Source organism: Pseudomonas sp. IT-P294 (assembly GCF_949767865.1).
Classification (GTDB): Bacteria; Pseudomonadota; Gammaproteobacteria; order Pseudomonadales; family Pseudomonadaceae; genus Aquipseudomonas.
Genome location: NZ_CATKQW010000044.1, coordinates 1 through 56,705, shown reverse-complemented (window position 1 = coordinate 56,705; position 56,705 = coordinate 1). Strand labels below are relative to the sequence as shown.

Sequence of the window (56,705 nt, the reverse complement as noted above, 5' to 3'; positions counted from 1 at the left end):
GCCAGCTCAATCTGTCGCCCGATGAACAGACCCGCTGGGTCGGCACACCCCGCATGAGCGCCATCACGCGCGGCTTGCTCGGCGACCTGGAAGTGCATTTCGCTTGCCGGATCACTGAGGTCTATCGCGGTGAAGAACACTGGCATCTGCAAGACGCCGAAGGCTTCACGCATGGTCCGTTCAGCCACGTGATCATCGCAACGCCAGCCCCTCAGGCCACGGCTTTGCTGGCTGCCGCCTCGAAACTGGCAGGCGCCGCCGCCGGGGTCAAAATGGAACCGACCTGGGCGGTCGCGCTGGCGTTCGATACGCCGCTGGACACCCCCATGGAAGGTTGCTTCGTGCAGGACAGCCCACTGGACTGGCTGGCTCGCAACCGCAGCAAGCCGGGACGCGACAACACCATGGACACTTGGGTGCTGCACGCCACAAGTGCCTGGAGCCGGCAACACATCGACCTGTCCAAGGAAGCGGTGATCGAGCAATTGCACGGCGCGTTCGCCGAACTGTTGCATGATTCCATGCCCGCCCCAACCTTCAGCCTGGCCCACCGCTGGCTCTACGCCCGCCCCGCTTCCAGTCATGAATGGGGCGCACTGGCGGATGCCGATCTGGGCTTGTACGTGTGTGGCGACTGGTGCTTGTCCGGGCGCGTCGAAGGCGCCTGGCTCAGCGGTCAGGAAGCCGCTCGCCGCTTGCATGAACACTTGCAATGAACCGCATTAACCCCAGCAAATTGCTGCTGTCGAAATGGACAGCAGCCCACCCGCAAAAGCGCGAAAAACACTTTCTGGTGACCGAGCTGTTCCGCGATGAGGCGGGCACTGTGCTGACCGTCGAGTTGCAGGCAGTGTTGACCCAGCGCAATGAGCGACTCGACTGGCAAGCCCTCAAAGACAGCGACACCTGGTTGTCGGGCTGGAAATAGCGCCCACGCCGGAAATGCCCCTCCGCGAAAAACTTATACAAACAATTTGACTTGTACACCTCTGAACCTATGATGAAGTCATGTTGTACAGAGCCATCACTTTGTACAGGTTTAGATTCGAGGTGTTTCCAATGTGCGAACAGCCAGCGACCAAACCGAAAATCGCCATCAGCGCCTGCTTGATGGGGGCTGAGGTGCGCTTCAATGGTGGGCACAAGGAATCACGGTTGTGCAGCCGAACCCTGACTGACTATTTCGAGTTTGTTCCGGTGTGCCCCGAAGTCGCCATTGGCCTTGGCATACCGCGCGAACCGATTCGGTTGGTCGGCAATGGTGACCATCCCCAGGCGGTCGGCACCGTCAATCCCCAGATCAACGTTACCCGACCGCTCGCCGAGTACGGACAGAAAATGGCCGCGGAACTGGACGATATCTGCGGCTACATCTTCATGCAGAAATCCCCGTCCTGCGGCCTCGATCGGGTCAAGGTCTATCACCCTAACGGTTCTCCGGTGGACGGGGGTGGACGCGGCATTTACGCCCAGGCGTTCTGCGCGCTGCACCCCGACTTGCCGGTGGAAGAAGACGGTCGCCTCAACGACCCGGTATTGCGCGAAAACTTTCTCACCCGGGTGTTCGCCTACAGTGCCTGGCAGCAACTGTTGCAGGAAGGCCTGACCCGCCGTGGCCTGACCGACTTTCACTCGCGTTACAAATACCTGTTGATGGCGCACAACCCGGTGCAATACAAAACCCTGGGTAATCTGCTGGGCAACATGGGGCAGACCGATCCGCAGGAACTGGGTCCGCGCTATTTCAGCGAGTTGATGGCGGCATTGAAAAAATGCGCCACACGCCGCACCCACACCAACGTCCTGCAACACATCAGTGGCTATCTCAAACAAGCCATCAGCCCTGAAGACAAACAGGAAATGCAGCACGTCATTGGCCAGTATCGCCACGGCATCGTTCCGCTGGTGGTGCCACTGACTCTGCTCAAACATTTCTTTCGCCAACACCCGGATCCGTACATTGCGCAGCAGGTTTACCTGCAGCCGCACCCGGAAAACCTCAGCCTGCGAAACGCAATTTAATGGCAATGTCATGAAAAGCCCCCTCGACAGCAGCGCCAGCGAAGACCTGGGCGCCGACTTCAAGAAAGCCCTGGACGAAGGCTGGCTGCCGATACGTGAGGTAGCGCGCCAAACCGGAGTCAACGCCGTGACACTGCGAGCCTGGGAACGGCGTTATGGCCTGATCGTGCCCCAGCGCACGCCCAAGGGTCATCGCCTGTTTTCTGCCGAACACGTGCAACGGATTTTGACGATTCTGACCTGGCTCAATCGCGGTGTCGCCGTCAGCCAGGTCAAGCAACTGCTCGATACGCCCCAGGCCTTTTCCGAAGTCGTCGAGAACGACTGGCAGGTGCTCTGCCAGACGTTGCTGCAGGCCGTCACACACCTCAACGAACGCACCCTGGATGACACCGTCAACCAAGCCATGGCGCTGTATCCGCCCCGCACATTGTGCGAACAACTGCTGATGCCATTACTGGCAGAACTGGAACAACGCTGGCAGGGCCAGTTCGGCGCGCAGATGGAACGCGTGTTTTTCTATTCCTGGCTGCGCAGCAAATTCGGTGCGCGCATCTACCATAACAATCGCCAGTTGCGCACCGCGCCGCTGCTGTTGATCAATCAATCGGACCTGCCACTGGAACCTCACCTGTGGCTCACCGCCTGGCTGGTCAGCAGCGCCGATTGCCCGGTGGAAGTCTTCGACTGGCCACTGCCGGCGGGTGAACTCGCCTTGGCGGTCGATCACCTGCAAGCCCGCGGCGTACTGCTGTATTCCAGCAAAGCCATGAATCTTGCGCAGCTGCCGAAACTATTGAACGGCATCAGTTGCCCAAAAATGATTGCCGGACCAACGGTATGCATCCACCTCGCCGAGTTGTCCGTAAAAACCAGTGAGATCGCTGATTTGTTCTTGGCCGAAGACCCGTTATCGGCCCAACAGGACCTGGTTCAGCGAGGACTTATTTAAATGAAACGTGCGGACACCACCATGCAATTGATCTGGCTGCGCAGCGACTTGCGCCTGCATGACAACACCGCCCTGTCGGCGGCCGCCGAGCGCGGCCCGACAGTGGCGGTTTACCTGTTGAGCCCCGAGCAATGGCTGGAGCACGATGACGCGCCGTGCAAAGTGGATTTCTGGCTACGCAACCTCAGTGAGCTTAGCCGCGAGTTGGCCGAGCTGAACATCCCCTTGCTGATCCGCGAGGCGTCGCGCTGGGATGATGCTCCCAAAGTGCTGCTCGATCTGTGTCGGCAATTGAAGATCGACGCGGTGCACGTCAACGAGGAATACGGCATTCATGAGAGCCGTCGTGACACGGCCGTGGCTGAAACGCTGAAAGCCAACGGCATCGACTTCTCTAGTTACCTCGATCAATTGCTGTTCAAGCCGGGCACTGTGCTGACCAAGACCGGTACGTATTTCCAGGTGTTCAGCCAGTTCCGCAAGGTCTGTTACGAGCGCCTCCACCGTTCGCTCCCCCGGTTGGTTGCAGCCCCCGCTGCGCAGACGCCGCTGGCGATCAGCAGCGACCTGATCCCGTCAAACGTTCCCGGTTTCGAAACCCCGGGCGACAGCTTGCGCGCGCTCTGGCCGGCCGGTGAACGCGAGGCCTGCCGGCGCCTCGACTCCTTCGCCGATGCCCAGATCGACTATTACAAGAACGAGCGCGACTTCCCGGCCAAACCCGGCACCAGTCAACTCTCGGCGTATCTCGCCGCCGGCGTGATTTCCCCTCGCCAGTGTTTGCACGCCGCACTGCACAGCAATCAGGGCGAGTTCGAAAGCGGCAAGGTCGGCGCGGTCACCTGGATCAATGAACTGTTGTGGCGTGAGTTCTATAAACACATTCTGGTGGGCTACCCACGTGTTTCGCGTCACCGCGCCTTCCGCCCTGAAACCGAAGCGTTGGCCTGGCGCGATGCCCCAGAGGAACTGGCCGCCTGGCAAGAAGCCCGCACCGGCCTGCCGATCATCGACGCCGCCATGCGCCAACTGCTCGAGACCGGCTGGATGCACAATCGCTTGCGCATGGTAGTGGCGATGTTCCTGACCAAGAACCTGCTGATCGACTGGCGTGAGGGCGAACGTTTTTTCATGCGCCACTTGATCGACGGCGACCTGGCGGCGAACAACGGTGGCTGGCAGTGGAGTGCTTCGACAGGGACTGACTCAGCGCCCTATTTCCGTATTTTCAATCCGCTGAGCCAGTCGGAGAAGTTCGACGCCGAAGGCGTGTTCATCAAGCACTGGCTTCCAGAACTGGCCGGTCTGAACAAAAAAGAAGTGCACAACCCGGCGAACCTTGGCGGCCTGTTCGGCGTGGCAGATTATCCATCACCGATCGTCAACCTCAGCACTTCACGCCAGCGGGCCTTGGCCGCGTTCAAAAACCTGCCATCACGACAAGACGCAGGAGGGGCTCATGAGTGATTTCCTGCGGCGTTTTGCCCAGCTCTTCGTGCAGTTGAACAAAGACAATTTGCAGCGTCTGGGTGAGCTTTACACCGACGACGTGCGCTTCACCGATCCTCTGCACGAAGTGCAAGGTCTCGGACAACTGAGCCACTACTTCGGCGAGCTCTACGCCAACGTCAGCGACCTGCGTTTCGACTTTCACGGCTTTGACCAGATTGGCGATGGCGAGGGTTACTTGCGCTGGATCATGAGCTACCGTCATCCACGCCTGGGGGGCGGCCGGCTGATTCGCGTCGAAGGATGCTCGCACCTGCGCTGGCGCGACAAGGTTTATTGCCAACGGGATTATTTCGATGCCGGGGCACTGCTTTACGAACATTTACCCGTATTGGGTCGGGCGATTGCCTGGCTGAAAAGGAGAATGGGATGAATCTTGTACCTCCACGGCGGTACTGGCTGACCGGAGCCAGCAGTGGCATCGGCGCCTCGCTGGCCGAAGAAATTCTGAAGACCGGCGCTCATCTGGCCGTGAGTTCGCGCACTACAGCGGTATTGAAAGTTCTGTCCCAGCGCTATCCCGGGCAAGTGCTGGTGGTACCGGGAGACCTGACCAACAGCCAGGAAGTACGCGAGATCGGTGAGCAAATTGCCCGGCAATGGGGCTCTCTGGACACCGTCATTCTCAACGCTGGCACCTGCGAATACGTCGACGTTCAGCAGTTCGATTCGTCGATTGTCGAGCACGTGGTGCGCACCAACCTGCTGGCGAGCGCCTATTGCATCGAGGCCGCGTTGCCGCTGCTACGCAAGGGCACGGCGGCGCATCTCGTCGGTATGGCTAGTTCGGTGACGTACCTGCCGCTTCCGCGGGCCGAAGCCTATGGCGCATCGAAGGCCGGGTTGCGTTACCTGTTCGAATCCCTGCGCATTGATCTTGCGCCCGAAGGCATCGATGTCACGGTGGTCAGCCCGGGGTTTGTCGAAACGCCGCTGACCGCGAAAAACGACTTCCCGATGCCGCTCAGTTGGCCGGTCGCCAAAGCCGCCCGGCACATCTTCGCCAAACTCAAACACCACCCACTGGAAATCGCCTTTCCGGGGCTGTTCATGGCGGTTCTCTGGCCACTGTCGAAAATGCCCAACCGCGTCAAACTGGCAATCGGCAAGCGTATGGTGCGCAGACCTCCACCGATGCAGGATGTGCCATGAACATCGCCATTATCGGCAGTGGCATCTCGGGGCTGACCAGCGCCTACCTGCTCAATCGCAGTCACGAGATCACCCTCTTCGAGGCCAGCGACAGGATCGGTGGGCACACGCACACCGAGGACGTGAGCGTCGATGGCCAGCGCCACGCCGTGGACATGGGTTTCATCGTCTTCAACGACTGGACCTACCCCAATTTCATTCGCCTGCTGGGTCAGATCGGGGTGGCGTTCAAGCCGACGCAAATGAGCTTTTCGGTCACGGACCCGGACTCAGGCCTGGAGTACAACGGCAATACCCTCAACAGCCTGTTCGCCCAACGTCGAAACCTGTTGTCGCCAGGGTTCTGGGGCATGCTGCGCGACATCCTGCGCTTCAACAAACAAGCCCGGCGCGACCTGGATGAAGGCCGCATCGCTGCCGACATCACGCTGGACCAATACCTGAAAACCAACGGCTACGGCGAGCGATTCATCCTGCATTACATCGTGCCGATGGGGGCCGCGATCTGGTCGATGTCCATGGCCGACATGCTGGGGTTCCCGCTGCAATTCTTTATCAGGTTCTTCAAGAACCACGGCCTGCTGTCCGTCAACAATCGCCCGCAATGGCAGGTGATTGAAGGTGGCTCCAGTGCTTACATCAAGCCATTGACGGCGAGCTTCAAAGACAACATCCGCCTCAACTGCCCAGTGACCCGGGTCGAGCGCGACGAAGCAGGTGTCATCATCCATAGCGCCGCCGGCAGCGAGCGATTCGACAAAGTGGTCTTTGCGTGCCACAGCGATCAAGCCCTGAAGTTGCTGGCCAAGCCCAGCGATGCCGAAAGCTCCATTCTCGGTGCCCTGCCCTACGCCGACAACGAAGTGGTGCTGCACACCGACACAGGCCTGTTGCCCGTGCGAAAACTGGCCTGGGCCAGCTGGAATTATCGACTCGGCGGTCCCGGCCACATACGGACTGCGGTCACCTATGACATGAACATTTTGCAAGGTATCCAGAGCGATACCACGTTCTGCGTCAGCCTCAATCAGAGCGCCGGCATCAGCCCGGGCAAAGTGCTCGCCAAAACCACCTTCGCCCATCCGCAATACAGCCTGGCTGCCGTCACCGCGCAAAACCGCTGGGAAGAACTGGATGGCGCGCAACACACTTGGTATTGCGGCGCCTATTGGGCCAGCGGCTTTCATGAAGACGGCGTGGTCAGCGCCTTGCGCGTGGCGCGCTCGTTTGGAGAGGTGTTGTGAACAGCGCCCTCTATAGCGGCTGGATTGCCCATCGGCGATTCGTCCCCAAGCCTCATGCATTCCGTTACCGGATCGGCCTGCTGTATCTGGACCTCAGCGAGCAAGACGCCGTGCTCGGCCTGTCACCGCTCTCGGGGCGCAGTCGCTTTGCGCCGTTTTCATTTCGCCAGAGCGATTATCTGAAAACCTATACCGGCAGCGGCACGCCTCTGATTGATGCGGTGCGAACCCTTGTCAGCCAAGCCATTGGCCACGCGCCACAAGGTTCGATCTGTCTGCTGACCCAGCCACGCAGTTGGGGCCTGTCGTTCAACCCGGTGAGTTTTTTCTACTGCCATGAAGCAGACGGGCAACTGGCGGCAATTCTCTGTGAAGTCACTAACACCCCGTGGCGCGAGCGATATCACTATGTCCTGCCAGCCAAAGCCCCGGAGGACCTTGGCGATTTCCATCAGCATTTCGCCGTGGCGAAGGCATTTCACGTGTCGCCGTTTTTGCCTCCGGATCTGGAATACCGAATGAGCTTCAGCCCGGCCGCGCAAAAGCTTGGCGTGCACATGGCGGACTGGCAGGGCGAACTGAAAGTGTTCGACGCCACGCTCAACCTCAAACGCGAAACGCTGGATCGCCGCAGCCTGCACCGTTACCTGTGGCGTTTTCCCTGGATGACAGCGAAAACCTGTCTGGCGATCTACTGGCAGGCCCTGCGCTTGCTGCTCAAGCGTATGCCGATCTTTGCTCATCAGGCTGCCGATGGCAGCTTTAAAACCGCCCTGATTCCGCCCAAGGATCGCCGTCATGAAATCCTCTAGTGCTTCGGCCAAATTCAATCTGCTCAGCACCCACGGCCTGACCGGATCGTTACTGCGCCGCGGTGTGTTGCGGCAACTGGCGCATCTGCAACACGGGCAACTGGTGGTTATCGAAGACGGCGACAGGCAGGTCTTCGGCAACGCGGGCAGTCATTTATTGGGGGAAATTCATATTCTCGACGCGGCTGCGTGGGGACTGGTAGCCAGCAATGGATCGATCGGCGCCGGCGAAGCGTTTATCCACGGCTACTGGACTTCGCCGGACCTGACCGCTGTGGTGCGTGTTTTTGTCAGCAACCTTGAGGTGCTCGATGCGCTGGAAGGTGGCTTGGCAAAGCTTGGCCGGCCGTTCGTTCAAGGCCTGCACTGGCTCAATCGCAACACCCGCGAGGGCTCGCAGAAAAACATCGCGGCGCACTACGACCTGGGCAACGACCTGTTTGAGCAGTTTCTCGACCCGACCATGATGTATTCAGCCGCGCAGTTCCTCACGGACGAAGACACCCTGGAGCAGGCCCAACTGAACAAACTGGAACGGATCTGCCAAAAACTCGCGCTGAAACCGAGCGACCACTTGCTGGAAATCGGCACCGGATGGGGCAGCATGGCGCTCTATGCGGCACAGCAATACGGCTGCAAGGTCACCACCACCACGCTTTCAAAAGAGCAGTACGCGTATACCGCACAACGAATCGAATCCCTTGGCCTGCAAGACCAGGTCACGCTACTGCTCAAGGATTACCGCGACCTCACCGGGCAGTACGACAAACTGGTGTCGATCGAAATGATTGAGGCGGTGGGGCATCGCTTCTTGCCGGTGTATTTCAAGCAATGCGCGCACCTGCTCAAAAGTAACGGCTTGATGCTCCTGCAGGCGATCACTATCCGCGAACAACGGTACGAGCAGGCCAAAGGCAGCGTCGACTTCATTCAGCGTTACATCTTTCCCGGCGGCGCCCTGCCGTGTGTGCAGAAGATGCTGGAAGTCATCAGTCGCGACACCGACATGAACCTGTTGCACATGGAAGATTTCGGCCTGCACTACGCACGAACCCTGCGCCTGTGGCACGAGAATTTTCGCCGCGCCCACGGTCGCCTGAGTGAATTGGGCTACGACGAGGCGTTCTTGCGGCTGTGGGAATTTTACCTGTGCTACTGCGAAGGGGGATTTCTGGAGCGCACCATTGGCACCGCGCAACTGTTGTTGGCTAAACCGTCGGCGATGCCGGCGCCACTGCTGGGCCGCTTTGATGCTTGAACGCCTCGCCAATGCCCTGTTGTTTCAGCTTGGCTGGTTTGCCTGCGTGCTCGGAGGTGACAGTCTGTGGTTGTTGGTGGCGCTCACGGCGCTGGTGATTCATCTGCTGTGGATAAGTCGTTGGGCCGATGAAGGCCGATTGATCCTCAGCATTGTGCTGCTGGGCACCACCGTCGACAGTTCACTGCGCTGGCTGGGCGTGTTCGAGTTCAAACAGATCGCGCCCTTGATTCCGCTTTGGCTGATGCTGTTGTGGGCATTACTGGCAACCACGCTGCGTCATTGCCTGCAATGGAGCGCTAATCCATGGTGGCTCGCCAGCTTGCTGGGCGCCGTGGGTGGGCCGTTGTCGTATTACGCCGGCGGACAACTGGCTGGCGTGCAGTTCCCCTACGGTGAGGTGCCAACGCTGCTGGGCATTGCAGTGCTCTGGGCAGGACTGTTTCCCACCCTGCACTTCATGGCCCAGCGGCTGGCGTCAGACACGCGCAGCTAGCGTCCGTCAGGCCTTTCACACAGCATCGCCCCACTGCCTTACACTGCGCGCCATGAAAACCATTCCCCACACGCAAATCGCCGAATCGGCCGTCACGTGCTCGACCTGCGCGGCATGCTGCTGCCAGCTCGAAGTGATGCTGATCACGGACACAGGCGTGCCCGAACGTTTTATCGATACCGATGATTGGGGTGGGGAAGTCATGCTGCGGCTGGATGACGGCTGGTGTGCGGCGCTGGACCGCAACAGCATGATGTGCACCATCTACGAAAAACGCCCGCTGATCTGCCGGGAATTCGAGATGGGCGCGCCGGAGTGCATCGAAGAACGCCAAGGGATCACCACGGCGTATCGCTAGACTCGAATTCACTTAAGACCAATGTGGGAGCGAGCCTGCTCGCGATGGCTGCTCACCAGCCAACATTCGTGTCGAATGTTAAACCGCAATCGCGAGCAGGCTCGCTCCCACCTTTAATGCATCGAGTCTTACAACGGCATCGTGTAGTGCAATGCGTAACTCTCTACACCGTCATTCCAGCTACTAAGCCCGGCATTGGAATAGTGCGTCGCACGAATCCCGACTTCATGTCCGCCCGCGAAGCGCAAGCCAAACCCTATCCGGTCTTCAAACTGGAAGGACTCGCCCATTCTGCTGTCATCAAGTTTGGTATGGGAGAAAAATGCGACACCAACCCCCGCCTCGACATAAGGTTTGACGGTCTGGCCGGCAAACTCGTAAACGAACACCGGAGAGAAGGACAAGCTGTTGTTGTTGGAGGTCTTGTCGGCTTCCCAATAGGTGTAGGCACCACTCCAGTAACCGGTCAGACGACCGACGTCACTTTGCAACCAACTCTTGTCCCAGTCGAACTGCATGCCCAGTCGATAGGTCATGGTTGAATTACCGGTCTCGCCGACCCCGAACTCCACACCTGCCGCCTGCGCGGTAATGCTTTGCCCCATCAGTGCGGCCGCAATCGCAGCCAAGCAGAATAGTCGCTTCACTAGAAACATCCTTTTGCGAACGATGTCGTATGGTTTTTTTGTTGCTTCTCGCTATAGAAGTCGACGTTTAATCAGAAGTTCACCCCAATTATTCGTTGTTCCCCCAACGTTTCACTTACTGCTCAAAGCTTCGCACAACACCAGACGAATTCCACAGGATCGGCAAGATATTTCTGAAATGTTCCGGATCGGAACTCGTCCAGAACTGTGCAGCACTAGCAGGTCCTTGGGCGAGCAATTCACGCTCGGCCAACAGGCGCTGAAGTTGCCGCGCTACAGCGGCGCCGGTGTCGATCAGGCTGATGTCTTCTGGGATCATCTGCTTAAGCAACGGCTTTAGGAAGGGGTAATGCGTGCAACCGAGAATAATTGTGTCGCATCCGGCACCGAGCAGCGGCCCGACATAACTGGCCAGTAACTGACGCAATGCCTCGCTGTGCAGATCGCCGTTTTCAATCAGCTCTACCAGGCCCGGGCATGGCTGGGTAATGACCCGCACATCCGTGGCGAAACGGTCGAGCAAAGCGGCGAACTTGGCACTCTGCAACGTGCCGGTTGTGGCGAGCACGCCGACCACGCCGCTGCGGGTGGCGGCAGCGGCCGGTTTGACTGCGGGCTCCATGCCGACGATGGGCCATTGCGGGTAATCGCGCCGCAAGTCCGCGACTCCGGCGACCGTCGCCGTGTTGCAGGCCAGCACCAGGGCCTTCGCGCCTTGCTGCTGAAAAAATTCGGCCATGACACTGCAGCGCTGTTGGATGAAGGCGGGGGTTTTCTCGCCGTAGGGAACATTGCCGCAGTCGGCGACGTACAGCAAAGACTCGTTGGGCAGCAGACGCTGGATTTCGGCCAGCACCGAGAGCCCACCGACGCCGGAGTCGAACACGCCGATCGGCGCTTCACGCATGTGTCGAACCACAGACGCTGCAACCCGGATCACGTTTGACCCGCAACTCACGAAAGCGCGAACCCAGGGCATCGATCAATAACAGGCGACCGACCAGCGGCTCGCCGAAGCCGACCAGCAGCTTCATCGCCTCCAGCGCTTGAAGACTGCCCACCAGCCCCACCAAAGGCCCGACGACCCCGGCTTCGCTGCACGTCAATTCGGCTTCGCTGCCATGCCCGTATAAACAGTGGTAGCACGGACTTTCCGGGCGGCGCGGGTCGAACACCGACAATTGCCCTTCGAGCCGAATCGCCGCACCACTGACCAGGGGTTTGCGAGCAGCCACACACGCAGCGTTGACCGCTTCGCGGGTAGAGAAATTGTCGGAGCAGTCCAGCACCAGATCCACGGCGGCCACCGCGGCGGCCAGGGAGTCTTCGTCCAGTGCGGTACGGTGGGCGACCAGTTGAATCTCGGGATTGATCGCAGCCAGCCGGCGAATCGCCGAGTCGACCTTGCTCAGGCCAACGCTGTCGGTGTCGTGAATGATCTGACGTTGCAGGTTGGTCAGATCCACACTGTCGAAGTCCGCCAGATGCAGCTCGCCGACGCCGGCCGCCGCCAGGTACAGCGCAACCGGTGAGCCAAGTCCGCCGAGACCAACGATCAATACACGGCTTTCCTTGAGTCGCAACTGGCCGTCGATGTCGACGTGCTGCAACAGAATCTGCCGACTGTAGCGCAACAATTCCTGATCATTCAGCACGGCAGGCGCCCCAGGCTGATACGTTCGTGACCGCCCAGATCGGTGCGGCTGTGGACTTCTTCAAAACCACGACTGAGCAGCAAATCACGCACGGCCGTGGCTTGATCGTAACCGTGTTCGAGCATCAGCCAGCCACCCGCCTCAAGATGATCCGGCGCCTGGGCCACGATCAGCCGCAGGTCATCCAGCCCATCGACGCCTGCGACCAAAGCACTGGCCGGCTCAAAGCGCACGTCACCTTCCACCAGATGTGGATCGGCCGAGGCGATGTAAGGCGGGTTGCTGATGATCAGTTGAAACTGCTGACCTTGCAGGGCGCTGAACCAATGGCTGCTCAGCACGCTGGCGTTGTTCAGGCGCAGGCGCTGGCGATTGCGTTCTGCCAGGGCCACGGCTTCGAGCACGCGATCCACCGCGGTGACTCGCCAGGCCGGCCGTTCGCTGGCCAGGGCCAGGGCAATGGCGCCGCTGCCGGTGCCGAGGTCGAGGACCTTGGCGGGGGTGGCTGGCAACAGTTCCAGAGCGGCTTCCACCAGCAATTCAGTGTCCGGGCGCGGAATCAGTGTGTGCGGCGCGACTTCCAGATCGAGCTTCCAGAAACCTTGCTGGCCGAGAATGTACGCCACCGGCTCACCGCCACGGCGACGTTGCAGGTATTCGGCAAACTTCAGCGCCGCCTCGCTCGGGACAATGCGCTCGGGCCAGGTGTGCAGGAAACTGCGGGACTTGCCCAACGCCGCAGCCAGCAGCAATTCGGCATCCAGGCGCGCCGTGGGCGAGTCGGGCAAATCGGCGGCGCGCAACAAACTGGCAATGATCGTCATTTACTCACCTATCGCCGCCAGTTGGTCGGCCTGGAACTCGGCGAGCAACGGCTCGATCACCGCGTCGACGCCACCCGCGAGGATTTCGTCGAGGGAATACAGCGTCAGGTTGACCCGGTGGTCGGTGACCCGGCCCTGGGCAAAGTTATACGTGCGAATCCGCTCGGAGCGATCGCCCGAGCCGACCAGCAACTTGCGCTCGCTGGCGATGGCATTGGCCGCTGCGCTGGTCTGCTGGTCATTGAGTTTGGCCGACAGCCAGGACATCGCCCGGGCACGGTTCTTGTGCTGGGAACGTTCTTCCTGGCACTCAACGACAATACCCGACGGCAAGTGCGTGATGCGGATCGCCGAGTCGGTCTTGTTGACGTGCTGGCCGCCGGCACCGGAAGAGCGGTAAGTATCGACCCGCAAATCCGCCGGGTTGATCTCGATCGCTTCCTGCTCGTCAGGTTCAGGCAACACGGCCACGGTGCAGGCCGAGGTGTGGATGCGCCCTTGGGATTCGGTGGCCGGAACCCGCTGTACGCGATGCGCTCCGGATTCAAATTTCAGCTTGCCGTAGACGTTGTCGCCTTCAACCCGGGCGATGACTTCTTTATAGCCGCCGTGCTCGCCGATGTTCTCCGAGAGGATTTCCACCCGCCAGCCACGACGCTCGGCGTAACGCGAATACATGCGGAACAGGTCGCCGGAAAAGATCGCCGCTTCGTCACCGCCGGTGCCGGCGCGGATTTCGAGGAACACGTTACGGCCGTCGTTCGGGTCCTTGGGCAGCAGCATGCGTTGCAGGCTGGCTTCGATCTCGATCAGTTGCTCCTTGGCTTCGCGGACTTCTTCCACGGCCATTTCGCGCATGTCCGGGTCGCTGTCCTTGAGCAATGCCTGGGCGCCTTCGAGGTCACCTTGCACCTTGAGCAACTGTTTATAGGTTTCGACAATCGGCTCGACTTCCGCGTATTCCTTGGAATACATGCGGAATTTGTTCTGATCGGAAATGACTTCGCCGTCGCCAAGCAAGGCGGTCAATTCCTCGAAACGGTCCTGGAGGATGTCCAGCTTATTGAGCAGTGACGCTTTCATTGCGGTTTCTTATCCGAAAAGCTATCCGATGAGCCCTCATTCAGGGCAAAGAGTTCCTGGGCCATGGCCAGCGCATCAAGGCGGCCTTCGGCAGAGAGCTTTTTCAACTGCACGCTCGGTGCGTGCATTAGTTTGTTGGTCAAGGCGCGCGCCATTTGCACCAGCACGTCTTCGGCGCTGCTGCCGTTGGCCAGCATGCGCTGGGCCTTTTGCAATTCTTCGTCGCGCATGCGCTCGCTTTGTTGACGATATGCCTTGAGCACATCGACCGCCGCGAGTTCGCGCAGGCGCACCATAAATTCTTCGGCGCCCACCGAGACCATCTCTTCCGCCGCCTGGGCTGCACCTTGGCGACTCTTGAGGTTTTCGGCGACCACTTCGTGGAGATCGTCGACGCTATAGAGGTAAACGTCGTCCAACTCGCCGACTTCAGGCTCGATATCGCGCGGTACGGCGATGTCTACCATGAAGATCGGTTTGTGCTTACGCAGTTTCAACGCGCTTTCTACCGCGCCTTTGCCGAGGATCGGCAACTGGCTGGCGGTGGAGCTGATGACGATGTCGCTGCGCACCAGTTCGGCCGGAATCTCCGAGAGCAGGACCGCGTGAGCGCCAAACTGCTCGGCCAGAATGCTGGCGCGCTCCAGGGTACGGTTGGCGACAACGATGCGCTTTACACCCAGTTCATGCAGATGACGGGCGACCAGCGTGATGGTCTCGCCGGCGCCGATCAGCAAGGCCTGGCTGCGCTGCAGGTCACTGAAAATCTGTTTAGCCAGGCTAACCGCGGCAAACGCCACGGACACCGGGTTTTCGCCAATGGCGGTGTCAGTACGCACCTGCTTGGCCGCATTGAAAGTGGCCTGGAACAGGCGACCGAGCAGCGGACCGATGGTCCCGGCCTCGCGCGCCACAGCGTAGGCCGATTTCATCTGGCCGAGAATCTGCGGTTCGCCCAACACCAGCGAATCGAGCCCGGAGGCGACGCGCATCATGTGACGAACTGCCGCATCATCTTCGTGCACATAACTGCTCGCACGCAGCTCTTCGAGGCTCAAATGATGGTAATCGGCCAGCCAGCGCAACACGATGTCAGCCGAAAGGTGATCCTGTTCTATATAGAGTTCACTGCGATTGCAGGTGGAGAGGATCGCAGCTTCGCGGCTGTCGGTGAGGCGGCAGAGCTGCTGCAAGGCCTCCACCAGCTGCTCAGGGGTAAAGGCCACGCGCTCGCGGACGTCTACTGAAGCAGTCTTGTGGTTAATACCGAGTGCAAGGAAGGCCATTCAAGGTCGCTGATGGTGACGTGAAGCCGGCAATTGTCCTACTTCGACAGAGCCAGAACAACTACCGCTGACTATTGTCCCAATGACCTGCCTCTATAAAGGCCTCATTCGAGACTCGGTTATGTTTGGCCGAAGGCTTGTGTCATGATGATCCGACCGCAGGTTAGTCGTCCTCTTCCTATATGAATAGATCTTCCGCGTTGCTCCTCGCTTTTGTCTTCCTCAGCGGCTGCCATGCCTTGGCACCCGTTTCGTCGGACGGTACGTCGCCGGTCGAAGACAGCACTCCAGCCCCTGAAAAGCCCAAGGTTTACAGCTCATTCAGTGAAGAAACCATCTTCAGCCTGCTGAGCGCCGAACTGGCTGGCCAGCGCAATCGTTTCGACATTGCGCTGGACAACTACGTGACCCAGGCCATCAACACCCAGGATCCGGGCATTTCCGAGCGGGCCTTCCGCATCGCCGAGTATCTGGGTGCCGACCAGGCCGCCCTGGACACCGCATTGATCTGGGCGAAAAACGCCCCCAACGATCTCGAGGCGCAACGAGCCGCAGCCGTGCAACTGGCTCGCGCTGGGCGTTATGACGACTCCATGGCTTATATGGAGAAAGTCCTGCAAGGCAAGGGCGACACGCATTTCGACTTCCTGGCCCTGTCCGCGGCCGATACCGACCAGGACACGCGCAATGGCCTGATGAAAAGCTTTGACCGCTTACTGCAGCGCCATCCGAACAACAGCCAGTTGATATTCGGCAAGGCCCTGTTGCTGCAACAGGACGGTGACGCCAAGGGCGCACTGACCCTGCTGGAAAAAAATCCCCCGGAAGAAGGCGAAATTGCGCCGATCCTGTTGCGCGCGCGTCTGCTGCAATCGCTCAATCGTGGCGACGAAGCCCTGCCGCTGCTGCAAAAAAGCATCAAGAAATACCCGGACGACAAGCGCCTGCGCCTGACTTACGCGCGCATGCTGGTTGAACAGGACCGTATGGATGACGCCAAGGTCGAATTCTCAAGCCTGGTTCAGCAATACCCGGAAGACGATGAACTGCGTTATTCCCTGGCCCTGGTCTGCCTGGAAGCCAAGGCGTGGACTGAAGCCAAGGGCTACCTGGAAGACCTGATCGCCCGGGAAAGCCACGTCGACTCCGCGCACCTGAACCTGGGCCGTATTGCTGAAGAGCGCAATGACCCGCAAGGCGCGCTGATCGAATACGCCCAGGTCGGCCCGGGTAACGACTATCTGCCGGCGCAGTTACGCCAGACCGACATTCTGATCAACAACGGCAGGACTGCCGAAGCGCAGCGACGCCTGGCGGCGGAGCGCGACGCGCAGCCCGATTACGCGATTCAGCTGTACCTGGTCGAAGCCGAAACCTTGTCTGCCAACAAACAGCCCGACAAAGCCTGGCAAGTGCTGCAAACAGCACTGCAAAAATACCCGGACGACCTGAACCTGCTTTACACCCGCGCCATGCAGGCGGAAAAACGCAATGACCTGGCGCAGATGGAAAAAGACCTGCGACTGATCATCAAGCGCGACCCGGACAATGCGATGGCGTTGAACGCCCTCGGCTACACCCTGTCCGACCGTACGACGCGTTACGCTGAAGCCAAGGCCCTGATCGAACAGGCGCACCACATCAATCCGGAAGACCCGGCGGTGCTCGACAGCCTGGGCTGGGTGAATTTCCGCCTGGGCAATCTCGATGAAGCCGAGCGGTATCTGCGCCAGGCCCTGGAGCGTTTTCCCGATCAGGAAGTGGCCGCCCACCTGGGCGAAGTCCTGTGGGCCAACGGCAAGCAACGCGAAGCCAAGCAAATCTGGGGCAAGTTCCTCAAGGAACAACCCGACAGCCCCGCCCTGCGCAGCACCATCAAGCGCCTGACCGGATCAGAGACTCTTTAAGTTATGTTTTTGCGCCACCTCATCGTTTTCAGCTTCATCGCCCTGCTCGCCGGTTGCGCGGGCTTCGGCGCCCGCGAATCGGTCCAGGGTCAAGGCAACCCGGCCCAATGGCGCCAATACAAACAGCAATTGACCAGCCTCGACGGCTGGCAGATCAACGGCAAAATCGGCATCCGTGCGCCCAAGGATTCGGGCAGCGGCACTCTGTACTGGCTGCAGCGACAGGATTACTACGACATCCGCCTTTCCGGCCCGCTGGGTCGAGGCGCAGCTCGCTTGACCGGTCGCCCGGGCAAAGTGTCGCTTGAAGTGGCCAATCAGGGTCGCTATGACTCAACGACGCCCGAGGCGCTGGTCGAAGAACAGCTCGGCTGGAAACTACCGGTGTCCAATCTGGCCTGGTGGGTTCGCGGGCTCCCGGCCCCGGACAGCAAAAGTCGCCTGACGCTGGATGCCGACAGCCGCCTGGCCAATCTGGAGCAAGATGGCTGGCAGGTGGAATACCTCAGTTACGCCGAACAAAACGGCTATTGGCTGCCCGAGCGGATCAAACTGCACGGCACCGACCTTGATGTCACGCTGGTGATCAAGGAATGGCAACCACGCAAACTGGGGCAGTGAACATGACAGCTCATCGCTTGACGCTGCCCTCCCCGGCCAAACTCAATCTGATGCTGCACATTCTCGGTCGCCGTGCAGACGGCTATCACGAGTTGCAGACGATTTTTCAGTTTCTCGATTACGGCGATGAAATCACCTTCGCCGTTCGCGATGACGGCGTGATTCGTTTGCACACCGAATTCGATGGCGTTCCTCACGACAGCAACCTGATTGTTCGAGCCGCAAAAAAACTTCAGGAGCAATCCGGTTGTGCGCTCGGGATCGACATCTGGATCGAAAAAATATTACCCATGGGCGGTGGCATCGGTGGCGGCAGTTCAAATGCCGCGACAACTTTGCTGGGCCTCAACCATCTCTGGCAACTGGGTTGGGATGAGGATCGGCTGGCCGCTTTGGGCTTGACGCTGGGCGCGGACGTCCCGGTTTTCGTGCGTGGGCACGCGGCTTTCGCCGAAGGCGTGGGGGAGAAACTGACCCCTGTAGACCCCGAAGAACCGTGGTATCTCGTGCTTGTGCCGCAAGTCTCTGTAAGTACAGCAGAAATTTTTTCAGATCCGTTGTTGACACGTAACTCTTCTCCCATTAAAGTGCGCCCCGTTCCCAAGGGAAACAGTCGAAATGACTGCTTACCGGTGGTAGCAAGGCGTTATCCAGATGTACGTAACGCTTTGAATTTGTTAGGTAAATTTACCGAAGCAAAACTCACCGGAACTGGAAGTTGTGTGTTTGGGGGCTTCCCAAGCAAAGCTGAAGCTGATAAAGTCTCGGCCCTTCTTACAGAGACCCTTACAGGGTTTGTAGCAAAGGGAAGCAACGTTTCGATGTTGCATCGCAAGCTGCAAAGTCTGCTCTAAAGGAATCGATTACTGGGTAATCGTTGCAACAGATACAGGGGCGTCGCCAAGCGGTAAGGCAGCAGGTTTTGATCCTGCCATGCGTTGGTTCGAATCCAGCCGCCCCTGCCATTTTCCTATACTCATCCAGGTTACCCTCAGCCTTCAGGTACTGCGCGTGTCCAAGATGATGGTCTTTACGGGGAACGCTAACCCCGATCTGGCTCGGCGTGTTGTACGTCAGCTGCATATCCCTCTCGGTGACATCTCTGTTGGAAAATTTTCCGACGGCGAAATTACAGCCGAGATCAATGAAAACGTCCGCGGTAAAGACGTCTTCATTATTCAGCCGACTTGCGCTCCGACCAACGATAACCTGATGGAACTGGTAGTGATGGCTGATGCCTTCCGCCGCTCCTCGGCTACTCGTATCACTGCTGTTATTCCTTACTTTGGTTATGCCCGTCAGGATCGCCGTCCGCGTTCCGCACGTGTGGCTATCAGCGCGAAAGTCGTTGCTGACATGCTTACCGTAGTCGGCATCGACCGTGTTCTCACGGTTGATCTGCATGCTGACCAAATCCAGGGTTTCTTCGATATTCCGGTAGATAACATCTACGGCTCCCCGGTTCTGGTGGATGACATCGAAGATCAGCGCTTCGAAAACCTGATGATCGTGTCACCGGACATTGGTGGCGTCGTGCGTGCACGTGCTGTTGCCAAATCCCTGGGCGTTGATCTCGGGATCATCGACAAACGCCGTGAGAAAGCCAATCACTCTGAAGTGATGCATATCATCGGTGATGTCGAAGGGCGTACCTGTATTCTGGTCGATGACATGGTCGATACCGCCGGCACTCTGTGCCACGCGGCAAAGGCCCTGAAAGAGCATGGCGCTGCCAAGGTTTTCGCCTACTGCACACACCCTGTGCTGTCCGGTCGGGCGATCGAAAACATCGAAAATTCCATGCTGGACGAACTGGTGGTGACTAACACCATCCCGTTGTCCGCTGCTGCACAAGCCTGCTCGCGTATCCGTCAACTGGATATCGCGCCGGTAGTTGCCGAAGCGGTTCGCCGCATCAGCAATGAAGAATCGATCAGCGCGATGTTCCGTTAAGGGCCCTGCCCTTCTCGACCCTCTCGTTGACGAAAAGCGCCCCGCCCCGGCATTCCTGTCGGGGCGGGGCTTTTTTGCCCATATCGCCTTTAGCGCTGGTCGCAAACGCTGGGGCGAATGTGGTTATTTTGGAGATACAACATGAACGATTTTACTCTGAATGCTGAAGTGCGTTCCGACCTGGGGAAAGGTGCGAGCCGCCGCCTGCGTCGTCTCGCAAGCCTGGTTCCAGCTGTAGTTTACGGTGGCGAAAAAGCCCCTGAATCCATCAGCATGCTGGCTAAAGAAGTTGCCAAACTGCTCGAAAACGAAGCGGCTTACAGCCACATCATCGAGCTGAACGTTGGTGGCACCAAGCAAAACGTAATCATCAAGGCTCTGCAGCGTCACCCGGCCAAAGGCCACGTGTTGCACGCTGACTTCGTACGCGTTGTAGCTGGCCAGAAACTGACCGCTATCGTGCCTGTACACTTTGTTGGCGAAGAAGCTCCGATCAAGAAAGGCGGCGAAGTTTCGCACGTTGTTTCGGAAATCGAAGTGACCTGCCTGCCGAAAGACCTGCCTGAATTCATCGAAGTCGATCTGGCTAACGCCGAAATCGGTTCGATCATTCACTTGTCCGACCTCAAAGCCCCTAAAGGCGTTGAGTTTGTTGCTCTGGCACACGGTGATGACAAGGCTGTTGCCAACGTCCACGCTCCACGTGTTGCTCCAGAAGCTACCGAAGAAGGCGCAGCAGAGTAATTTCACTCTGTTCGCCGGAGTGACTGGAAACATCGCGGGCTAGAGCGTAGCGAGAAAGCGGGCGAGAACGCGAAGTTTACATACTGGTAAATGAGCACTTGTCGTCCACTTTCGCCGCACACACTGATCGCGGCGATGTTATCCACCACTCCAGGAAAGGGCCCCTATCGTGACTGCCATCAAACTGATCGTTGGCCTGGGAAATCCAGGCGCTGAATACGAACAGACCCGGCATAACGCAGGGGCCCTTTTTGTTGAGCGCATCGCTAACGCACAGGGTGTCAACCTTGTGGCCGATCGCAAATATTTCGGCCTGACCGGACGCTTTTCGCATCAGGGTCAGGATGTTCGTCTGCTGATTCCCACCACGTACATGAACCGCAGCGGCCAGGCCGTCGCGGCACTTGCAGGATTTTTCCGCATCAAGCCTGAAGAAATCCTCGTGGCGCACGATGAACTCGACCTTCCTCCCGGCGTTGCCAAGCTTAAACAGGGCGGCGGACATGGCGGTCACAACGGGTTGCGCGACATCATTGCGCAACTGGGCAATCAGAATACCTTCTACCGCTTGCGGCTTGGCATTGGCCACCCGGGCGTAGCCAGTATGGTTTCAAATTTCGTCCTGGGTCGTGCGCCACGCGCCGAACAGGAAAAACTCGATGCCAGCATCGACTTTGCCCTCGGCGTGCTGCCGGATATCCTCGCCGGGGAATGGAACCGCGCGATGAAAAACCTGCACAGCCAGAAGGCCTGACTCTTACTCCTCGGGGAATTACCATGGGATTCAATTGCGGCATCGTCGGCCTGCCTAACGTCGGCAAGTCCACCCTGTTCAACGCCCTGACCAAATCCGGGATCGCGGCCGAGAACTTCCCCTTCTGCACCATCGAACCGAACACCGGTATCGTGCCGATGCCGGATCCGCGCCTGGAAGCCCTGGCGGCTATCGTCAATCCAAAGCGCATCCTGCCGACCACCATGGAGTTCGTCGACATCGCGGGCCTGGTAGCTGGCGCCTCGAAAGGTGAAGGCCTGGGCAACAAGTTCCTCGCCAACATCCGTGAAACCGATGCCATCGCCCACGTGGTCCGCTGCTTCGAAGACGAGAACGTGATTCACGTCTCCAACAGCGTCGACCCGAAACGCGACATCGAGATCATCGACCTGGAACTGATCTTCGCCGACCTCGACAGCTGCGAGAAGCAACTGCAGAAAGTCGCCCGCAACGCCAAGGGTGGTGACAAGGACGCCGTGGTCCAAAAAGGCCTGCTGGAGCAATTGATCGCTCACTTCACCCTCGGCAAACCAGCGCGCACACTGATGAAGAACATGGGCGCCGACGACAAAGCGGTGATTCGTGGCTTCCACCTGCTGACCACCAAGCCGGTCATGTACATCGCCAACGTCGCTGAAGACGGTTTCGAGAACAACCCACTGCTGGACATCGTCAAGGCCATCGCCGAAGAAGAAGGCGCCATGGTGGTTCCGGTCTGCAACAAGATCGAAGCCGAAATCGCCGAGCTTGAAGACGGTGAAGAGAAAGACATGTTCCTCGAGGCCCTGGGTCTGGAAGAACCTGGCCTGAACCGCGTGATCCGCGCCGGCTACGAAATGCTGCACTTGCAGACCTACTTCACCGCTGGTGTCGAAGAAGTCCGCGCCTGGACTGTCCGCGTCGGTGCCACCGCACCACAAGCCGCTGGCGTGATCCACACCGACTTCGAAAAAGGCTTCATCCGCGCCGAAGTCATCGCCTACGACGACTTCATCCAGTACAAGGGCGAAGCCGGCACCAAAGAAGCCGGTAAATGGCGCCTGGAAGGCAAGGACTACATCGTTAAAGACGGCGACGTGATGCACTTCCGTTTCAACGTGTAAGACATCCGCCGAAGAAAAAGCCGCGTTTAGACGCGGCTTTTTTGTGCCTGAAATATTTATCCACCACACCACCGAACACCTGTGGGAGCGAGCTTGCTCGCGATAGCGGTGTCTCAGTCACCACCTTCGCTGAAGGTTAGACCGCCATCGCGAGCAGGCTCACTCCTACAGAGGGACGGTGTGAATGTTCAGGCCTTTTTGGTTCTCGGCAGGAAAATCGCCAACACCCCGAACAACGGCAGGAACGAACACAGCAAGTACACGTATTCGATGCCGTGCAGGTCCGCCAGATGCCCCAACAGCGCGGCGCCAATGCCACCGAAACCGAACATCAAACCGAAGAACACGCCGGCAATCATCCCGACATTGCCGGGCACCAGTTCCTGCGCATACACAACGATCGCCGAAAACGCCGAGGCGAGGATGAAGCCAATCACCACGCTGAGAATGCTGGTCCAGAACAGGTCGACGTGAGGCAGGATCAATGTGAACGGCGCTACACCGAGGATCGAGAACCAGATCACCGCTTTGCGGCCGATCTTGTCGCCAATCGGCCCACCAAAAAAAGTCCCCGCAGCCACTGCGCCCAGGAACAGGAACAGATGCATCTGGGAACTGGCCACCGACAGGTCAAACTTCTCGATCAGGTAGAAGGTGAAGTAACTGGTGAAACTCGCCATGTAGAAATACTTGGAGAACACCAGCAGCCCGAGCACCACCAGCGCGCTGATCACCCTGCCCTTCGACAAGCCATGGGTCGCCGCCTGACCTTGCTTGAGCTTGAACAGGCTCAAGTGGTTGGCGTACCAGCGACTGATCCGATAGAGCACGAACAGCGCAAACACGGCGAACAATCCAAACCAGGCCACATGGCCCTGACCGAAAGGAATGATGATCGCCGCCGCCAACAACGGGCCAAAGGCTGAGCCGGCATTGCCACCGACCTGAAAGGTCGACTGCGCCAACCCGAATCGCCCGCCCGACGCCAGCCGCGCCACACGAGAGGCTTCCGGATGGAACGTCGACGAGCCGATACCGATCAAGCCCGCGGCCAACAGAATCATCGGGAAGCTGCCAACCACCGACATCATCAAGATCCCGATCAATGTGCAAACGGTCCCGGCCGGGAGCAGCCACGGTTTTGGATGACGATCAGTGTGGTAACCCACCCACGGCTGCAACAGCGAAGCCGTCAACTGGAAGGTCAGCGTAATCAAGCCGACCTGAGTGAATGTCAGGCCGTAGTTGGCCTTGAGCATTGGGTAAATCGACGGCAGTACCGATTGGATCAGGTCGTTGATCAAGTGCGCCAGCGCTACCGCGCCGATGATGCGCATGACCAGCGGGCTGCTTTGTGGAGTCGCGGATGCCGGCGTCGCGCCGGTCGTTGCGTTACTGATAGCCATGAGAATTTCCGTACAGCGGATGGGTGCACAGGGGCAGGTGCATCAATGTGCCATTTTTCAGTGCAGCAGCGCCATCCCCTTAGCCTGCTAACGACCTCGGCGTCCATCGCTAAAAAGGTGATAGCGCAACGCCATGGTCTGAATCTTGCCTTGTTAATCCGCTTCAACGCGGCCCCTTACAAAGGGGACCGAGAATGGGAAGTTTCACCACAGAATCAGCCTACAGAGCTGACAAGGGTGAACTTTCGAGGCCTTTAAAAAGGGCACACGTCGCGGTCGCAACGATCTCGGCGCACGCCATTGGTGCGTGGTGTTCAGAGGAGTCATGGGGCATGTCTTTTTTATCACCGGGGATCGGGTTGCTGGGGCGTTTTGGCTTCGCACGCAAATTTCAGCTGTTGTTCCTGCTGTTTATCCTGCCGCTGGCGGGCAGCCTGTTGATGATTGGCCAGGACTATCGCGCCAAACTGAACCTGATCTCTGGCGAACGCGCCGGGGTTCATCAACTGCTTGCCCTCGATGCGCTCGATAACCTGCTCGCCGCCCAGCGTGACCGCGCAGCCCGTTGGCGCGCGACAGAAACCAATCGCCAGCCGACACCGGCGACCCTGGCGGCGATGGCCGCATTTGAGGCGGTACAACCCGCTGTCGCCCAAGCGACCACGGACCTCGGTAATGCACTGAAAACCGAAGGCGCCGAGAGCGAAACCCTGGCCCGTTACCAAGCCCTGCAAAACGCCCTCAATGGTCTGGACTCGAAAAGCCTGAGCAGCGTCGGTTGGTGGCCCGATGGCTACGATCGCTTCACCAATGCCTTGACTGCGCTGCAAGCATTGCGCGAGCAGATTGCCATGGATAACCGCCTGACACTGGCACCGTGGCTGGAAACCTACCTGCTGACGCAAATCTCGACGCAGCACGCGCCTGACCTGATCGAACGGGTCGGTCGCCTGGCCAGCGTCGGGCAGGCGTCGGTCGTTTCCGGGCAGTTCACCCTGCAAAGCCGTCTGCAATTGCGCGATTTGCGCAGCCGCATTGGCGATGCCCGCGAACAGCTGGTGAAAACCGCCGCCCTCCTGGAAGCCCGCCTGCCCAGCGCCTTGCAAAGTTGGGCCGGGCAATACCACGACAGCCTCAAGCATCTGGACGCAAGCCTCAAAGTCCTTGATGACGGCGTCTTCGGCGGCAGCATCACCCTCAAGCCCGACGACTTCGAACACAGCCTAGACGCCCTGCTCTCCAACCTCGCCGCGCTGCGCCAGCAGTCGTTGGTATCGCTTGATCAACGTCTGGATTACTACCATGGCTCAGCGATCAGCCAGTTCATTCTGGTGGCGACGATTTTTGGTTGCCTGCTCTTGGCGGCACTGTACTTGTTCATCTGCTTGCAGGCCTCGATCCGACGTAGCGCCAGCGGCATCACGCTGTTGGCCGAAGCATTGCGCGACGGCAACCTGAGCCTGCAAGTGCCGGTGCAAGGACGTGACGAGCTGGCAGCCATCAGCACCGCCCTGAATGTCGCCGTGGTGCAGTTGCGCAACAGTTTGCTGGGGGTCGATCACGAAACCTTGCAGGTCAGCAATGCGGTGCGAACCCTCAACCATCACTCCAGCGGCGCCCTTGGCGAAGTGGAAGCGCAGCAATTGCAGATCAGCCAGATCGCCGCCGCCGCCACACAACTGGCGGCCACCTCACAAGGGGTCGCGCAGAGTTGTGAACAGGCGTCCGGCAGCGCGCAACACACGCAGCGCATCGCCGCCGACAGCAGTCGTGACAGCCAGCGCACCACCGCGAGTATCCAGCAGCTCAACCAGCGCTTGAATGACACGGCCGCCGCGCTGGGCCGGGTCAGCGAACAAGGCCAGCAGATTCAATTGGTGGTCGACACCATTCGCGGCGTGGCCGAACAAACCAACCTGTTGGCGCTCAATGCCGCCATCGAAGCGGCCCGTGCCGGTGAGCAAGGTCGCGGGTTCGCCGTGGTGGCCGACGAAGTGCGCAGCCTCTCGCAGCGCACTCAATCCTCTACCGCGCAAATCGCCGGCACCGTCGACAGTCTGCGCAACACCGTGAATGAGGCGGTAAGCCTGATGGAAGCGGCATGCACTCAGGCGCAAAGTGATGCCAAATCGGTGACAGGCCTGGGCGAACGCCTCGGGGAAATTGCCCTTGCCGTGCAAGGCGTTACCGACACGCTGGCGCAGATCGCCACGGCGGTGGAAGAGCAAGCCAGTACCGCCGACGAAGTCAGCGGCAACATTCAACAGGTCGATCAAGCGGCGGTCCGGTTGCTTGAAGGCGCGCGGGCGGTGAACCTGGCGGCCGACACCTTGAGCCAGGGCAGCAAGGCCTTGAGTGCCAATACCGGGAGATTTCAGCTCAGTTGACGCCCTCCCCCGACCCGATTTTTCGGCTCAGGTGGATAAGCGGTTGAAAGCGTAGAGAAATATTTTAGATTTACGCTTGACGCATCTGCATTACCGGTGAATAATGCGCGCCACTTGGCTACATAGCTCAGTTGGTTAGAGCATAGCATTCATAATGCTGGGGTCCGGGGTTCAAGTCCCTGTGTAGCCACCAAGTACTAAAAACGGCTTACCGAAAGGTAGGCCGTTTTTTTATGCCTCGAGAAAAGTGCCCCTGACACTGCGTCAGGAGCCAATCCCCGGCAACGCCGACAGCGCCCGCTCCCAGATCTGCCAGGTGCGCAGCCAGACCATCGCCTGCCAGTCGTTGTCGGCGGGATAGAACTGCTCCAGCAGATTCAGTTTGATCTCACGCCCCACGGCATCGCTCGGGTTACCGTGCAGGTGCAGCCAGTGGTCATCGCGCAAATGACGATGAACCTCCGCCCCCGGATATGTCCCGCACTCAATCACAAACGGCATCAACCGCACCTGAGGCAACGCATTGATCAATGCCTGCGAGGTGTAGCCCGTCGCCGTAGCCGCCACACCGGTTTCGCTCAACGTGTCAGCGCCGGTCAGCAACGTGTAGAGCCATGGGCCGTAAATGGCCTGAGCATCGGGCAGCGCCGGATAAGCGGCCTCGGTGATCGTCAGCAACATCGGATGACCGTACTCGCCCGCACCCGTGTGCAAGTCGAAACACATCGCGACCTCGGCATGGGCAATGTGTTTTTGCATGATTTGGTGCAACGTGCGGTTCGACCAGCTCGGCGCCAGCCCGCCATAAAACAGACCATCGGGATGACTGTGCTGGCCGCCCTCGACAATCGACATGACCGCCGGCCAGCCGTGTTGGCGAATCTGAGCATCGAGCAAGGCGTCGGCGCGGTCCCGCTCGGGGCCTCGCAGCTCAGCGACGGCATAGATTTCATGCAGCGTGGCATAAGCCCGATTGTCCGGCAGTGGCCGGGTAAAGTTCAGGTGATTGCGGTTCAGGTCGATGTTGTCTTCGTTGACCCGACGCAGCCATGCGGTGCCCCAGGGGTTGATCAGATGGATCATCACCACCGCGACATCGGCTGGCAGTGAACGCTTGCCCAGCTCCTGCATCCACTTGATCTGACATCCCGAGCCATAGAAGCCTTCGACGCCGTGGGTGCCGCTCAGGACGATCAGCAGTCGCTTGGCGCCGGGATCGCCCAATACCGCGACGTCGGTGCTCAGAGGCTCGCCAAAAGGCCCTTTGAGCGGATGCGGATACTCGGTCAACGTCGCGCCGGCCGCGGTCGCTGCCGCGAGGAATTGCTCACGCTGGGTGCGGTAACTTGGCTGGGTGGGAAACTCGGTCTGCATGTCTGCCTCTTGTTGATTTTCTGGCCAGTCTGTTGCCCTCGACCCTACAGAAAATCCATCAGTTCATGAAGGACAAAAGCGTCTTTGCCGTAGTCCGTGGTTTGCACCTCGTCCTGCCGGCCGATACAGTCCTCTGATCTTTTCCCACGGACGGAGTGCCCAACGTGTTCTCAGCCTTTCACTTGAGCCGCTTTCGGCTGTCAGCCCTTTCGCTGATCGCCGCCGCACTGACCCTTGCCGCGTGCAACGGTGCCTCCACCACCACCTCGACCTTACCGCTCGCACCGGAAGTCGCCTCCGGTTATCGCACCGACCTGCAAACCCGCCACGCCTCGAAACACATGGCGGCTGCGGCCAATCCGCTGGCGGCCGAAGCCGGGCGAGAGATGCTGCGTCAGGGTGGTTCGGCGATTGATGCCGCGATTGCGATGCAAGCGGTGCTGACGCTGGTGGAGCCCCAATCGTCGGGCATCGGTGGCGGCGCGTTGATTGTGTTGTGGGATGGCAAGAATGTGCGCACGTACGACGGTCGCGAAACGGCGCCGGCCGGCGCCACCGAGAAACTGTTCCTGCAAGCGGACGGCACGCCGATGCCGTTCACCCAGGCGCAGATCGGTGGCCGTTCGGTGGGGACACCCGGCGTGTTGCGGGCGCTTGAGCTGGCCCACCAGAAACACGGGCGCCTGCCTTGGGCAACGCTGTTCGAGCCGGCCATCAAACTGGCGGAGCAAGGCTTCGCCATCTCGCCGCGCCTGCATCAGCTGATCGCCTCAGACACGTCGATTCGACGTTCACCAGACATGCTGGCGTACTTCATGAATGCCGACGGCAGCCCGAAAGCCGTCGGCACGCCACTGAAAAACCCGGCATTGGCCGCGGTGTTGAAACGCATTGCCCAAGAGGGGCCGAATGCGTTCTATAAAGGACCGGTCGCCCAAGAGATTGTCGCCAAGGTTCAAGGCCACACCAACCCTGGCAGCCTGTCGCTGAACGATCTCCAAGGCTACAAGGCCAAGGAGCGCGCGCCGCTGTGTACCGACTACAAGCGCTGGCAGGTTTGCGGCATGCCACCACCGTCGTCGGGCGGGATTGCCGTGGCGCAGATCCTCGGCACGCTCCAGGCGCTGGAAACCCGCGACCAACGGTTCGCCCTCCCGCCGCTCAAACCGCTCAAGACCAACCGTGCTGCGGGCATCGAACCTGCACCTGAAGCCGTGCACCTGATCTCCGAAGCCGAACGTCTTGCCTACGCCGACCGCGCGCTCTATGTGGCCGACAGCGACTTTGTGCCGGTTCCCGTCAAAGGCCTGGTCGACCCGACCTACCTGGCCAGTCGCGCAGCCCTGATTAGCGATCGCAGCATGGGCACGGCCAAACCCGGCACGCCGCCGGGCATCCAGGTCGCCTACGCACCGGACCGTTCGCCACTGCGCATCTCCACTTCGCAAGTGGTGGCCGTCGATGACGAAGGGGGTGCTGTGTCCATGACCACTACCGTGGAGTCCGCGTTCGGCTCGCACCTGATGGTTCAGGGCTTCATGCTCAACAACCAGATGACCGACTTTTCGTTCATCCCCGAAGAGAACGGCCAGAAAGTCGCCAACCGCGTCGAGCCTGGCAAACGCCCACGCTCATCGATGGCACCCACGCTGATCTTCGACCGCCAGAGCGGCGAATTCCTCGCCACACTCGGCTCCCCTGGTGGCTCGCAGATCATCGAATACGTGGCCAAATCCGCCATCGGCCTGCTCGACTGGAACCTCGACCCGCAAGCAGCGATCAACCTGCCCAACTTCGGCAGCCGCAACGGCCCGACGGAGCTGGAAGAGGGGCAATTCAGCGCCAGCTTGATTCAGGCCCTGAAGGACAAAGGGCACAGCGTGAGCGAGATCGACATGACCAGCGGCACCCAGGCGATTGTTCGGGTCAAGGATGCGCAGGGGAAGGCTTCGCTGGCGGGCGGGGCCGATCCTCGGCGTGAGGGGGAGGCGTTGGGGGATTGAGTCCTACACAGAAAAGGCTTACCGAAGGGTAAGCCTTTTCTATATTGAGTCCGCTCAACGAGTGATCTTCAACGCCTGCCGCGCCTTGTGCTTCTCCAGCGCCAGATCGATCAAGCGGCTCACCAGTTCGCTGTACGTCATGCCAGTGGCCTGCCAGAGCTTGGGGTACATGCTGATGCGGGTGAAGCCGGGCAATGAGTTGATCTCGTTGATCAACACTTCGCCGCTGTCGCTCAGGAATACATCGACCCGCGCCAGCCCGGAACAGCCCAGCACCTGAAACGCTTCGACGGCCAAGGCACGGATGCGCTCACTGGCTTCGCTGCTGATATCAGCCGGCACCACCACTTGTGCCGCTTGAGCGTCGATGTATTTACTGTCGTAAGAATAGAAGCCACTGCGCACCACGATCTCGCCGCAACCGCTGGCGATGGCGTCTTCGTTGCCGAGCACCGCGCATTCAATCTCGCGGCCACTGACGGCGGACTCGATCAACACTTTTTCATCGAAACCCAACGCCAGTTCCACGGCCGCCGTGTACTCGGCTTCGTCGTTGACCTTGCTGACACCCACGGAAGAACCCTGATTCGCCGGTTTGACGAACAGTGGCAGACCAAGCTTGCCCTGGACCTCGGCGAAGCTGGTGCGCGCCGCACTGGCGCGGGTCAGGGTCACGAACGGCGTGACCGCCAAACCAGCGTCTCGCAACAGGCGCTTGCTGAAGTCCTTGTCCATGCAAACCGCGGAGCCCAGCACATCGGAACCGACAAACGGCAGATCAGCCATGCGCAGCAAGCCTTGCAGGCAACCGTCTTCCCCCAGCGTGCCGTGCACGATCGGGAAGATCACATCGACGTGGCCCAGCAGTTCCTGACCGGACGTTTCCACCAACTGTTGACTGGCCTTGCCCGGCACCACGGCCAGTTCGCGGTTGGACTGGTTGAGTGCAATCAGGGCCGGATTTTCCTGGTTGAGCAGGAAGTTCGAAGGGTCGTTGAGGTGCCAGTGGCCTTGTTTGTCGATACCGATCAGCACCGGTTCGAAGCGTGACCGGTCCAGCGCATCGACAATATTTTTCGCCGATTGCAGAGACACTTCATGCTCAGCCGAACGACCACCAAAAATAACCCCTACCCGCAGTTTACTCATGCAATGCACCTCAACGATTGGCCACCAGATGCGCGCCAAACAGCAAGTAGCAACTGCCGGCGAAGCGATCCAGCCATTTACGTGAACGATCATAGGCCCCTGCGACCCGACGGCTGGCAAACAGCAGCGCCACACTGCAATACCAACTGAACGACAATGTCGCCATGGTCAGCACGGCCAGCGCGAGCAGCATCGGTGGCGGGGAGGCCGGCATGGCAGTGGCGAAAATTGTCGCGACGAACAGCGCGGCCTTGGGGTTGGTCATATTACCTACAAAGCCCCGGCCATAAGCCGACAACAACGTGCGCCCTGCCCCGTTCAACGAACTGTCGTCCGGCATCATCGCCGGTTTGCGCTTGAACTGTTTCAGTCCCAGATAGATCAGGTAGCAACCGCCAGCGATCTTGAAGCTCAGGTACAACGTCGGTGCCGCGCTGAACAACGACTTGATGCCAAGGCCTCCCGCCAATCCCCAGAATACGGTGCCCGTCGCCACGCCCAACGCTGCCACCACGCCATGACGGCGGGAGCAACTGGCGGCCAATTGCGCGGTATTGAAGAAGTTGGGGCCCGGCGTCACCACCGCAACCGTCCATAAAAGCGCCAGGGACAACAATGGCGCAGCGTAGCTCAGAGGAGTCATTTCCATGGTGTCGGGCGCCTTCGTGGCTTCATAGAATGCTCAACACCTTGCAACATTTGCCCGCGGTTTTCTAGCCACTCAAAGTGGTTTCGTCGATCAGCAGACAGTTGGCTGTTCACTGGGTTACCGTGTTCTTGACTGAGTTCAAGACAACGGCACCATGACCAAGCACATGCCTCCCATCGATTGGTTCCACCGCGCGCCCGACGTTGGCGGGGTTCAGCGTTTCGAGGCGTTTTTTGCGGGCCACGGTTACGACCTTCACCGCCACGACACCTATGCGATTGGCCGCACCCTGGCCGGCGTGCAGAGCTTTCAGTACCGCGGCGCCTGGCGCCACAGTCTGCCGGGCGGAACGTTGGTGCTGCACCCGGACGAAGCCCACGATGGCGAAGCGGGCACCGAGGCCGGATTCAAATACCAGATGATGTACATCGAACCGGCGCTGATTCAGCAGATCCTCGGCGGTAAGCCGCTGCCCTTCATCAAGACCGGATTGTCGACCGACCCGCGCCTGTTCGCCGCCACTGATGTATTGCTGCGCAGCCTCGATTGCCCTCTCGATCCCCTGGAGGAGCAGGACGCGTTGTTTGATCTGGCGCAGGCCTTGAACAGCGTTTCGGGAGCGACCTCCTCCCCACGCCAGAGCTTCGACTACGTGGCCGCGGAGCGCGCGCGGGCGTTCATCCACAGCGCACTGGATCGCACCGTAACCCTGGAGGAACTGGCACGACACAGCGGTCGTGACCGCTGGAGCCTGTCGCGCGATTTTCGCCTGTTGTTCGGCACCAGCCCTTATCGCTATCTGACCATGCGTCGCCTGGACCTGGTCCGCTCGCTGCTGATCCAGGGCCAGTCACTGGTCAGCGCCGCGCTGATCGCCGGCTTCAACGATCAGAGCCACATGACCCGGCAATTCAGCAAGACATACGGCCTCTCGCCCGCACGCTGGATGAAGATGCATCGCCGCTGAGCCACGCGCACAAGCCACGCACAATCGTACAAGAAGCCTGCCGACGGGCTGGTTAACGTGGGTTCACGATCAACCACGAGGCCTGCTTCATGAACGCTTACCACAGCCTGAACTTCGCTGAAAAAATCGCCCGGATCGACGCGCACTGGTCGCCGCGAGTCATTGCCGAAATGAACGACTACCAGTTCAAAGTGGTGAAACTGCTGGGGGATTTCATCTGGCACGATCACCTGGATACCGACGAAACCTTCATCGTTCTCGATGGGCAACTGCGCATCGATTTTCGCGATGGCCACGTTCTGGTGAATGCAGGCGAAATGTATGTGGTGCCAAAGGGAGTCGAGCACAAACCCTCTGCCACACAGGAAGTAAAGTTGCTGTTGATCGAGCCCAAAGGTGTGTTGAACACCGGCAGCGAAGGTGGCGAACGCACCGCTCAGAACGATGTATGGGTGTAAAGCCCGCAGACCACAGCACGGTAGGAAATGCCTTCCAACACGTTCGGAAGCTTCATACATAAGTGTTTCAGCGGTTGTTTTAAAGTGTTTCACGGAGCGCAGACGTCACAGTTTGACCCATCGGTCTGACTGCCAAAGGCCTCTGCGCCCCTCCACTTTTTCACAACCACCAAGGCGTTACATTTGATGAGCAACCGTTGGAAGAGCAATTCGCGCAAAGATTCCGGTGTGTTTTTGAGACGCTTTAAAACAGAGCTGATCGTGGGCTTCATTCTTGGCGCGGTGCCCCTGTTGATCAACTCGACCAATCAGGCCGAACTGCAAGCCATTCTCCAGTCATTGCTGGCCAGCGCCCCTATTCTCAATCATGGTGGATGCCTGCTGACGATCTATGTCGCGGTGTGCATCCACAAGAAAATCCATCGGTTGAAAAGCGACCGCATGCGCGACCGGTTCGAGACGATCTACAAGGTCACGGCGGAAGTCGGGACCAGTTTCCTGACGCTGCTGCGCACAGGGCTGGGGGCGATCGTCGGGTTTCTGATGATCGCCCCGTTCATGGACGAGGCGCCGATCTCGCTGAACCATTGGCTGACCACGGCCCTGTATTGCGCCATGACCCTGGTGTTCTCGGCATCGGTGTCGTTGTTGCACGATTTTCTGATGACCCGCCCGACACGCAGCCATCCGAAAAATCACATTCGCTTGTAAGGCCCCGGCCCCTTAGGCCTACAAAGTCTTGCCGTCCACCGGATCGCCAATCGTCAAGAAATGCCCGCCCGCGACGTGGTGCAAGGTGCGCAAGGCATCGTGCCCTTCGAAGTGCCAATGGCCCTCGCTGAACACCCGCTCATCAGCCTGTGCGGCAATCACTTCGGCCAGGAACAGATCGTACTGCTGATGGTTGTCGGGCTCTGGCAGCAGCCGGCATTCCAGCCATGCAACACAGCCTTCAAGCAAGGGTGCGTCGATCAGCTCACCGTTGAACGTCTGCAGGCCATAGGTCTGGAACTTGTCCTGGCCCTGGCTTTGGGTCAGTTCCAGGCCCGATGTCGAGCCGACGGTCTGCACGATGTCGGCCTGAGCAGCGCAGGGAACGTTCAATACGAACGTTCCCGAGGCTTCCAGCAGTTGCCGGGTCCAGGTGGATTTATCCAGCACCACGGCAATTTTTGGCGGTTCGAAATCCAGTGGCATGGCCCAGGCGGCGGCCATGATATTGCGTTGGCCATCATGCGCCGCGCTGACCAGCACGGTCGGCCCGTGATTGAGCAGGCGATAAGCCTTGGACAAGGGAACCGGACGGCGGTGAGAAACGCTCATGAGGGCTGCTCCTGGGGAAAACGCCGATTGTAGCGATTTCCACCAGGAGGGCAGGCATCAAGTCGCCAGCTGATTGGCAAACTGTCCAACCGCGTTCACCACTTTCTGCGCACCGTCCTGAATCTCGACGATCACTGTGCCCGCCTCCGCTGCCAGCGCCAGACCTTGTTCGGCCTGGAGTTGGCCGTCGGTCATCAGGGCCACGGCATTGCGCGCCATGTCCTGGTTCTGGCGCACCACGCCGACGATTTCATCGGTGGCCTGGCTGGTGCGCGAAGCCAGTTGCCGGACTTCGTCCGCAACCACGGCAAAACCCCGCCCCTGTTCACCGGCACGGGCCGCTTCGATGGCCGCGTTAAGCGCCAGCAGGTTGGTTTGTTCGGCAATGCCGCTGATGGTTTTGACGATGGTGCCGATGACCAGCGATTGCTCGTTCAGTGCTTCGATGCCTTCGCCGGCGGTTTGCATGTGCTTGGCCAGGTCGCGCATCACATTCACCGCCTGCGTCACCACCGTCGTGCCGCGCTGGGCGCTTTGGTCGGTTTGCTGCGAGGTGCTATAGGCGATGTTGGCCGCTTCGGCGACCGCCTGTTCCTGATTGACTTGATCGGTTATCACGGTGGCAAACTTCACCACTTTGTAGAGCTTGTTGTTGGCGTCCAACACCGGGTTATAGGACGCCTCCAGCCAGACCACCCGACCGTGGCTGTCCACACGCTTGAAGCGCTCGGCAACGAACTCACCCGCGTTCAAGCGACGCCAGAAATTCTGATACTCAGCGCTGTTGTAGTCCTCAGGCTCGCAGAACATGCGGTGATGTTTGCCTTTGATCTGCGCCAGGCTGTAACCCATGCCGCTGAGGAATCGCTCGTTGGCCATCAGCACGTTGCCATTGAGGTCGAACTCGATCACCGCCGTGGAACGCACCAGCGCGCCGATCAGATTCTCATGTTCGCGGGACGCCTCGATGGTGCGGGTCAGGTCGCTGGAGTAAATCGAGAAACACTTGATCTTGCCATTCGAAGACCGCACGGGTTGCGCAATCGAACGCAGCCACGCTTCCTGGCCATTACCCCGCAGCAAACGCACGGTGCCGGCAAAATGCTCACCACGGTTGAGTGCGGACTTGAAGCGGTGATGGAATTCATCGGATTTCACATGAGCCGGAACGATGTCCTCGATGTGCCGCCCGATCAGGTCGTTGCTCTTGTAGAGCATCTCGTCGATGAAGTTCTGGTTCACCGAATGAATGCGCCCTTCGGCATCAAGGGTCAAGACCAGCATCTCGCTTTCCAGACTGTCCCTCACTTGCTGAAGGCTGGAGAGTTCCTCGCGAAGAGCCGACAGCTCCTGCTTTAAGCGTTTGTTGAACATGGGAAAGTACCGATGGACAGGGATAGAAAGCGGTATGCAGCCTAGCCATCGGCCTTATGGGTATTTTCTGAAGAGTGTTTCAGTCTTGTCCTACAAAAATAGTTCCGGCATCGACACGACACCCAACCCTTTATTCATATCGCGCCAGCAGCCGGACAGTGCTCGACTCGTGGCATCCGCGTGCCGAAATACGCCGCGCTGCTCACGCCCACCGCGCCCATCACTGCACAGAAGATCACGCAGACCCACGGGCTCCATGGCATCAGACCGATCAGCAACAGCGGTGTGATACTCGCCCACGCCGCGTAGGCAATGTTGTAGGTGAAGGAAATTCCCGACACGCGGATCCGCGCCGGAAACAGGCTGACCATCACCGACGGCACCGCCCCGACAACCCCGCAACCAAGGCCCGCAATGGCGTACGCCAAGCCGATCCAGTTGCCACCAATGATCAGGCACGTATAGAGCACACCAATGCCCAGCGGCAGCAGCAGGCTATAGAGCATGACGGTGCGCCAGGCGCCGATGCGATCGACCAGCAGCCCGGCGAGGACGCAGCCGATGTTCAGGAAAACAATGCCCAAGGCACTCAAGGCGAAGGTGTGGCTGGCGGTCATGCCGAAGGTTTTCTGCATCATGGTCGGGGTAATGACCACGAACACCACCACCGCCGATGTCAGTACGCAGGTGAGGATCATGGCCGGCAACATCGCCAGGCGATGTTCACGCAAGACCGTGCGCAGCGGCAGTTCGACCGCCGCATCGCGCTGGGCCTCCATGGCCATGAACACCGGGGTTTCACTGAGCCAGCGGCGCAGCCAGACACCAATCACACCAAACACGCCGCCCAACAAAAACGGGTAGCGCCAGGCGTAATCAAGGATTTCTGCCGGGGTGAAGGCCTGTGCCAGAAAGGTCGCCGTCAGGGCGCCGATCAAGTAGCCGAAGGTCAGCCCGGCCTGCAGAAAGCCCAAGGCATATCCGCGATGCCCGGCCGGTGCGTGCTCGGCAACGAAGACCCAGGCGCTCGGCACTTCACCGCCCACCGCCGCGCCTTGCAGAACCCGCAAGACCAACAGCAGCAGCGGTGCGAAATAACCGATCTGAGCGTAAGTCGGCATGATCCCGATCAGCAGGCACGGCAGCGCCATCATCAAGATGCTCAGGCTGAACACCTTCTTGCGCCCCAATCGGTCGGCGAAGTGCGCCATCAGGATTCCACCCAATGGACGCGCCAGATAGCCGGTGACGAAGATGCCGAAGCTTTGCAGCAAACGCAGCCACTCCGGCATTTGCGGCGGGAAGAACAGCTGGCTGAGGGTCAGCGCAAAAAATACGAAAATGATGAAGTCATAGATTTCCAGCGCACCGCCAAGGGCCGCAAGGCCGAGGGTCTTGTAGTCCGAGCGGGAAAACGGCGCCGGGCGCGCATCGGTGTTGGCAGTCATGAAAAGAACTCTGGCACAGGCAAAAACCAAGGCGCTCATGGTCTACGCAAATGCGCCCACGGACAACCCGTTAGACCAAAGTCTCAGACTGGCTAAACTTCGTCACAAAAAATGACTGATTGATTTACTGTTGGCACCTGTCCAGACGGGCCTTTGAAGTGTCTTTTTAAAGCCCCCCGCGGACCACAATAAACACAAAAAATTCGAGGTAGTCCCGTGGCCGCTGATATCGAAGATACCCGCTCCGCCCGCTTTGCCCTGCGCTGTTCAAGTTTTGCCGAACGCTGGTTCCCCGATTCCTGGGTATTTGCGGCTCTGGCGGTGATCATTGTCGCCGTGGCAACGATGGTCATGGGCGCCAAACCCACTGATGCGGCGATGGCTTTCGGTGACGGTTTCTGGAGCCTGATCCCGTTCACCATGCAGATGGCGTTCGTGGTGATCGGCGGTTATGTGGTCGCCAGCTCGCCTCCCGCGGTGAAGCTCATTGACCGTTTGGCGCGCATCCCGAAAAACGGCCGTTCGGCCGTGGCCTGGGTCGCGCTGATTTCCATGGTCGCGTCCTTGCTGAACTGGGGGTTGTCATTGGTGTTCGGTGGTCTGCTGGTGCGTGCCCTCGCCCGCCGTGTCGACCTGAAAATGGATTACCGCGCCGCTGGTGCCGCCGCCTATCTGGGGCTTGGCGCTGTGTGGGCCTTGGGTCTGTCGTCCTCCGCGGCGCAATTGCAGGCCAACCCGGCCAGTCTGCCGCCGTCGATTCTGTCGATCACCGGCGTCATTCCCTTCACCCAAACGATTTTTCTCTGGCAGTCCGGCGTGATGTTGCTGGCGTTGATCGTGGTCTCGCTGATCATTGCCTATGCCACCGCACCGGGGCCGAACACGGCCCGTGACGCCCAAGCCTGCGGCATCGACCCGAGTTTCAACCTGCCACCGCTGCAACCGCGCACCCGCCCCGGCGAATGGCTGGAACACAGCCCGCTGCTGATCATTGTGCTGGTGCTGCTGGCAGCAGGATGGTTGTTCCACGAGTTTTCGACCAAACCTGCGATCAGCGCGATCTCGGGCCTGAACACTTACAACTTCCTGTTCATCATGCTCGGCGCCTTGCTGCACTGGCGTCCGCGCAGCTTCCTCGATGCCGTTGCCCGTGCGGTGCCGACCACCACCGGCGTGCTGATCCAGTTTCCGTTGTATGGCTCGATCGCCGCGCTGATGACCACCGTCAAAGGCACCGACGCACAGACCCTGGCCCACCACATCTCGACGTTCTTCGTCAGCATCGCGTCCCACGATACGTATGCGCTGCTGATGGGCGTGTACTCGGCGATTCTCGGTTTCTTCATCCCGTCCGGCGGCGGCAAGTGGATCATCGAAGCGCCATACGTCATGCAAGTGGCCACTGACCTGAACTACCACCTGGGCTGGGCCGTGCAGATCTACAACGCCGCCGAAGCCCTGCCGAACCTGATCAACCCGTTCTACATGCTGCCGTTGCTGGGCGTGCTCGGGTTGAAGGCGCGGGACTTGATCGGCTTTTCGTTCGTGCAGTTGCTGGTGCACACGCCGCTGGTGCTGTTCCTGCTGTGGGCGCTGGGGACAACGCTGACGTACACGGCACCGGTGATGCCGTAACCGTTTCAAGGACACCATAAAACACTGTGGGAGCGAGCCTGCTCGCGATAGCGATGTTCCAGTCGACATCAATATTGACTGTAACGACGCCATCGCGAGCAGGCTCGCTCCCACATTTGCAATTCGCTCGTATTCAGGGTCGTCACCCTTCTGTCACATCCCGCTGCTAGCGTCCCGCCGAAACATATTGCAACAATCTGGGCAAAAAGGAATTCGGCATGAACGACGACAAAGACCCAAGCAACACCCCCGCCCCTGACGACGATCACCCTGCAGACACCAGTCGCCGTCGCTTTCTCGGCGGTGTTGCGGTGCTTGGCGTCGGTGCCACTTTAAGTGCCTGCGGCAGTCAGGGCGACGACTCGGGCAAACCGGGCGAGCATCCTTTGTCCCCCGCGCAAATGGACAAGGCCCTGCATGACCAGGTGAAAACCGTGGTGGTGATCTACGCCGAGAACCGCAGCTTCAATAACCTGTTCGGCGACTTCCCAGGGGTTGAAAAGCCGCTGTCGGCGCTCAAGCCTGCCGAGTATCAACAGCGCGATCGCGATGGCAGTCTGTTGCAGACGCTGCCACCGGTGTGGGGCGGAGTGCTGCAGATCGGCCCGCAAACTCTCGATGGTGTGACTTACCCCAGCGAAACCCAGTTCCAGGAGCATCTGCCAAACGCGCCGTTTGCCCTCAAGGGCCCCAACGCTGAAGATTTGCCGTTTGGGCTGGTGACGCGCGACCTGTGGCACGTGTTCTATCAGAACCAGATGTAGATCAACGGTGGCAAAAATGACGGTTTTGTCGCGTGGGCCGACTCCGGCGGATTGACCATGGGCCATTACGCCCAGAGTCGATATTCCCTGCGCTTGTGGGACGTTGCCCGGGAGTTCGTCCTCTGCGATAACTTTTTCCAGGGCGCGTTCGGTGGTTCGTTTCTCAACCACCAGTACCTGATCAGCGCCACCGCGCCGTTCTATCCTGACGCAGCCAACTCCGTGGCCAAGGCGCAGATCGCGACGCTGCAAAGCGATGATCCGCTGGATCGGCGCCTCAAACCGCTGGAGAAATCCCCCGCCAGCGCCATGAACGGCCCACCGCAATTCGGCCCCAGCGCACTGACGCCGGACGGCTATGGCGTCAACACACTCGCGCCGCCCTACTGGCCGACTTGGATTCGTGACCCGCAGCGCCCGGCGTATGCCAAGCCTGATCTGCCAAACGTGCTGGTCCCGCAGACCCACGAGCACATCGGCGACAAGCTCTCGAAGAAGAACATCGACTGGGCCTGGTACGCCGGGGCCTGGCAAGCGACGCTGGATCAGTACAAGGATTCTGGCGGCATTCCGAAAATCCCCAACTTCCAGTATCACCATCAGCCGTTCAACTACTTCAAGCAACAGGGGCCCGAGAACCCTGCCGAGCGCAGCAAACGGCTGCGGGACGCAGGCTTGGGCGATGAGTCGAGCACCAACCTGTTCTTCGCCGATGCCGAGGCCGGCAAACTCCCGGCGGTGAGTTTCTACAAACCCCAGGGCAACCTGAACATGCACGCCGGTTACGCCGATGTAGCGTCCGGCGACCGGCACATCGTCCGCGCCCTGAAAGTGCTGCGTGAAAGCCCGCAGTGGAAAAACATGGTGATCGTGGTCACCGTCGATGAGAACGGCGGCTGGTGGGACCACGTAGCACCGCCAAAAGGCGATCGCTGGGGACCGGGCTCACGGGTGCCGGCCCTGGTGGTTTCGCCGTTTGCGCGCAAGGGTACGGTGGATCACACCGTCTACGACACGGCATCGATTCTGCGTCTGATCACGCGGGTATTCGGGCTTGAGCAACTCGACGGACTCAAGCAGCGCGACCAGGCGATGATTGCCAGCGGACAGAAGCCAATGGGTGACTTGACCAACGCGCTTGTGTTCAACGTCTGAGGGCTGGAACACGCTCCGTCGAAAATAATAGCTCAATGCCACTACTTTCCTTTACCGCCCCGCTGCTCCGGGAATATCCTTGGGGTTTTTTTGCAGGCCGTAAAGGGAGTTCATTGCAATGATCGTAGGGATTGACCTGGGGACCACCAACAGCCTTGTCGCCGTCTGGCGTGGAGAGTCCAGCGAATTGGTGCCCAATGCGCTAGGCCAGTTCCTCACACCCAGCGTGGTTGGCCTTGATGATCAGGGCCGCGTTTTGGTGGGCCAGGCCGCCCGTGAGCGTTTGCACACCCACCCGCGCCAGACCGCTTCGCTGTTCAAGCGCCACATGGGCAGCGCAACCGAAGTGCGCCTCGGGGACCGAACCTTCCGTCCCGAGGAGCTTTCGGCGCTGGTGCTCAAAAGCCTGAAGGAAGACGTGGAACGGGCCTTTGGCGAAACCGTGCACGAAGCCGTCATCAGCGTGCCGGCCTACTTCAGCGATGCCCAGCGTAAGGCGACGCGCATTGCCGGTGAGCTGGCCGGCCTGAAGGTCGAAAAGCTGATCAACGAGCCGACCGCCGCAGCCTTGGCTTACGGGTTGCACCAACGGGACAAGGAAACCTCGTTCCTGGTTTTCGACCTTGGCGGCGGCACCTTCGACGTGTCGATCCTGGAGCTGTTCGATGGCGTCATGGAAGTGCGTGCCAGCGCCGGTGACAATTTCCTGGGTGGCGAGGATTTCGACAGCGTGCTGCTCGAGCACTTTCTCGAACACCATCGCAACACTGATCATTTCCCCGACCGCGCCAGCATCATCCAGCCTCTGCGTCGTGAAGCCGAGCGCGTACGCAAAGCGTTGGGTCAAGACGCCAGCGCCGAATTCAGTCTGAGGGTCGATGGCCAGCAATGGACGCAAACCATCACCCAACAACAATTGGCCAGCCTCTACACACCGTTGCTCGAACGCCTGCGCACGCCGATTGAACGGGCGCTGAGAGACGCGCGCATTCGCGTCAGTGACCTCGACGAAATCCTGCTGGTGGGCGGCACGACGCGCATGCCGCTGGTGCGCAAACTGGCCGCCGGGCTGTTCGGGCGTTTCCCCTCGATCAGCCTCGACCCGGACGAAGTCGTGGCCCATGGCGCGGCCATTCAAGCAGCGCTCAAGGCACGTTCCGCCGCACTGGAAGAAGTGGTGCTGACGGACGTCTGTTCCTACACGTTGGGCATCGAGACCTCGACCCAGGTCGGCCAGCAATTCGAAAGTGGCCATTACCTGCCGATTATCGAGCGCAACAGCATCGTGCCGGTGAGCCGGGTCAAGACCGTCTATACCCTGCACGATAACCAGGAACATGTGCTGCTGAAGATCTATCAGGGCGAAAGCCGCCTGGTCAAAGACAACGTGGCGCTGGGCGAACTGGACATCAAAGTGCCGAAACGCAAGGCTGGCGAAGTCGCGCTGGACGTGCGCTTCACCTATGACAACAACGGTTTGCTCGAGACCCAAGTGGTGGTCCCACTGACCGGTGACCTGCACTCGCTGGTGATCGAGAACAATCCCGGCGTGCTGACACCCGAGGAGATTCAGCAGCGGCTCGCGGGCCTGGCACTGTTGAAGATTCACCCTCGCGATCAGCAGGTGAATACGGTTTTGACCGCACGTCTTGAGCGTCTCTATCAGGAAAGCCTGGGGCAGATGCGTGAACAGATCGGTCATTGGGCCAAACAGTTTCAGCACGTGCTTGATTCTCAGGACGAACGCCGGATTCGTGAGGCGCGCAGTGAGTTGACGCAGCAATTGAGCTCACTGGACAACGGCCTCTGGCAGTAAGGAGCGCCAACATGGATTGCTGGTCAGTACTGCAATTACCCGAAGACGCCGACGCGCGCACCATCAAGCGCAGTTACGCGCGACTGCTGAATACCTTCCGGCCCGATGAAGATCCCGAGGGTTTCCAGCGTTTGCGCGAAGCCTATGAGCATGCGCTGGAAGCTGCCCAATGGCGGGCCGAAAATGCTTCGCCCGAGCACGAAGTCGCCATGGCCGAAGGCGCAGAACAGCCGAATCACGCCAACCTACAGGCGTGGTCCGCTGTGCTCGACCTTCAACCGCTGAACATCGAAAACCCTCCCTTTCTGCACCCCTTGAAACTTGAAAGTCCGCCTCCGCTCCGCTCGCTGAACCTTGCACCTTTCCATGCTCAGCCATTGCACGAGCCGCTTGTCGCGCCGCAGGCGTTAGCGGCGCGGGCATTGATCGACGGGCTCACGGAACAGAACCTGACCGAACGTTGGGCGCAGGCACAACAACAGCAATGCGCCCAAGCGTTTGAGCAGTTGCTGCTGGCGCTGTGCTTCGATCATCCGGGTCTGCGCAATCCGGTCGCCAAGTGGGCAGTCCAGCACCTCGATTGGTTGGCGCCCTGGCAAAACGTTCAAATGACCGATTGGCAGCGAGACGCCCTCGCCAGCGGTTTGCTGCAGGATTATCGGCAGGCGTTGCAGGAATTGCTTGAAGGCGGCAAGGAGCGAGAGTTTCTCACCTTGCTCAAAAACTATACGGCGCAGCCTTGGCTACAAGTGTTTGATCGTCGCCAGGAATGGCAGCGAATCATCCTGCAACTGTTCAGCGATACCGAATGGAGCCTGCCGCTGTTTGACCGCGTCGGGCAGGTGTTTGGCTGGGACGACGAAAAAGGTATTCATCCAGAGCCTGCGTCGACGTGGGCGGCCTTGATGGAACGCTGCCATCAGGAGAGTTTTTACGAAAACCTGCGCGCCAAGGCGCAAGACAGCCGGACCTGGGCCGCCGACGTTCAGGCCGCGCAGTTGCTGATGAACCCGATGAAGGATGGCCAACAGAAGAAAATGATCGACGGCTTCGGCCAGAACGAGTGGCAGGCCTGTCATGACCTGGCGCAAACCCTCAAGTGGCGCTATCCGCAATTGCGTTTACGGTTGCCCCATGCCGATGTCTTTCACTGGCGACGTTTTTTGCCACGCCCCATCGCCGACGAAACCTGGGTGCAGGTCTGGGCGAGTATTGCCCTGGCGATGTTTTTGTTTTATTTGCCGACCGAGCACAAATCCCTGGGCTACAGCATCGGCATGCCGTTGATATTGGCCTTCGTTCCGGTCTGTTTTTTGCGCTTCGCCCTGAGTTGGTGGGTGCCGATCACGTCGCAATTTATCGTCCAGGACCTTTGGCTGACCGAGGGCCTCGTGCCCCGGCACTGGAACCCGGACACCCGCTGGCTGGTGATACGACATGGTGGACCGCAAGCCGTGCTCGCGTTGCTGTTCGGGATCATGCTCGGTTGGCCGGGCGTGGTGACTTACCTCGGCTTTATGCTGATCGGTCTCTTGCACAAACGGCGCATCGGGCAGCTCGACCCTGAACTCAGCGCCCGACGGCCATGGCTGACGGCGCTGCATTGGGCGCACTTGAGCCCGCTGCAGTTGGTGTTTTTGCTGTTCATGGTCGGGGGCATCCTCGTGTGCCTGATGTATTACCCGGACTATCACCTGACTCGTTTGAGGTTCAGCTGAGCGATTGTCGGCCGATCTGCTTAAGTAGCTATGGCCCGCGATTAACGCGGGTCCACGCTGAAAAGGATCTGAGCATGTTAAAACTGACAGGACTTACCCTCGCGGCGCTCACCCTGAGCGCCGCCGCTCACGCCGACGTCGATCTGAAACTGGGCAGCACCGAACGCGTTACGCGGCTGTTCTCTTATCCCAACAACTGCAACGTCATCTGCTTTCGTCATTGGACGCTTGAGCAGACCGTCGAGCATTACCTGACCCAAAGCGTGCAACGCGATGGTTACAGCACCGCGAAAGTACGGGTCAAAACCGATAACGACCACCTCTACGCCGACATCAGCGGCGTGCCAAAGGGTTACGAAAAACCGCTGGCCAGGCTGCTCGATGCGGGCGACCTCGCTTACTCCGGCGCAAAAAAACTCAACGTCGATGGCAAATGGGCCTACAGCTGGTATCTGTTCCTGCCGCTGGGCATGGCTCTGGAAAACCGTAAAAGTGTCGAACTGTTGCACTTCCCGCCGGATTACTCCCTGACTCAGGCCCAGGACTACCTGCGCTCGGCCACCACGGATCGCTGGGCCACGCTGCTGACGGACAACGGTATTCCAGCCGCCCAGACGCCGGGCTATCAGACTATCATCGACATCGCGCCGATTGCTGCGCCGGCCACTGCGGGCAAGGACCTGGAAGGTGTCTACGGTTATTTCAAGGACTACCAGACCACCATGGTCAAGGAAGTCAGCCAGAACGCCCACGGTGCGGCATTGCCGATGGTTGCCTTCGGCGCGCCGGTGCGTAACTGGATCAAGCAGCAATATGGCCCGACCGTGAATGTGCTGGGGCTGGCCACGATCAGCCCGAGCGCCGGGGTGAACGTGCCGGTGCTGGGTTCCAATCACCCAAGTTATATCTGGTACGCCGCCGATCCGGCCACCTACACCGGCGAAGACGCCCAGGCGAAGGCCGATGCCGCGGGGCTGACCGTCATGGGGCAGGATTTGAGCGCCGCCTGCTGGCAAGCCGGCATGGGCAGCAAACCGGGCAGCGATCCTGCCGTTCAGCTGAAAAGCTGCACGCAGACGTGGCAAGTGACCCAGAAAGAGAAAACCTGTGAGCTGTTCTACACCTCGATCCGCAACCTGACGCCTGAACAAGCCGTGGCCAAGTGCGCAACGACGCCGATCCAATCGCAGCTCAGCCGGCTGCAGGCGCCAGCACCGGAGACAGCGGTGCCAGTGCCAGCGCTGTAATCGCCTGTAGACGTTGCGCGTGAGCGATGGCTCACGCGCAACGGCATTCAGCTCATGTGCCCGATCACCTGCAGTTTTAGCGTCGGCGTGATCTTTGTCGAAACGCTCTACTGCGCTTCAACCGGACGCAGACGGTACTGCGGCGGCAGTTGCTCAAAACCGCTGATGGTTGTGTTCAGGCTTTTCCAGCGACCGTCCTTGATGCCATAGATGCAACCGTGGATCGACAGGCTCTGCCCGCGATGCCAGGCGTTTTGCACAATGCTGGTGTGCCCGACGTTGGCGACCTGCTGGATCACGTTGAGCTCGCAAAGACGGTCTACCCGCTCCTCTTCGGTCGCCAGCACGGCCAGTTCTTCACGCTTTTCGTAATAGAGATCACGAATCGAGCGCAACCAGCCGTCAATCAGGCCCAGCTGTCGGTCCTGCATCGAGGCACGCACGCCGCCGCAGCCATAGTGGCCAGTGACGAGGATGTGTTTGACCTTGAGCACGTCGACCGCGTACTGGATCACCGACAGGCAATTGAGGTCCGTGTGCAGCACCACGTTGGCTACGTTGCGGTGGACGAACAGGTCGCCCGGCAACATGCCGACGATTTCGTTGGCCGGCACGCGGGCATCGGAACAGCCGATCCACAAGTATTCCGGCGTCTGTTGACGGGCCAGCTTGGAGAAGAAGTCCGGATCTTCCTGCTTGATCGCTTCGGCCCAGCGTTCGTTGTTATCAATCAGATCTTGTAATTCGTTCATGCTGTAAAGCCTCAAGAATGATGCGCTGGTTTGACAGACAACCGTCCGTCGAGGTCACGCGCTTGATACAACTATGGCCGGTGGAATTCTCAGGAGCCCCGTGGGTCCACCTTAGTAAGGCCCACAGTATGAGGAATTGCCATGACTGATTCACGACGTCCGTACGATGCGGCGCAACCCGAGCCCATCGATGATAACGAAGACCGCATGGGCTCGCTGCATGAGCTTGATTTCGACGAGGAAGAGCCCAGCGCCAGAATTGGCGATGAACTGCCGGAAAACGAACGCGAGCGATTGATGCCCCGTGAACGCGTGCGTGAGGCCGGAATGACGGGCGCCTCGACCAATGACCATGAACCCACCGATGACGACATGAGCCCGGAAACGTTGATTCGTGAAGACGGCGCGCGGGATGCTCATGAGGCCGGTGAAGGCAATCAGGCAGATTGGGATTTAAGCATTGTCGATGAAGACGACATTGGTGGAGGCAATGGGCTGGATGAAGAGGAACTGGCGCGGCGCGATCCGATGGACGGTAATCGTTGATATTTAGTGCTCGTCAGGACCCCATCGCGGGCTTGCCCGCGATGTTCTTGAAGTGACTCAATCCACCAATGTGCAGGCCATGACCACCGCATCTTCGCGACCGCCAACCGCCGGGTAGTAATCCCGCCGCCGCCCGATCTCGTTAAACCCATAGCGCTCATACAACTTGAACGCGCCACGGTTGCTGTCACGCACTTCCAGGAAACACTCGCGCGCCTTGGCTTCATACGCCCGGGACATCAAGTGCTCAAGCAGCGTCAGGCCAAGGCCACGCCCCTGGTTTTCCGGTTTGACGGTGATATTGAGCAGGTGCGCTTCATCAAGGATGATCTGCACCACGCCATGACCGACCTGCTGCTGCCCTTCGAACATCAGCCAGATCTGGTACTTGCCCAGCCCGTCCAGAAAAATCCCGCGAGTCCAGGGATGGCTGTACGCCGCGTATTCAATTTTCAGGACAGCGTCCAGGTCCGCCTCGGTCATCGGGCGAAACGATACAGCGTCACTCATTCGATTCTTTCCAACGCGCCATCAGCCGACGCATGGCTTGCCAGACATCAGCCTTACGCTGTGGCTCTTCCATTAATAATTCCAGGCCCGGCAGGGCCCAGACCGAGCCCAGGCCTTCGACCTGGAGTTCGCGATTGAAGGATTCTGCATTCGCCTCCCCGGCAAAACGCACCGCCGGCAGGCCGATCAGCCACACGCAGACGCACGGTGCGTCTTCCAGGCGGGCCGAAAGAAACCCCTGCACAAAATCACGGGCGGCTTCAGGACCTTGATCCATGGTGCCCCGCACCAGCAACGGCCAACGCACGGGCTCGCCGACAATCTGCGGGCTGTCCGGCAGACCGGCGGCACGCAGCATGTCCTTGAGCAACAGATAGGCGGGATCGCGGGTCTGGAAGGTTTCGCCTGTGGGTAACTCCACCAGCAGCAGGCAACGACCGGCGCGCAGCAATTGCAGGGCGAAACGCGGTGGCGGCACGACCGGAGCCTTGAGCGCGACCGGTGCCTCCTCTTCCTCGACCTTGGCGTTCGTGCGCGTGCTGGCGAGGGAAGGACGTGGCACCTCGATTTTCACCCGCTCGGCCGGTTTGACCACGGGTTCCACGGGCGCTTCGGCCACAGGAACCGGCACCACTGGCGCGACGACCAGAGGCTCGGGTATCTCCAGCAGCTCGGGGCGCGAAGGCGCGGCAAAGGGCAATTCGGTGCGCGGCAGCCAGTTGACCACCTGCATGGCGGTCAAATAGGCGCGGCGACGGGACTCGATAAGCAAAGGTCGGCCACTTGTGGATAACTAAAGTGCGGTGATTCTACCGCCCTTCGTTAAAGATCGCCCGCTGTTGATCGATAGAAAACCGACACTCCGTCCCGAGAGTGAATCGACACGCCTGTGATGCAGTACAATCGCGGCTTTTAATCGCTAACCAGCCGGCCATTCCGATGATCGAACCCAAGCGCGTCTTGCGCGCCCTCGCTGAACACTGGGCACTTCTGGAGCCACTGTGCGAGCACTTCGACCAGGGCACCTTGAGCCTCAACGAACTGCGCACGCAGCTGGCCGCCCAGCAACTCGACAGTACGCCGCAGGACATCACCAGCTTGCTGGACGTGTGGATCCGCCTCGACATTCTGGTTCCGGTGGCGAAAAGCCCGAACCGTTTCGAGCTCAACGCACAGATTCACGACTTCCTCGCTTACCTGCGCCGTGAGCACCGTCTGGGCCTGTGCCTGGAAATCGAAGCCTACTTGCGTCACCTCGAGCGTCTGGCCGGTTACATCCAGGACGCCTTCGACATTCGCGACGGCCACGACCTGGCGCGCCAGTTGCGTCTGCTCGACATGCGTGTGCGCGACGTTCTGAAGAAACTCGACAACGACGAACAGGCACTGGTAGCCGTGGCCGAACGGGCCAAGACCAGCGACCGGCAGATTCCGCTGCGTCAGCGTTATGCGGAAGTACTGGCGACCTGGGACGAATACGTCGAGCCGATGATCGATCTGGTGAACGCCGACGGCGCCTTCGAACAAGGCGTGCGCAAGGTCGAAACCGTACTGCTGAAGATGCTCAGCGAACAGCAGCGCCTCGGCCATCTGGTCGATGACGACATGCTGCTGCGCACCCACGCGCGCATCCTCGAAATGCAGACCAGCGCGCAACTGACCTTGCGTCATGCCCGCGAACTGCTGCTGCCGCTGCGTGAAGAGGCCCGCCGCCACAACGCCGTGACCCGTGGCGCGGCGCTGGCCCTGTCGGCCATTCGCCGTAAAGGGATCGATGCGGTGCCACAAGCCGCTATGCCGATGTTCACCCGGCCGCAAAGCACCTTCCTCGGCAGCGCCAGTCAGGTCGAAGCCTACGTGTATGCCCTGGCCCGATTCGAGCCGAAACCGGCGCGTTTCCCCAAGGCTCACAAGACCCAGAAAGGCGAAGCGCCACGCGCGCCACGCACGGTTCGGGAAATGCTCGAACGCTGCGAAGACGCCCTGCCGATGCCGGACCTGATGACCTGGCTGCTGGAGCAGGAACCGGACGGCGCCACCGACGAATTGCTGTATTGGTTCTCGCGCCTGTCTCGCGAGAAACGTTTCAAACGCGAGCGTCTGGAACGTCGCGATTACCACACTCATGAGCACCAGGTCAGCCTGCGCTCCTTCGCCCTGCTCTCGGCCCGCGACACCGCCGAGGATTCTGCGAGCACCCCACATGCATCTTGATCTAAACGAACTGTCCCAGCTGGCGCCGATCTTTCGCGAGCTGTTCAAGGGTTACCACGTCAGCCGCCGCGACCCGGAGCTGTACGCCCAACTGTCGAACTTCCAGGACCAGTACCGTACGCTGTTCAAGGCATTGGGCTTTGAACTGGTCTGCGACACCCGTGGCTTCTACTACTTCGTCCCGGACCTGGCTGCCGCCGCCGTGAACAAGACTGCCCAGCGTCTGGCGCTGTTCACCTTCATCCTCGTCGAGCACCTGGCCGACCAGGGCCGTGACCCGGTCGCCGTGCTCGATGGTGGCAGCCTCGGTCGCGATGAATTGCCTTCCTTGCTGGAAAAGTACCGCGACCTGTTCATTCAGGCCGAAGTGCAGACCGTTGAAGATCTGGAAGAAAAGATCATGCGCCGCATGACCCAACTCGGCTTCGCTGGCGAAGAAAACGGCATCTATCGCTTCCTGCCGCCGATGCACCGTTTCCTCGACGTGTGCTTGTCGGTTCAGCAGGACCGCGATCTGGCGGCCAGCCTGCACAGCGTCTTGCCGTTGCCAGTTCCAGTCCTGATCGATGACGACAGCGACGAAAAACTGCTGCAAACCGACGATCCGCTGGACCTCAGTGACTTCGAAGAAGAAAGCGAAGAAGACGCCATGGCCCGCGCCATTGCAGAAGAACAGGAGACCGACGCATGAGCAAGGAACGCTACGGCATCCGCCGCTTCGCCCTTTTGAACACCGCCGGTTACAGCCTCGGGCTGTTTCCACTGGAAGAACCGTTGTCGGTCTACGGCGCGAACAACCTCGGTAAATCTGCGTCGATCAACGCGCTGCAGTTCCCGATTCTGGCGCGCATGTCGGACATGAGTTTCGGCAAGTACAGCCTGGAACAATCCCGACGGTTCTACTTCGCCTCGGACACCAGTTACATCCTCGTTGAAGTCGCGCTGCCCCACGGTCCACACGTGATCGGCGTGGTCGGTCGCGGCCCGGGCGGTGGTTTCGGTCACCAGTTCTTTGCCTACGCCGGCAAACTGGATCTGGCGCACTATCAGAAGAACGACACGTGCCTGCGCCAGAAAGAGCTGTTCACCAACCTTGAACGCGAAGGCCTCAAAGCCTACGAACTCAAGCCGGATGAACTGCGCCGCTTGCTGGTCGGCGGTCACACCTCGGTTCCGCTGGACCTGACACTGATCCCGCTGCGCTCCACCAGCGAGCAGAGCCTGAAGACCTTCCGCGCCCTGTTCATCAACCTGCTGCACATGCGCGAAATCACTGCGGCCAAGCTCAAGCAACTGTTCCTCGATGCCTTCGAACACAGCTTGCGTTCCGGCAGTGTCGATTACATCGCCGCGTGTGAAGAGGCGTTCCGCGATGTGCGACGCATGGAGCAGGACTACAACTCGCTGGTCACCGCCGGCCCGTTGGTTGAAGCCCTTGCGGCAGGCGTGACCCAGCGCAATATCCTGCGCGGCAAGTTGCACCGGATCTCGCCGCTGCTCGACTCGTTGCTCGGCACCTGGTCGGACTACGCCAGTGCGCGCAAGGAAGAGCTGACGATTCAGGCCGAACACTACCGCAACGAACAGGACGCGCTGCAAAACGATCAGCGCGGTGGTACGCAGGAGTTGATGCGCCTGGAACGGGAAATCACCGGTATCCAGCGCTGGCTCGGTGAACTGTCTGCGCTCAAGAATCGATTTGCCTTGGTCGATGACGTCAAAGTGCTGGAGCAGCAATTGCTCGCGGCCAAGGACGCGCACGACGAACTGGCCGGTGCGCTGGCCCAGTCGCGGCAGTTCAGCGCCGAAGATCTGGAAGAGCGTCTGCGCGATCTGGAAAAACGCCTGAAGTCGGTCAAGCAGCAACTCGACCACGCCGACAACAACAGCTACGCCCGTCTGCGCGAAGAGTTCTCGCAACAGGACGTCGAGCGCCTGATGCGCCTGTTCAACAGCGCGCTGTTCAGCCTGCCGCTGGGCGAGCACGGCATCACGCTGGACGAGGACGGTCAGTGGGTCAAATCCATGGAGCTGATCCTCGACGGGTTCAAAGGCGAGCGCTTTGAAGTGCCGGGCCTGTCCATCGACATCTCGAACATCGAACCCCCTGCCCTGCAGGCCCTGGCTGACCGCGCGGCGTTGCGCGATCAGAAAGAGCGTCTGGAAAAAGAACTCAAGCAGCTCAAAACTCAAGCTGCCGTGGCCGCCGACCGCGCCGCGAGCAAGACCCAGACCGAGGCGCTGTACCAGCAGGTGCTGGATGCGCAGAAAGCCCTGGAAGATTTCCGTCGCACGCAGACCCTGAGCGCCGAAGAAGGCGACAAGCTCGAACAACTCGCGCAGATGGAAGCCGCGCAGGACGAATTGAAGCGCTCCAGCGACGCCTTCACCGAACGCGTCCAGCAACTGTCCGCCAAGCTGCAACTGGTTGGTCGACAAATCGGCGACATGGAAGCCAAGCAACGCACCCTCGACGACGCCCTGCGCCGTCGTCAGCTACTGCCGGCAGACCTGCCGTTCGGCACGCCATTCATGGACCCGATCGACGATTCCATGGACAACCTGCTGCCGCTACTCAACGACTATCAAGACAGCTGGCAAGGTTTGCAGCGCAGCGATGGTCAGATCGAGGCGCTGTATGCACAGGTTCGCCTCAAGGGCGTGGCCAAGTTCGACAGCGAAGACGATATGGAGCGTCGACTGCAACTGCTGATCAACGCCTATGCACACCGCACCGACGAAGCCCTGACCCTTGGCAAGGCGCGCCGTGCGGCGGTCACCGACATTGCCCGGACCCTGCGCAACATTCGCAGCGACTACGACAGCCTCGAGCACCAACTGGCGCTGTTCAACCGCGAGATCAACAAGCGTCAGGTCTCCAACCTGCAGAGCTTCCGTATCGTACTGGCGCCGAACAAGGAAGCGCTCAAGCACATCGACCAGATCATCCACAGCGCCGGCCAGTACGAAGAAGGCGAAACCCTCTCCGTCTTTGACCTGAGCCAAAGCGCCGAGCAGGACAACAAGAACGAAGAGGCCAAGGAATACCTGGCGCGGCTGGTGGCGGCGAACCACAACCAGCTCGGCCTCAAGGACTTGTTCGAGTTGGCGTTCGAGATCACCAAGGTCAACGGCCAGCCGGTGATCCACACCGACATCGACGGCGCTGCTTCCAATGGCACCACGATGACCATCAAGGCGCTGACCAACATGTATTTGTTGCTGCACTTGATGGACCGCGACCAGGCCGGTCGTGTGCGCCTGCCGTACTACCTCGACGAAGCGGCGGACATCGACGAGAAGAACCAGGCCGCGTTGCTGGAGACCAGCCTGCAACTGGGCTTCGTACCGATTCTGGCGAGCGTGAAACCACAGGTCTGCGCCAGTGTGGCGATTGACCTGGAAGGTGGTAGCGGACCTAACGGGATCTACATCGATGAGGCGGACTGGAAGTACATTCGCCGTCACGATGAGGTGAAGGCCCTAGTTAACGTTGAAGCGGATGAGCCGGAGCTGGATGCCGTCTGACCTGCATTAATCGAAGGCAATGAAAAGGCCGCGATCCAATGGATTGCGGCCTTTTTTGTTTAGAGCTGGACATTGTACGTGAGCTTGAGGGCCCCTTCGCGGGCAAGCCCGCTCCCACAGTGGTCAGCGCCGTTTGCAAATTTTGTGTACGGCCCAAATCAATGTGGGAGCGGGCTTGCCCGCGAAGGCGTCATCACCGACGCCAATTAACCCTACTGCTTACCGAGGGCAATCTTCGGCGCCCAGGTCAGCCACTCATCTTCGAACTTGTCGAATAGCGGGAAGGTTTGCTCGGCCCGCGCCGGGCTACCCATGCGCTCACCGTCCGGCGTAGCGAAGGCGATACCGCCCTGAATCAGTGTCTCAAGCGACTCGGTACGAACCGTCGCACCTTTGAACAAGCCATAGTCGAAACCGAAACCACTGGTGTTCCAGAAACGCGTGCCGCTGCGTACCAATGGCGCGTACTTTGGCTCGATCAGGATGTGCACCAATACACGATCTGCCGTCTGGCCGAGCTCATAGCTTGTCACCTTGCCGACAGTGACCTCGCGGTAGGTAACAGGCACACCGATCTTCAACGAACCACGGCGCGCGGCGCTCAATACCAGGCTCAAACCGGCTTCTTGCTTGGCCGTTTCCGGTGGATTGGCCAGGGCGACAAAGTTTTTCTGCGGTCCAAGATTCTTCAGTGCCGGCTGCACTTCGATGTATTGACCGGTGACCAGGGTTTCGAGGTTAGCGGTCTTGATCAGCCCCAGTTCAGGCTTGACCACCCAGAACTGGCTGCCGACCCGGGCGATACGCTCAGGGACTTCGGTGATTCGCGCGGTGAGCAGGACCGATTGCAGGTCATCGCTGAGGTCGACGTCTTCGACCTTACCAACGTCCAGGCCTTTGAATCTCACCGCCGTGCCACTGTGTAAGCCATCAGCACGGTCAACCTTGATGGTCACCACGGTGCCTTTGAGATTCGCCTCTTCATGGCTGGGGAACAGACGGAAACGAGGGATGCGCTTCTTCAATGGCGCATTGGCTCGCGGGGTTTCGAATGCAATGCCCCCGGCCAACAGGCTTTGCAGCGACTCACTTTTGACCTGGATCCCGCCGGTCAATCCACCCGTGAGCGTGACACCACTGGCATTCCAGAAACGCGTAGAGGCATTGACCAGTCCTTCGTATTCTTTCTCGATGTGCACACCGATGACCAATTGCTTCTTGACCTTGGAGAACTGATAACTCTGGACCGAACCGACCTTGACCTGTTTGTAGAGAATCGGGCTGCCGACTTCCAGTGAGCCCAGGTTTTCGGTGAACAACACCAGGTGCAGACCCGGGGAGCGCAAGTCCAGCGGCGGCGCTTTCGGACGCGCCACGAACTCACGTTGCGGCGCCGCACCTTTGTCGCCCGGTCGCACGGCGATGTAGTTACCTTTGACCAAGGCTTCCAGACCGGTGATGCCGGCGAGCGAGATCGACGGTTTGACTACCCAGAACTGAGTGCCTTCGACCAGATAATCTTCGGCCAATGGATCAAGGGTCAACTCGGCCGTGGCGGCGGACAGGTCTGGATCGATCTTCAGCGCTTTGAGATTGCCGACCTGGATGCCTTTGTACATGACCGGTGTGCGACCGGCCTGCAAGCCTTCGAAGTCACTGAGCTTGACCTTCACCCGAATACCGGCGGCAGCGGCGTCGAAGTCTTCATAGAGACGGAACGGCAGACTTGGATCGGTCGGTGGGCTGTCCTTGCGGTTTTCCGGTGTGGCGAACGCTATGCCGCCAGCGACGATGCTGGCCAGGGATTCGCTGCGCACTTTCACGCCCGACAGGTTGGCGTCGATGCTGATGCCGCTGGCGTTCCAGAAACGCGTGTGTTTGCGCACCAGGTTGGCGTAGGTCGGCTCAATGAAGACTTTGAGCTCAACCGTGCTTTGATCTTCGGAGAGCACGTAGCTTTTGACCTGCCCGACCTTGATTTGCTTATAGAACACTGGGCTGCCGCGACTCAGCGAGCCGAGACGATCAGCCTTGATCGTCAGGTGCAGACCGGGTTTGGCGTCCGACAGCGGTGGTTCTTCGGCCAACGCTTTGAACTTGCGAGTGGGTTCGCCTTCGCCGGGACTGACGGCGACGTAGTTACCCGAGACGAGGGTTTCCAACCCGGTGATACCGGCAAGCGTCACGCTTGGTTTGATCAGCCAGAAGCGTGTGCCCGTCTTGAGGTAGGGCTCAACGTCCTTGTTCATCTCAATGGTGGCGATGACGCCTTTTGAACTGCCTTCGTCATCAAGCTTAAGGGCTTTAACTTTGCCGACCGACATGCCTTTGTAGACCACTTCGGTCTTGTTGGCCTGAATGCCTTCACCGCTTTCGAAGCGCACCTGAATCTCGATGCCGTTTTCGCTATAGGCACGCCAGCCGAGCCAGCCACCAATGATCAATGCGATCAGGGGCAATACCCAGATGGCAGACCAATTCGAGGCCGGTCGGGTTTTAGCTACAGGCAAGTCATTCATGGTCGTCGTCCGACTCCGTGTTATCCCAAATCAGTCGGGGATCGAAAGTTACTGCGGCAAGCATCGTCAAAATCACCACACTGGCGAAAGCGATGGCGCCAAGATTGGCTTCGACGCTGGCAAGCCGTCCGAAATTCACGACCGCCACCAGGATGGCGATCACAAAGATGTCCAGCATCGACCAGCGTCCAATGAACTCAATGAAGCGGTACATCCAGATTCGCTGTCGCGCCGAAAGTGGTTGGCGGCGCTGCACCGAAAACAGTAGCAACGCGATACCCACCAACTTGAACGTGGGTACCAGAATGCTGGCGATAAAAACCACGGCGGCGATGGGAATCATGCCGTGCTGAACCAACTGAATGACGCCGGACATGATGGTGCTCGGATCACCCTGCCCCAAGGAACTGACAGTCATGATCGGCAGCATATTGGCCGGGATATAGAGAATCGCCGCGGTTATCAGCAGCGCCCAGGTACGCACTAGACTGTTCGGCCGACGGACATGCACGAGCGCACCACAACGGGTGCAGCTCTGCTCGTCGGTGTCCGCTTGCTGCTTGTTCAATTCATGACATTCGGTACAAATCAGAATGCCCGCATCAATCGCCCGCATGGGCATTCTCTCCTGACAAAGCCTGCCAGATCTGATGAGGCGACATCACCACCTCCAACCAGACCTGGACCAACAACAAACCGATAAAGCACGCTAATCCAAGGCCTACGGTAATGGCTGCCATATCTGCCAGTTTGACGATCGCCACCAGTACGCCCATGAGGTAGACCTCGAGCATCCCCCAGTCCCGTAGATGGTGATAAATTCGGTAGAGCAGCAAACCGTAGCTGCGTCCGATATCAAAGCGGATGCTCAACAACACCATTAATTGGCAGAGCAACTTGAGCAGCGGGATCCCCATGCTGCACAGGAATACAACCACCGAGACGCCTTGCATGCCGGTCTCGAACAAGCCGACAACGCCAGTCCAGACAGTGTCTTGCGAGGACTGCCCGAGTAGATTGAGCTGCATGATGGGTAAAAAGTTCGCCGGGATGTACAACAATAAAGCGGCGATGACCAAAGCGAGACTGCGATGCACGACATTGTGTCGATGAGCATAGAGCTCGTAGCCGCAGCGCGGGCAGAGTGCTTTCTCGCCTCGGGCGAGTTCAGGCTTGCGCATCAGCAAGTCACACTCATGACACGCTACCAGGTCTTCCAGCGGTAATTCTGACAGCCTTGAGGTGTCAACCGGATCTGGCATAAGAGGCTCTGGCTCCGAAAAAGTTGGACCTATTCTAGTGTCATGAACCAAAAATAACTGTGCAAATTTGTGCTATCACGGACGAGCATTTTCCTGCGGG

At 59.6% G+C, this 56,705-nt stretch carries 50 protein-coding genes, 2 tRNA genes and 3 pseudogenes (1 of these 55 running past the window's edge); 35 read left to right on the top strand and 20 right to left on the bottom strand.

Annotated elements, in window-relative coordinates:
* The 12 genes from ACM6I0_RS23040 to ACM6I0_RS22985 form a co-directional block, all read left to right on the top strand.
* On the top strand, positions 1-716 hold the 3' portion of the coding sequence (locus tag ACM6I0_RS23040) for an NAD(P)/FAD-dependent oxidoreductase (protein ID WP_090180134.1). The gene continues 271 nt to the left of window position 1, outside the view; the window shows 716 of its 987 coding nt (coding positions 272-987); its start codon lies off the left edge, out of view; the stop codon is at positions 714-716.
* Positions 713-928, top strand: a complete 216-nt coding sequence (locus ACM6I0_RS23035; protein ID WP_414923369.1) for a TIGR02450 family Trp-rich protein — start codon at positions 713-715, stop codon at positions 926-928. The genes ACM6I0_RS23040 and ACM6I0_RS23035 overlap by 4 nt, the downstream gene beginning before the upstream one ends.
* Positions 929-1,059: 131 nt before the next feature.
* A complete protein-coding gene (locus tag ACM6I0_RS23030; protein WP_414923368.1) occupies positions 1,060-2,022 on the top strand; it encodes a YbgA family protein in 963 nt (320 codons plus the stop codon).
* Between the two features lie 10 nt (positions 2,023-2,032).
* Positions 2,033-2,974, top strand: a complete 942-nt coding sequence (locus ACM6I0_RS23025) for a MerR family transcriptional regulator (protein ID WP_414923367.1) — start codon at positions 2,033-2,035, stop codon at positions 2,972-2,974.
* Between the two features lie 21 nt (positions 2,975-2,995).
* A complete protein-coding gene (gene phrB / locus ACM6I0_RS23020; protein WP_285435331.1) occupies positions 2,996-4,441 on the top strand; it encodes a deoxyribodipyrimidine photo-lyase in 1,446 nt (481 codons plus the stop codon).
* Positions 4,434-4,856 carry a nuclear transport factor 2 family protein gene (locus tag ACM6I0_RS23015; RefSeq protein WP_285435230.1) on the top strand — a complete coding sequence of 141 codons (423 nt, stop codon included), beginning with the start codon at positions 4,434-4,436 and terminating at the stop codon, positions 4,854-4,856. The genes phrB and ACM6I0_RS23015 overlap by 8 nt, the downstream gene beginning before the upstream one ends.
* Positions 4,853-5,635 (top strand): SDR family NAD(P)-dependent oxidoreductase, encoded by a 783-nt coding sequence (locus tag ACM6I0_RS23010; protein ID WP_285435228.1) that lies wholly within the window; start codon positions 4,853-4,855, stop codon positions 5,633-5,635. The genes ACM6I0_RS23015 and ACM6I0_RS23010 overlap by 4 nt, the downstream gene beginning before the upstream one ends.
* Entirely contained in the window at positions 5,632-6,879 is a 1,248-nt protein-coding gene (locus tag ACM6I0_RS23005) for an NAD(P)/FAD-dependent oxidoreductase (protein ID WP_285435226.1), read from the top strand. The genes ACM6I0_RS23010 and ACM6I0_RS23005 overlap by 4 nt, the downstream gene beginning before the upstream one ends.
* Complete coding sequence (locus ACM6I0_RS23000) at positions 6,876-7,691, top strand: DUF1365 domain-containing protein (RefSeq protein WP_285435224.1); 816 nt, start codon at positions 6,876-6,878, stop codon at positions 7,689-7,691. The genes ACM6I0_RS23005 and ACM6I0_RS23000 overlap by 4 nt, the downstream gene beginning before the upstream one ends.
* The gene (locus ACM6I0_RS22995) at positions 7,678-8,949 is read left to right on the top strand and encodes an SAM-dependent methyltransferase (protein ID WP_285435223.1); all 1,272 of its coding nucleotides are present in this window, start codon (positions 7,678-7,680) and stop codon (positions 8,947-8,949) included. Before ACM6I0_RS23000 ends, ACM6I0_RS22995 begins: the two co-directional genes overlap by 14 nt.
* Positions 8,942-9,445 carry a DUF2878 domain-containing protein gene (locus tag ACM6I0_RS22990; protein ID WP_285435222.1) on the top strand — a complete coding sequence of 168 codons (504 nt, stop codon included), beginning with the start codon at positions 8,942-8,944 and terminating at the stop codon, positions 9,443-9,445. Before ACM6I0_RS22995 ends, ACM6I0_RS22990 begins: the two co-directional genes overlap by 8 nt.
* Positions 9,446-9,497: 52 nt before the next feature.
* Positions 9,498-9,803, top strand: coding sequence for a YkgJ family cysteine cluster protein (locus tag ACM6I0_RS22985; RefSeq protein WP_208671463.1), 306 nt, complete (start codon positions 9,498-9,500; stop codon positions 9,801-9,803).
* Positions 9,804-9,931: 128 nt separating this feature from the next.
* On the opposite strand, the gene ACM6I0_RS22980 is transcribed toward ACM6I0_RS22985, so the two are convergent.
* The 6 genes from ACM6I0_RS22980 to hemA all read right to left on the bottom strand — a co-directional run bounded on the left by ACM6I0_RS22980 (position 9,932) and on the right by hemA (position 15,298).
* Positions 9,932-10,450, bottom strand: coding sequence for an acyloxyacyl hydrolase (locus ACM6I0_RS22980; protein WP_414923366.1), 519 nt, complete (start codon positions 10,448-10,450; stop codon positions 9,932-9,934).
* A 115-nt stretch (positions 10,451-10,565) separates the two neighbouring features.
* On the bottom strand, positions 10,566-11,357 hold the full coding sequence (gene murI / locus ACM6I0_RS22975) for a glutamate racemase (protein WP_285435219.1): 792 nt from the start codon (positions 11,355-11,357) through the stop codon (positions 10,566-10,568).
* Positions 11,350-12,105: a molybdopterin-synthase adenylyltransferase MoeB gene (locus tag ACM6I0_RS22970; protein WP_285435218.1), complete on the bottom strand. Its 756-nt coding sequence runs from the start codon at positions 12,103-12,105 to the stop codon at positions 11,350-11,352. Before ACM6I0_RS22970 ends, murI begins: the two co-directional genes overlap by 8 nt.
* Positions 12,099-12,929, bottom strand: a complete 831-nt coding sequence (prmC, locus tag ACM6I0_RS22965) for a peptide chain release factor N(5)-glutamine methyltransferase (protein ID WP_285435217.1) — start codon at positions 12,927-12,929, stop codon at positions 12,099-12,101. The genes ACM6I0_RS22970 and prmC overlap by 7 nt, the downstream gene beginning before the upstream one ends.
* Entirely contained in the window at positions 12,930-14,012 is a 1,083-nt protein-coding gene (gene prfA / locus ACM6I0_RS22960) for a peptide chain release factor 1 (protein WP_285435216.1), read from the bottom strand.
* On the bottom strand, positions 14,009-15,298 hold the full coding sequence (hemA, locus tag ACM6I0_RS22955) for a glutamyl-tRNA reductase (RefSeq protein WP_414923365.1): 1,290 nt from the start codon (positions 15,296-15,298) through the stop codon (positions 14,009-14,011). Before hemA ends, prfA begins: the two co-directional genes overlap by 4 nt.
* Before the next feature lie 182 nt (positions 15,299-15,480).
* On the opposite strand from hemA, the gene ACM6I0_RS22950 reads away from it, so the two are divergent.
* From ACM6I0_RS22950 to ychF, 8 genes are all read left to right on the top strand, one after another.
* Positions 15,481-17,205 (top strand): tetratricopeptide repeat protein, encoded by a 1,725-nt coding sequence (locus tag ACM6I0_RS22950; protein WP_285435213.1) that lies wholly within the window; start codon positions 15,481-15,483, stop codon positions 17,203-17,205.
* A 3-nt stretch (positions 17,206-17,208) separates the two neighbouring features.
* Complete coding sequence (gene lolB, locus ACM6I0_RS22945; RefSeq protein ID WP_285435211.1) at positions 17,209-17,826, top strand: lipoprotein insertase outer membrane protein LolB; 618 nt, start codon at positions 17,209-17,211, stop codon at positions 17,824-17,826.
* A 2-nt stretch (positions 17,827-17,828) separates the two neighbouring features.
* Positions 17,829-18,680, top strand: a complete 852-nt coding sequence (gene ispE / locus ACM6I0_RS22940) for a 4-(cytidine 5'-diphospho)-2-C-methyl-D-erythritol kinase (protein ID WP_285435330.1) — start codon at positions 17,829-17,831, stop codon at positions 18,678-18,680.
* 36 nt (positions 18,681-18,716) lie between these two features.
* Positions 18,717-18,791, top strand: a tRNA-Gln gene (locus ACM6I0_RS22935).
* Between the two features lie 46 nt (positions 18,792-18,837).
* Positions 18,838-19,779: a ribose-phosphate pyrophosphokinase gene (locus ACM6I0_RS22930; protein WP_003208392.1), complete on the top strand. Its 942-nt coding sequence runs from the start codon at positions 18,838-18,840 to the stop codon at positions 19,777-19,779.
* 141 nt (positions 19,780-19,920) lie between these two features.
* Positions 19,921-20,523, top strand: a complete 603-nt coding sequence (locus ACM6I0_RS22925) for a 50S ribosomal protein L25/general stress protein Ctc (protein ID WP_131059496.1) — start codon at positions 19,921-19,923, stop codon at positions 20,521-20,523.
* A 169-nt stretch (positions 20,524-20,692) separates the two neighbouring features.
* Positions 20,693-21,277: an aminoacyl-tRNA hydrolase gene (pth, locus tag ACM6I0_RS22920; RefSeq protein ID WP_046818954.1), complete on the top strand. Its 585-nt coding sequence runs from the start codon at positions 20,693-20,695 to the stop codon at positions 21,275-21,277.
* A 23-nt stretch (positions 21,278-21,300) separates the two neighbouring features.
* The gene (ychF, locus tag ACM6I0_RS22915) at positions 21,301-22,401 is read left to right on the top strand and encodes a redox-regulated ATPase YchF (RefSeq protein ID WP_008011955.1); all 1,101 of its coding nucleotides are present in this window, start codon (positions 21,301-21,303) and stop codon (positions 22,399-22,401) included.
* A gap of 188 nt (positions 22,402-22,589) precedes the next feature.
* Here the strand turns inward: ychF and ACM6I0_RS22910 are convergent, their stop codons facing one another.
* Positions 22,590-23,807 (bottom strand): MFS transporter, encoded by a 1,218-nt coding sequence (locus ACM6I0_RS22910; RefSeq protein WP_414923364.1) that lies wholly within the window; start codon positions 23,805-23,807, stop codon positions 22,590-22,592.
* A gap of 332 nt (positions 23,808-24,139) precedes the next feature.
* Between ACM6I0_RS22910 and ACM6I0_RS22905 the strand changes: the two genes are divergently transcribed.
* Together ACM6I0_RS22905 and ACM6I0_RS22900 are read left to right on the top strand one after the other, a co-directional pair.
* Positions 24,140-26,194: a methyl-accepting chemotaxis protein gene (locus ACM6I0_RS22905; protein WP_414923363.1), complete on the top strand. Its 2,055-nt coding sequence runs from the start codon at positions 24,140-24,142 to the stop codon at positions 26,192-26,194.
* Between the two features lie 116 nt (positions 26,195-26,310).
* Positions 26,311-26,387 (top strand) — tRNA-Met (locus ACM6I0_RS22900).
* Positions 26,388-26,458: 71 nt separating this feature from the next.
* Here ACM6I0_RS22900 and ACM6I0_RS22895 read toward each other — a convergent pair.
* The gene (locus ACM6I0_RS22895; protein ID WP_414923362.1) at positions 26,459-27,568 is read right to left on the bottom strand and encodes a DUF2817 domain-containing protein; all 1,110 of its coding nucleotides are present in this window, start codon (positions 27,566-27,568) and stop codon (positions 26,459-26,461) included.
* Positions 27,569-27,732: 164 nt separating this feature from the next.
* Here ACM6I0_RS22895 and ggt point away from each other — a divergent pair, with 164 nt between their 5' ends.
* Complete coding sequence (ggt, locus tag ACM6I0_RS22890) at positions 27,733-29,571, top strand: gamma-glutamyltransferase (RefSeq protein WP_414923361.1); 1,839 nt, start codon at positions 27,733-27,735, stop codon at positions 29,569-29,571.
* A 54-nt stretch (positions 29,572-29,625) separates the two neighbouring features.
* Here the strand turns inward: ggt and ddlA are convergent, their stop codons facing one another.
* A complete protein-coding gene (ddlA, locus tag ACM6I0_RS22885) occupies positions 29,626-30,720 on the bottom strand; it encodes a D-alanine--D-alanine ligase (RefSeq protein ID WP_414923360.1) in 1,095 nt (364 codons plus the stop codon).
* 10 nt (positions 30,721-30,730) lie between these two features.
* Positions 30,731-31,369, bottom strand: coding sequence for a LysE family translocator (locus tag ACM6I0_RS22880; protein WP_414923359.1), 639 nt, complete (start codon positions 31,367-31,369; stop codon positions 30,731-30,733).
* 154 nt (positions 31,370-31,523) lie between these two features.
* On the opposite strand from ACM6I0_RS22880, the gene ACM6I0_RS22875 reads away from it, so the two are divergent.
* The 3 genes from ACM6I0_RS22875 (at position 31,524) to ACM6I0_RS22865 (ending at position 33,505) form a co-directional block, all read left to right on the top strand.
* Positions 31,524-32,336: an AraC family transcriptional regulator gene (locus ACM6I0_RS22875; RefSeq protein WP_414923358.1), complete on the top strand. Its 813-nt coding sequence runs from the start codon at positions 31,524-31,526 to the stop codon at positions 32,334-32,336.
* An 89-nt stretch (positions 32,337-32,425) separates the two neighbouring features.
* Complete coding sequence (locus ACM6I0_RS22870) at positions 32,426-32,794, top strand: cupin domain-containing protein (RefSeq protein WP_285435197.1); 369 nt, start codon at positions 32,426-32,428, stop codon at positions 32,792-32,794.
* A 186-nt stretch (positions 32,795-32,980) separates the two neighbouring features.
* A complete protein-coding gene (locus ACM6I0_RS22865) occupies positions 32,981-33,505 on the top strand; it encodes a hypothetical protein (protein ID WP_090179997.1) in 525 nt (174 codons plus the stop codon).
* Between the two features lie 18 nt (positions 33,506-33,523).
* Here the strand turns inward: ACM6I0_RS22865 and ACM6I0_RS22860 are convergent, their stop codons facing one another.
* The 4 genes and pseudogenes from ACM6I0_RS22860 to ACM6I0_RS22845 form a co-directional block, all read right to left on the bottom strand.
* Complete coding sequence (locus ACM6I0_RS22860) at positions 33,524-34,117, bottom strand: flavin reductase family protein (protein ID WP_414923357.1); 594 nt, start codon at positions 34,115-34,117, stop codon at positions 33,524-33,526.
* 57 nt (positions 34,118-34,174) lie between these two features.
* Positions 34,175-34,612, bottom strand: a pseudogene (locus ACM6I0_RS22855) (methyl-accepting chemotaxis protein); the annotation flags it as partial.
* A 150-nt stretch (positions 34,613-34,762) separates the two neighbouring features.
* Positions 34,763-35,401, bottom strand: a pseudogene (locus ACM6I0_RS22850) (PAS domain-containing protein); the annotation flags it as partial.
* Positions 35,402-35,625: 224 nt separating this feature from the next.
* Positions 35,626-36,939 (bottom strand): MFS transporter, encoded by a 1,314-nt coding sequence (locus ACM6I0_RS22845; protein WP_414923356.1) that lies wholly within the window; start codon positions 36,937-36,939, stop codon positions 35,626-35,628.
* 216 nt (positions 36,940-37,155) lie between these two features.
* Between ACM6I0_RS22845 and ACM6I0_RS22840 the strand changes: the two genes are divergently transcribed.
* From ACM6I0_RS22840 to ACM6I0_RS22820, 5 genes and pseudogenes are all read left to right on the top strand, one after another.
* Entirely contained in the window at positions 37,156-38,574 is a 1,419-nt protein-coding gene (locus ACM6I0_RS22840; protein ID WP_285435189.1) for a short-chain fatty acid transporter, read from the top strand.
* Positions 38,575-38,792: 218 nt separating this feature from the next.
* Positions 38,793-40,493, top strand: a pseudogene (locus tag ACM6I0_RS22835) (acid phosphatase).
* 118 nt (positions 40,494-40,611) lie between these two features.
* Positions 40,612-42,309 (top strand): molecular chaperone HscC, encoded by a 1,698-nt coding sequence (locus ACM6I0_RS22830; protein WP_414923355.1) that lies wholly within the window; start codon positions 40,612-40,614, stop codon positions 42,307-42,309.
* 11 nt (positions 42,310-42,320) lie between these two features.
* Positions 42,321-44,027: a J domain-containing protein gene (locus ACM6I0_RS22825; RefSeq protein WP_414923354.1), complete on the top strand. Its 1,707-nt coding sequence runs from the start codon at positions 42,321-42,323 to the stop codon at positions 44,025-44,027.
* 74 nt (positions 44,028-44,101) lie between these two features.
* Positions 44,102-45,274: a hypothetical protein gene (locus ACM6I0_RS22820; protein ID WP_414923353.1), complete on the top strand. Its 1,173-nt coding sequence runs from the start codon at positions 44,102-44,104 to the stop codon at positions 45,272-45,274.
* Between the two features lie 107 nt (positions 45,275-45,381).
* Here ACM6I0_RS22820 and can read toward each other — a convergent pair whose 3' ends face one another.
* Positions 45,382-46,026 (bottom strand): carbonate dehydratase, encoded by a 645-nt coding sequence (can, locus tag ACM6I0_RS22815; RefSeq protein WP_222588451.1) that lies wholly within the window; start codon positions 46,024-46,026, stop codon positions 45,382-45,384.
* Positions 46,027-46,167: 141 nt separating this feature from the next.
* On the opposite strand from can, the gene ACM6I0_RS22810 reads away from it, so the two are divergent.
* The gene (locus ACM6I0_RS22810; protein ID WP_414923352.1) at positions 46,168-46,572 is read left to right on the top strand and encodes a serine kinase/phosphatase; all 405 of its coding nucleotides are present in this window, start codon (positions 46,168-46,170) and stop codon (positions 46,570-46,572) included.
* A 57-nt stretch (positions 46,573-46,629) separates the two neighbouring features.
* On the opposite strand, the gene rimI is transcribed toward ACM6I0_RS22810, so the two are convergent.
* Together rimI and ACM6I0_RS22800 are read right to left on the bottom strand one after the other, a co-directional pair.
* On the bottom strand, positions 46,630-47,082 hold the full coding sequence (gene rimI, locus ACM6I0_RS22805) for a ribosomal protein S18-alanine N-acetyltransferase (protein ID WP_090179968.1): 453 nt from the start codon (positions 47,080-47,082) through the stop codon (positions 46,630-46,632).
* Entirely contained in the window at positions 47,075-47,815 is a 741-nt protein-coding gene (locus tag ACM6I0_RS22800; protein WP_414923482.1) for an energy transducer TonB, read from the bottom strand. Before ACM6I0_RS22800 ends, rimI begins: the two co-directional genes overlap by 8 nt.
* A gap of 206 nt (positions 47,816-48,021) precedes the next feature.
* Between ACM6I0_RS22800 and mksB the strand changes: the two genes are divergently transcribed.
* Genes mksB through mksF form a run of 3 tightly spaced genes read left to right on the top strand, consistent with a single transcriptional unit; the run spans position 48,022 to position 52,824 of the window.
* Positions 48,022-49,296 carry an Mks condensin complex protein MksB gene (gene mksB / locus ACM6I0_RS22795; protein ID WP_167360476.1) on the top strand — a complete coding sequence of 425 codons (1,275 nt, stop codon included), beginning with the start codon at positions 48,022-48,024 and terminating at the stop codon, positions 49,294-49,296.
* Positions 49,286-49,987, top strand: coding sequence for an Mks condensin complex protein MksE (gene mksE, locus ACM6I0_RS22790; protein ID WP_222588453.1), 702 nt, complete (start codon positions 49,286-49,288; stop codon positions 49,985-49,987). Before mksB ends, mksE begins: the two co-directional genes overlap by 11 nt.
* Positions 49,984-52,824, top strand: a complete 2,841-nt coding sequence (gene mksF, locus ACM6I0_RS22785) for an Mks condensin complex protein MksF (RefSeq protein ID WP_414923351.1) — start codon at positions 49,984-49,986, stop codon at positions 52,822-52,824. The genes mksE and mksF overlap by 4 nt, the downstream gene beginning before the upstream one ends.
* A 212-nt stretch (positions 52,825-53,036) precedes the next feature.
* Here the strand turns inward: mksF and ACM6I0_RS22780 are convergent, their stop codons facing one another.
* From ACM6I0_RS22780 to ACM6I0_RS22770, 3 genes are read right to left on the bottom strand one after another with little or no spacing between them, the layout of a single operon-like run.
* On the bottom strand, positions 53,037-55,343 hold the full coding sequence (locus ACM6I0_RS22780) for an intermembrane transport protein PqiB (RefSeq protein ID WP_414923350.1): 2,307 nt from the start codon (positions 55,341-55,343) through the stop codon (positions 53,037-53,039).
* Entirely contained in the window at positions 55,336-55,959 is a 624-nt protein-coding gene (locus ACM6I0_RS22775; protein ID WP_285435174.1) for a paraquat-inducible protein A, read from the bottom strand. The genes ACM6I0_RS22780 and ACM6I0_RS22775 overlap by 8 nt, the downstream gene beginning before the upstream one ends.
* A complete protein-coding gene (locus ACM6I0_RS22770; RefSeq protein ID WP_285435172.1) occupies positions 55,946-56,605 on the bottom strand; it encodes a paraquat-inducible protein A in 660 nt (219 codons plus the stop codon). The genes ACM6I0_RS22775 and ACM6I0_RS22770 overlap by 14 nt, the downstream gene beginning before the upstream one ends.
* Positions 56,606-56,705: the final 100 nt, after the last annotated feature.

What these genes read in the sequence shown, in the direction of transcription:
- ACM6I0_RS23035 (WP_414923369.1), top strand. Translation starts at nt 713, where the DNA reads ATGAACCGCATTAACCCCAGCAAATTGCTGCTGTCGAAATGGACAGCA.
- ACM6I0_RS23030 (WP_414923368.1), top strand. Translation starts at nt 1,060, where the DNA reads ATGTGCGAACAGCCAGCGACCAAACCGAAAATCGCCATCAGCGCCTGC.
- ACM6I0_RS23025 (WP_414923367.1), top strand. Translation starts at nt 2,033, where the DNA reads ATGAAAAGCCCCCTCGACAGCAGCGCCAGCGAAGACCTGGGCGCCGAC.
- phrB (WP_285435331.1), top strand. Translation starts at nt 2,996, where the DNA reads ATGCAATTGATCTGGCTGCGCAGCGACTTGCGCCTGCATGACAACACC.
- ACM6I0_RS23015 (WP_285435230.1), top strand. Translation starts at nt 4,434, where the DNA reads ATGAGTGATTTCCTGCGGCGTTTTGCCCAGCTCTTCGTGCAGTTGAAC.
- ACM6I0_RS23010 (WP_285435228.1), top strand. Translation starts at nt 4,853, where the DNA reads ATGAATCTTGTACCTCCACGGCGGTACTGGCTGACCGGAGCCAGCAGT.
- ACM6I0_RS23005 (WP_285435226.1), top strand. Translation starts at nt 5,632, where the DNA reads ATGAACATCGCCATTATCGGCAGTGGCATCTCGGGGCTGACCAGCGCC.
- ACM6I0_RS22995 (WP_285435223.1), top strand. Translation starts at nt 7,678, where the DNA reads ATGAAATCCTCTAGTGCTTCGGCCAAATTCAATCTGCTCAGCACCCAC.
- ACM6I0_RS22990 (WP_285435222.1), top strand. Translation starts at nt 8,942, where the DNA reads ATGCTTGAACGCCTCGCCAATGCCCTGTTGTTTCAGCTTGGCTGGTTT.
- ACM6I0_RS22985 (WP_208671463.1), top strand. Translation starts at nt 9,498, where the DNA reads ATGAAAACCATTCCCCACACGCAAATCGCCGAATCGGCCGTCACGTGC.
- murI (WP_285435219.1), bottom strand. Translation starts at nt 11,357, where the DNA reads ATGCGTGAAGCGCCGATCGGCGTGTTCGACTCCGGCGTCGGTGGGCTC.
- prmC (WP_285435217.1), bottom strand. Translation starts at nt 12,929, where the DNA reads ATGACGATCATTGCCAGTTTGTTGCGCGCCGCCGATTTGCCCGACTCG.
- prfA (WP_285435216.1), bottom strand. Translation starts at nt 14,012, where the DNA reads ATGAAAGCGTCACTGCTCAATAAGCTGGACATCCTCCAGGACCGTTTC.
- hemA (WP_414923365.1), bottom strand. Translation starts at nt 15,298, where the DNA reads ATGGCCTTCCTTGCACTCGGTATTAACCACAAGACTGCTTCAGTAGAC.
- ACM6I0_RS22950 (WP_285435213.1), top strand. Translation starts at nt 15,481, where the DNA reads ATGAATAGATCTTCCGCGTTGCTCCTCGCTTTTGTCTTCCTCAGCGGC.
- lolB (WP_285435211.1), top strand. Translation starts at nt 17,209, where the DNA reads ATGTTTTTGCGCCACCTCATCGTTTTCAGCTTCATCGCCCTGCTCGCC.
- ispE (WP_285435330.1), top strand. Translation starts at nt 17,829, where the DNA reads ATGACAGCTCATCGCTTGACGCTGCCCTCCCCGGCCAAACTCAATCTG.
- ACM6I0_RS22925 (WP_131059496.1), top strand. Translation starts at nt 19,921, where the DNA reads ATGAACGATTTTACTCTGAATGCTGAAGTGCGTTCCGACCTGGGGAAA.
- ychF (WP_008011955.1), top strand. Translation starts at nt 21,301, where the DNA reads ATGGGATTCAATTGCGGCATCGTCGGCCTGCCTAACGTCGGCAAGTCC.
- ACM6I0_RS22910 (WP_414923364.1), bottom strand. Translation starts at nt 23,807, where the DNA reads ATGGCTATCAGTAACGCAACGACCGGCGCGACGCCGGCATCCGCGACT.
- ACM6I0_RS22905 (WP_414923363.1), top strand. Translation starts at nt 24,140, where the DNA reads ATGTCTTTTTTATCACCGGGGATCGGGTTGCTGGGGCGTTTTGGCTTC.
- ACM6I0_RS22895 (WP_414923362.1), bottom strand. Translation starts at nt 27,568, where the DNA reads ATGCAGACCGAGTTTCCCACCCAGCCAAGTTACCGCACCCAGCGTGAG.
- ddlA (WP_414923360.1), bottom strand. Translation starts at nt 30,720, where the DNA reads ATGAGTAAACTGCGGGTAGGGGTTATTTTTGGTGGTCGTTCGGCTGAG.
- ACM6I0_RS22880 (WP_414923359.1), bottom strand. Translation starts at nt 31,369, where the DNA reads ATGGAAATGACTCCTCTGAGCTACGCTGCGCCATTGTTGTCCCTGGCG.
- ACM6I0_RS22875 (WP_414923358.1), top strand. Translation starts at nt 31,524, where the DNA reads ATGACCAAGCACATGCCTCCCATCGATTGGTTCCACCGCGCGCCCGAC.
- ACM6I0_RS22870 (WP_285435197.1), top strand. Translation starts at nt 32,426, where the DNA reads ATGAACGCTTACCACAGCCTGAACTTCGCTGAAAAAATCGCCCGGATC.
- ACM6I0_RS22865 (WP_090179997.1), top strand. Translation starts at nt 32,981, where the DNA reads ATGAGCAACCGTTGGAAGAGCAATTCGCGCAAAGATTCCGGTGTGTTT.
- ACM6I0_RS22860 (WP_414923357.1), bottom strand. Translation starts at nt 34,117, where the DNA reads ATGAGCGTTTCTCACCGCCGTCCGGTTCCCTTGTCCAAGGCTTATCGC.
- ACM6I0_RS22845 (WP_414923356.1), bottom strand. Translation starts at nt 36,939, where the DNA reads ATGACTGCCAACACCGATGCGCGCCCGGCGCCGTTTTCCCGCTCGGAC.
- ACM6I0_RS22830 (WP_414923355.1), top strand. Translation starts at nt 40,612, where the DNA reads ATGATCGTAGGGATTGACCTGGGGACCACCAACAGCCTTGTCGCCGTC.
- ACM6I0_RS22825 (WP_414923354.1), top strand. Translation starts at nt 42,321, where the DNA reads ATGGATTGCTGGTCAGTACTGCAATTACCCGAAGACGCCGACGCGCGC.
- ACM6I0_RS22820 (WP_414923353.1), top strand. Translation starts at nt 44,102, where the DNA reads ATGTTAAAACTGACAGGACTTACCCTCGCGGCGCTCACCCTGAGCGCC.
- can (WP_222588451.1), bottom strand. Translation starts at nt 46,026, where the DNA reads ATGAACGAATTACAAGATCTGATTGATAACAACGAACGCTGGGCCGAA.
- ACM6I0_RS22810 (WP_414923352.1), top strand. Translation starts at nt 46,168, where the DNA reads ATGACTGATTCACGACGTCCGTACGATGCGGCGCAACCCGAGCCCATC.
- rimI (WP_090179968.1), bottom strand. Translation starts at nt 47,082, where the DNA reads ATGAGTGACGCTGTATCGTTTCGCCCGATGACCGAGGCGGACCTGGAC.
- ACM6I0_RS22800 (WP_414923482.1), bottom strand. Translation starts at nt 47,815, where the DNA reads ATGCAGGTGGTCAACTGGCTGCCGCGCACCGAATTGCCCTTTGCCGCG.
- mksB (WP_167360476.1), top strand. Translation starts at nt 48,022, where the DNA reads ATGATCGAACCCAAGCGCGTCTTGCGCGCCCTCGCTGAACACTGGGCA.
- mksE (WP_222588453.1), top strand. Translation starts at nt 49,286, where the DNA reads ATGCATCTTGATCTAAACGAACTGTCCCAGCTGGCGCCGATCTTTCGC.
- mksF (WP_414923351.1), top strand. Translation starts at nt 49,984, where the DNA reads ATGAGCAAGGAACGCTACGGCATCCGCCGCTTCGCCCTTTTGAACACC.
- ACM6I0_RS22780 (WP_414923350.1), bottom strand. Translation starts at nt 55,343, where the DNA reads ATGAATGACTTGCCTGTAGCTAAAACCCGACCGGCCTCGAATTGGTCT.
- ACM6I0_RS22775 (WP_285435174.1), bottom strand. Translation starts at nt 55,959, where the DNA reads ATGCGGGCGATTGATGCGGGCATTCTGATTTGTACCGAATGTCATGAA.
- ACM6I0_RS22770 (WP_285435172.1), bottom strand. Translation starts at nt 56,605, where the DNA reads ATGCCAGATCCGGTTGACACCTCAAGGCTGTCAGAATTACCGCTGGAA.